This window comes from Bifidobacterium sp. UTCIF-38, assembly GCF_006454495.1.
GTDB classification, from domain to species: Bacteria; Actinomycetota; Actinomycetes; order Actinomycetales; family Bifidobacteriaceae; genus Bifidobacterium; species Bifidobacterium callitrichos.
In genome coordinates, this window is sequence record NZ_JFAL01000022.1 from 57,672 (window position 1) to 115,342 (window position 57,671).

The 57,671-nt window shown below is 64.7% G+C and carries 49 protein-coding genes, 1 tRNA gene, 1 pseudogene and 1 riboswitch (1 of these 52 only partly in view); of the genes and pseudogenes, 34 read left to right on the forward strand and 17 right to left on the reverse strand.

Translation table 11 applies throughout. From position 1 onward, the window contains the following. Window positions 1–33: 33 nt before the first annotated feature. The 6 genes from BW11_RS07495 to BW11_RS07520 all read left to right on the forward strand — a co-directional run bounded on the left by BW11_RS07495 (window position 34) and on the right by BW11_RS07520 (window position 5,984). The gene (locus tag BW11_RS07495) at window positions 34–1,023 is read left to right on the forward strand and encodes a phosphotriesterase (RefSeq protein WP_043167105.1); all 990 of its coding nucleotides are present in this window, start codon (window positions 34–36) and stop codon (window positions 1,021–1,023) included. Between the two features lie 6 nt (window positions 1,024–1,029). Further along, complete coding sequence (locus BW11_RS07500) at window positions 1,030–1,710, forward strand: 3-keto-L-gulonate-6-phosphate decarboxylase UlaD (RefSeq protein WP_140445130.1); 681 nt, start codon at window positions 1,030–1,032, stop codon at window positions 1,708–1,710. A 140-nt stretch (window positions 1,711–1,850) separates the two neighbouring features. Next, window positions 1,851–2,822, forward strand: a complete 972-nt coding sequence (locus BW11_RS07505) for a sugar kinase (protein WP_107041165.1) — start codon at window positions 1,851–1,853, stop codon at window positions 2,820–2,822. A 22-nt stretch (window positions 2,823–2,844) separates the two neighbouring features. Continuing rightward, on the forward strand, window positions 2,845–4,218 hold the full coding sequence (locus BW11_RS07510) for an MFS transporter (RefSeq protein ID WP_140445129.1): 1,374 nt from the start codon (window positions 2,845–2,847) through the stop codon (window positions 4,216–4,218). A gap of 75 nt (window positions 4,219–4,293) precedes the next feature. After that, the gene (locus BW11_RS07515; RefSeq protein WP_107043838.1) at window positions 4,294–5,181 is read left to right on the forward strand and encodes an L-ribulose-5-phosphate 3-epimerase; all 888 of its coding nucleotides are present in this window, start codon (window positions 4,294–4,296) and stop codon (window positions 5,179–5,181) included. Window positions 5,182–5,291: 110 nt separating this feature from the next. After that, window positions 5,292–5,984 (forward strand): L-ribulose-5-phosphate 4-epimerase, encoded by a 693-nt coding sequence (locus tag BW11_RS07520; protein ID WP_043260022.1) that lies wholly within the window; start codon window positions 5,292–5,294, stop codon window positions 5,982–5,984. 295 nt (window positions 5,985–6,279) lie between these two features. Here the strand turns inward: BW11_RS07520 and BW11_RS07525 are convergent, their stop codons facing one another. Both BW11_RS07525 and purT read right to left on the reverse strand, forming a co-directional pair. Further along, window positions 6,280–6,645 carry a VOC family protein gene (locus BW11_RS07525; RefSeq protein ID WP_140445128.1) on the reverse strand — a complete coding sequence of 122 codons (366 nt, stop codon included), beginning with the start codon at window positions 6,643–6,645 and terminating at the stop codon, window positions 6,280–6,282. Between the two features lie 97 nt (window positions 6,646–6,742). Next, window positions 6,743–8,044, reverse strand: coding sequence for a formate-dependent phosphoribosylglycinamide formyltransferase (gene purT, locus BW11_RS07530; RefSeq protein WP_181162535.1), 1,302 nt, complete (start codon window positions 8,042–8,044; stop codon window positions 6,743–6,745). Window positions 8,045–8,298: 254 nt separating this feature from the next. On the opposite strand from purT, the gene BW11_RS07535 reads away from it, so the two are divergent. Together BW11_RS07535 and BW11_RS07540 are read left to right on the forward strand one after the other, a co-directional pair. Continuing rightward, window positions 8,299–9,498: a pyridoxal phosphate-dependent aminotransferase gene (locus BW11_RS07535; protein WP_140445126.1), complete on the forward strand. Its 1,200-nt coding sequence runs from the start codon at window positions 8,299–8,301 to the stop codon at window positions 9,496–9,498. Between the two features lie 148 nt (window positions 9,499–9,646). Beyond that, window positions 9,647–10,846 carry a glycosyltransferase gene (locus BW11_RS07540; protein WP_140445125.1) on the forward strand — a complete coding sequence of 400 codons (1,200 nt, stop codon included), beginning with the start codon at window positions 9,647–9,649 and terminating at the stop codon, window positions 10,844–10,846. Here the strand turns inward: BW11_RS07540 and BW11_RS07545 are convergent. Beyond that, window positions 10,830–11,855 carry a low specificity L-threonine aldolase gene (locus tag BW11_RS07545; RefSeq protein ID WP_140445124.1) on the reverse strand — a complete coding sequence of 342 codons (1,026 nt, stop codon included), beginning with the start codon at window positions 11,853–11,855 and terminating at the stop codon, window positions 10,830–10,832. The genes BW11_RS07540 and BW11_RS07545 overlap by 17 nt on opposite strands. Before the next feature lie 683 nt (window positions 11,856–12,538). On the opposite strand from BW11_RS07545, the gene BW11_RS07550 reads away from it, so the two are divergent. From BW11_RS07550 to gmk, 11 genes and pseudogenes are all read left to right on the forward strand, one after another. Next, window positions 12,539–12,614, forward strand: a tRNA-His gene (locus tag BW11_RS07550). A gap of 420 nt (window positions 12,615–13,034) precedes the next feature. After that, complete coding sequence (rpsL, locus tag BW11_RS07555; protein ID WP_003825774.1) at window positions 13,035–13,406, forward strand: 30S ribosomal protein S12; 372 nt, start codon at window positions 13,035–13,037, stop codon at window positions 13,404–13,406. Window positions 13,407–13,411: 5 nt separating this feature from the next. Then, window positions 13,412–13,882, forward strand: a complete 471-nt coding sequence (gene rpsG, locus BW11_RS07560; protein ID WP_043167139.1) for a 30S ribosomal protein S7 — start codon at window positions 13,412–13,414, stop codon at window positions 13,880–13,882. A 30-nt stretch (window positions 13,883–13,912) separates the two neighbouring features. Beyond that, window positions 13,913–16,039: an elongation factor G gene (fusA, locus tag BW11_RS07565; protein WP_043167140.1), complete on the forward strand. Its 2,127-nt coding sequence runs from the start codon at window positions 13,913–13,915 to the stop codon at window positions 16,037–16,039. A 138-nt stretch (window positions 16,040–16,177) separates the two neighbouring features. Continuing rightward, on the forward strand, window positions 16,178–17,377 hold the full coding sequence (gene tuf, locus BW11_RS07570) for an elongation factor Tu (RefSeq protein ID WP_043167142.1): 1,200 nt from the start codon (window positions 16,178–16,180) through the stop codon (window positions 17,375–17,377). A 233-nt stretch (window positions 17,378–17,610) separates the two neighbouring features. Further along, complete coding sequence (gene efp, locus BW11_RS07575) at window positions 17,611–18,168, forward strand: elongation factor P (RefSeq protein WP_043167144.1); 558 nt, start codon at window positions 17,611–17,613, stop codon at window positions 18,166–18,168. 95 nt (window positions 18,169–18,263) lie between these two features. Further along, window positions 18,264–18,677: a transcription antitermination factor NusB gene (gene nusB / locus BW11_RS07580; RefSeq protein ID WP_107044306.1), complete on the forward strand. Its 414-nt coding sequence runs from the start codon at window positions 18,264–18,266 to the stop codon at window positions 18,675–18,677. 178 nt (window positions 18,678–18,855) lie between these two features. Next, window positions 18,856–20,076 (forward strand): glutamine-hydrolyzing carbamoyl-phosphate synthase small subunit, encoded by a 1,221-nt coding sequence (gene carA, locus BW11_RS07585; protein WP_223847532.1) that lies wholly within the window; start codon window positions 18,856–18,858, stop codon window positions 20,074–20,076. Window position 20,077: 1 nt separating this feature from the next. After that, the gene (carB, locus tag BW11_RS07590) at window positions 20,078–23,461 is read left to right on the forward strand and encodes a carbamoyl-phosphate synthase large subunit (protein WP_107044304.1); all 3,384 of its coding nucleotides are present in this window, start codon (window positions 20,078–20,080) and stop codon (window positions 23,459–23,461) included. Between the two features lie 58 nt (window positions 23,462–23,519). After that, window positions 23,520–24,449, forward strand: a pseudogene (gene pyrF / locus BW11_RS11670) (orotidine-5'-phosphate decarboxylase); the annotation flags it as partial. A gap of 222 nt (window positions 24,450–24,671) precedes the next feature. Continuing rightward, on the forward strand, window positions 24,672–25,259 hold the full coding sequence (gmk, locus tag BW11_RS11675) for a guanylate kinase (RefSeq protein WP_375137650.1): 588 nt from the start codon (window positions 24,672–24,674) through the stop codon (window positions 25,257–25,259). Between the two features lie 104 nt (window positions 25,260–25,363). Here gmk and BW11_RS07600 read toward each other — a convergent pair whose 3' ends face one another. Together BW11_RS07600 and thiD are read right to left on the reverse strand one after the other, a co-directional pair. Then, window positions 25,364–25,789: a thiamine-binding protein gene (locus BW11_RS07600; protein ID WP_258175630.1), complete on the reverse strand. Its 426-nt coding sequence runs from the start codon at window positions 25,787–25,789 to the stop codon at window positions 25,364–25,366. Window positions 25,790–25,796: 7 nt separating this feature from the next. Continuing rightward, window positions 25,797–26,603 carry a bifunctional hydroxymethylpyrimidine kinase/phosphomethylpyrimidine kinase gene (thiD, locus tag BW11_RS07605; protein WP_140445122.1) on the reverse strand — a complete coding sequence of 269 codons (807 nt, stop codon included), beginning with the start codon at window positions 26,601–26,603 and terminating at the stop codon, window positions 25,797–25,799. A 120-nt stretch (window positions 26,604–26,723) separates the two neighbouring features. Here thiD and BW11_RS07610 point away from each other — a divergent pair, with 120 nt between their 5' ends. Then, the gene (locus BW11_RS07610) at window positions 26,724–27,935 is read left to right on the forward strand and encodes a 26S protease regulatory subunit (protein WP_140445121.1); all 1,212 of its coding nucleotides are present in this window, start codon (window positions 26,724–26,726) and stop codon (window positions 27,933–27,935) included. 69 nt (window positions 27,936–28,004) lie between these two features. On the opposite strand, the gene thiC is transcribed toward BW11_RS07610, so the two are convergent. The 5 genes from thiC to BW11_RS07635 form a co-directional block, all read right to left on the reverse strand. Then, window positions 28,005–30,752: a phosphomethylpyrimidine synthase ThiC gene (gene thiC, locus BW11_RS07615; RefSeq protein WP_140445120.1), complete on the reverse strand. Its 2,748-nt coding sequence runs from the start codon at window positions 30,750–30,752 to the stop codon at window positions 28,005–28,007. Between the two features lie 31 nt (window positions 30,753–30,783). After that, the gene (locus BW11_RS07620) at window positions 30,784–31,722 is read right to left on the reverse strand and encodes a hydroxyethylthiazole kinase (protein WP_140445119.1); all 939 of its coding nucleotides are present in this window, start codon (window positions 31,720–31,722) and stop codon (window positions 30,784–30,786) included. Then, a riboswitch (TPP riboswitch) is annotated at window positions 31,716–31,823 on the reverse strand. It overlaps the preceding gene by 7 nt. Window positions 31,824–31,838: 15 nt before the next feature. Further along, a complete protein-coding gene (locus BW11_RS07625; protein WP_140445118.1) occupies window positions 31,839–33,167 on the reverse strand; it encodes a cell wall metabolism sensor histidine kinase WalK in 1,329 nt (442 codons plus the stop codon). Then, window positions 33,164–33,856, reverse strand: a complete 693-nt coding sequence (locus tag BW11_RS07630) for a response regulator transcription factor (RefSeq protein WP_140445117.1) — start codon at window positions 33,854–33,856, stop codon at window positions 33,164–33,166. Before BW11_RS07630 ends, BW11_RS07625 begins: the two co-directional genes overlap by 4 nt. A 3-nt stretch (window positions 33,857–33,859) precedes the next feature. After that, on the reverse strand, window positions 33,860–34,654 hold the full coding sequence (locus BW11_RS07635; protein WP_140445116.1) for a hypothetical protein: 795 nt from the start codon (window positions 34,652–34,654) through the stop codon (window positions 33,860–33,862). Between the two features lie 201 nt (window positions 34,655–34,855). Here BW11_RS07635 and BW11_RS11845 point away from each other — a divergent pair, with 201 nt between their 5' ends. The 13 genes from BW11_RS11845 to BW11_RS07695 all read left to right on the forward strand — a co-directional run bounded on the left by BW11_RS11845 (window position 34,856) and on the right by BW11_RS07695 (window position 50,664). Further along, window positions 34,856–36,043: a peptidoglycan-binding protein gene (locus BW11_RS11845; protein WP_258184583.1), complete on the forward strand. Its 1,188-nt coding sequence runs from the start codon at window positions 34,856–34,858 to the stop codon at window positions 36,041–36,043. Beyond that, window positions 36,028–36,681 carry an ABC transporter ATP-binding protein gene (locus tag BW11_RS07640; protein WP_258184582.1) on the forward strand — a complete coding sequence of 218 codons (654 nt, stop codon included), beginning with the start codon at window positions 36,028–36,030 and terminating at the stop codon, window positions 36,679–36,681. The genes BW11_RS11845 and BW11_RS07640 overlap by 16 nt, the downstream gene beginning before the upstream one ends. Next, on the forward strand, window positions 36,678–37,757 hold the full coding sequence (locus BW11_RS07645) for a hypothetical protein (protein WP_140445114.1): 1,080 nt from the start codon (window positions 36,678–36,680) through the stop codon (window positions 37,755–37,757). The genes BW11_RS07640 and BW11_RS07645 overlap by 4 nt, the downstream gene beginning before the upstream one ends. A 96-nt stretch (window positions 37,758–37,853) precedes the next feature. Next, the gene (locus BW11_RS07650) at window positions 37,854–39,329 is read left to right on the forward strand and encodes a glycine--tRNA ligase (RefSeq protein WP_107044293.1); all 1,476 of its coding nucleotides are present in this window, start codon (window positions 37,854–37,856) and stop codon (window positions 39,327–39,329) included. Between the two features lies 1 nt (window position 39,330). Next, a complete protein-coding gene (gene dusB / locus BW11_RS07655) occupies window positions 39,331–40,581 on the forward strand; it encodes a tRNA dihydrouridine synthase DusB (protein WP_107044292.1) in 1,251 nt (416 codons plus the stop codon). Between the two features lie 95 nt (window positions 40,582–40,676). Further along, complete coding sequence (ftsZ, locus tag BW11_RS07660; protein WP_107044291.1) at window positions 40,677–42,038, forward strand: cell division protein FtsZ; 1,362 nt, start codon at window positions 40,677–40,679, stop codon at window positions 42,036–42,038. 40 nt (window positions 42,039–42,078) lie between these two features. After that, the gene (locus BW11_RS07665) at window positions 42,079–42,594 is read left to right on the forward strand and encodes a cell division protein SepF (protein WP_043167168.1); all 516 of its coding nucleotides are present in this window, start codon (window positions 42,079–42,081) and stop codon (window positions 42,592–42,594) included. A 169-nt stretch (window positions 42,595–42,763) separates the two neighbouring features. Then, complete coding sequence (locus BW11_RS07670; RefSeq protein ID WP_043167171.1) at window positions 42,764–43,045, forward strand: YggT family protein; 282 nt, start codon at window positions 42,764–42,766, stop codon at window positions 43,043–43,045. Window positions 43,046–43,234: 189 nt separating this feature from the next. Then, window positions 43,235–44,566, forward strand: a complete 1,332-nt coding sequence (locus tag BW11_RS07675; protein WP_140445113.1) for a DivIVA domain-containing protein — start codon at window positions 43,235–43,237, stop codon at window positions 44,564–44,566. A gap of 20 nt (window positions 44,567–44,586) precedes the next feature. Then, window positions 44,587–45,126, forward strand: a complete 540-nt coding sequence (locus BW11_RS07680; RefSeq protein WP_140445112.1) for a signal peptidase II — start codon at window positions 44,587–44,589, stop codon at window positions 45,124–45,126. After that, window positions 45,123–46,067, forward strand: coding sequence for an RluA family pseudouridine synthase (locus tag BW11_RS07685; RefSeq protein ID WP_140445111.1), 945 nt, complete (start codon window positions 45,123–45,125; stop codon window positions 46,065–46,067). The genes BW11_RS07680 and BW11_RS07685 overlap by 4 nt, the downstream gene beginning before the upstream one ends. Before the next feature lie 34 nt (window positions 46,068–46,101). Continuing rightward, window positions 46,102–49,653, forward strand: coding sequence for a DNA polymerase III subunit alpha (gene dnaE, locus BW11_RS07690; RefSeq protein ID WP_181162534.1), 3,552 nt, complete (start codon window positions 46,102–46,104; stop codon window positions 49,651–49,653). Between the two features lie 120 nt (window positions 49,654–49,773). Beyond that, a complete protein-coding gene (locus BW11_RS07695; RefSeq protein ID WP_140445109.1) occupies window positions 49,774–50,664 on the forward strand; it encodes an aldo/keto reductase in 891 nt (296 codons plus the stop codon). Between the two features lie 78 nt (window positions 50,665–50,742). On the opposite strand, the gene BW11_RS07700 is transcribed toward BW11_RS07695, so the two are convergent. Genes BW11_RS07700 through BW11_RS07730 form a run of 7 tightly spaced genes read right to left on the reverse strand, consistent with a single transcriptional unit; the run spans window position 50,743 to window position 56,797 of the window. Continuing rightward, window positions 50,743–51,357 carry a DUF6466 family protein gene (locus BW11_RS07700; protein ID WP_140445108.1) on the reverse strand — a complete coding sequence of 205 codons (615 nt, stop codon included), beginning with the start codon at window positions 51,355–51,357 and terminating at the stop codon, window positions 50,743–50,745. After that, window positions 51,354–52,388, reverse strand: a complete 1,035-nt coding sequence (locus BW11_RS07705) for a VWA domain-containing protein (protein WP_140445185.1) — start codon at window positions 52,386–52,388, stop codon at window positions 51,354–51,356. Before BW11_RS07705 ends, BW11_RS07700 begins: the two co-directional genes overlap by 4 nt. Window positions 52,389–52,405: 17 nt before the next feature. Further along, the gene (locus BW11_RS07710) at window positions 52,406–53,485 is read right to left on the reverse strand and encodes a VWA domain-containing protein (protein ID WP_107044312.1); all 1,080 of its coding nucleotides are present in this window, start codon (window positions 53,483–53,485) and stop codon (window positions 52,406–52,408) included. Then, on the reverse strand, window positions 53,485–54,027 hold the full coding sequence (locus tag BW11_RS07715; protein ID WP_140445107.1) for a hypothetical protein: 543 nt from the start codon (window positions 54,025–54,027) through the stop codon (window positions 53,485–53,487). The genes BW11_RS07710 and BW11_RS07715 overlap by 1 nt, the downstream gene beginning before the upstream one ends. A 2-nt stretch (window positions 54,028–54,029) precedes the next feature. Further along, the gene (locus BW11_RS07720) at window positions 54,030–54,986 is read right to left on the reverse strand and encodes a DUF58 domain-containing protein (RefSeq protein WP_140445106.1); all 957 of its coding nucleotides are present in this window, start codon (window positions 54,984–54,986) and stop codon (window positions 54,030–54,032) included. Further along, window positions 54,983–56,065 carry a MoxR family ATPase gene (locus tag BW11_RS07725; RefSeq protein WP_107044276.1) on the reverse strand — a complete coding sequence of 361 codons (1,083 nt, stop codon included), beginning with the start codon at window positions 56,063–56,065 and terminating at the stop codon, window positions 54,983–54,985. The genes BW11_RS07720 and BW11_RS07725 overlap by 4 nt, the downstream gene beginning before the upstream one ends. 33 nt (window positions 56,066–56,098) lie before the next feature. After that, window positions 56,099–56,797, reverse strand: a complete 699-nt coding sequence (locus BW11_RS07730) for a uracil-DNA glycosylase (protein WP_140445105.1) — start codon at window positions 56,795–56,797, stop codon at window positions 56,099–56,101. A 135-nt stretch (window positions 56,798–56,932) separates the two neighbouring features. On the opposite strand from BW11_RS07730, the gene BW11_RS07735 reads away from it, so the two are divergent. After that, window positions 56,933–57,671 carry the 5' portion of a LytR C-terminal domain-containing protein gene (locus tag BW11_RS07735; protein ID WP_140445104.1) on the forward strand. The gene runs 5 nt beyond the window's last position, so 739 of the gene's 744 nt are visible here — the first part of the coding sequence; it begins with the start codon at window positions 56,933–56,935; its stop codon lies beyond the right edge, outside the window.

Genomic DNA, 57,671 nt, shown 5'->3' on the forward strand with positions numbered 1-57,671 from the left:
GACCACAACACAAAGCAACAAAGGAGTACAACCATGGCATTCGCACGTACGATCTTCGGAGACGTCGATCCCAGCACCCTCGGCGTGGTGGACTGCCACGACCACCTGATCCGCGTCGGCGCCGGCGAGGTCTACATTGACGGCGACCACCAGCTCGACTCCGTCGAGAAGGCCATCGAGGAGGGCGGCTACTTCGCCGAGGCCTCCAAGAAGTGGAGCCCGAACGGCGGCACCGTCGTCGACATGTGCCCGATCAACTGCGGCCGCGACCTGAACAAGCTGGCCGAGGTCACCAAGGCCGTCGACGGCCTGCAGGTCATCGCCGCCACCGGCTTCCACCGCGAGCACGTCTACCTCGAGACCCAGTCCCACTGGATCAACCGCTACGACGTCGACAAGGTCGCCGAACTGGTCATCGCCGACATCCGCGAGGGCATCGACAAGAACGACTACTCCGGCCCGATCGTCGAGCGCACCCCGTACAAGGCCGGCGTCATTAAGGTCGGCACCGCGTACGGCAAGATCACCAAGTTCGAGCGCAAGTGCATGGAGGCCGCCGCCATCGCCGCCATCGAGACCGGCTGCCCGATCAACACGCACACCACCTACGGCACCTGCGGCCTCGAGCAGGCCGAGGGCTTCCTCGAGCTGGGCGTGCCGGCCAACCAGATCGCCATCGGCCACATCCAGCGCAACGCCGACGTGTACTACCTCGAGCAGATTTTGAAGCTCGGCGTCTACCTCGAGATCGACGGCACCAACCGCATCAAGTACCAGCCCGATTCCAACCGCATGATGGAGCTCAAGGCCTTCTACGAGGACGGCTTCGCCGACCGCATCCTGCTCGGCACCGACTCCGGCAAGCGCGGCTACCAGAAGGCGTACGGCGCCACCTCCGGCGTCGACTACAACCCGGCCGTCGACGGCCCGCGCATGGTCGACGAGGGCTTCGACCGCGAGTACATCGAGAAGCTGCTCATGAAGAACGCCCAGGAGTTCTTCACCTTCAAGAAGGAGGGCTGATCCACGATGGCCGAGGCAACCGAAACGAAACTCCAGCGTCCGCGTCTGCAGATCGCACTCGACACCACCGACATGCCGAGCGCCCTGAGGCCCCTCAACAAGGCCATCAGCCAGATCGACGTCATCGAATGCGGCACGATCCTCATCATCGCCGAAGGCCTCAAGGCCGTGCGTGAGATCCGCGCCCTCTACCCGGACAAGACGATCCTGGCCGACGTGCGCATCGCCGAGGCCGGCGCCCTGATCGCCCGCAACTGCTTCGAGGCCGGCGCCAACTGGGTGTCGGTCGTGGCCGGGGCCTCCCTGACCACCGTCGAGCAGGTCGTCAAGGTCGCCGACGAGTTCGGCGGCGAGGTGCAGATCGAGCTCGGCGAGGACTACGACGCCGACAAGGCGCGCAAGTGGAAGGAACTCGGCGCCAAGCACGTCATCGTCCACCGCTCGCGCGACGCCGAGGTCGCCGGCACCCTCAAGTGGGGGCCGAACGACATCGAGCGCATCAAGGAGCTGCACGCCATGGGCTTCACCGTCACCGTCACCGGTGGCGTGAACGTCAAGGACATCCCGTTCTTCCAAGGCGCTCCGGTCGGCGTGATCATCTCCGGCCGCGGCATCGTCAAGGCCGAGGATCCGCTCGCCGCCGCCACCGAACTCAAGACCACCATCAACGAGGTGTGGCCCGAGTAAGGCCGCCGCGGGATACCGGGGCCGCCCTCCAATGGAAAAGGGACATCCCCCTAGCCCGGGGATGTCCCTCACGAAACTCCCGACATTTTCGAACAATCCCAAGAATTTCCAACCCGATTATAGACACAAGGAAGTGCGACATGACCGCTAACGCCGCCAAGTCACCCAAGTACGATCTCTCCACCATCGGCGAAGGCCAGATCCGCCTCACCGTCGGACGCGGCGAACGACTGATGTTCACCCGCTCCGTCCACATGAACCCCGCCTGCTCCGAGGCCAACGTCGCCGGCCTGCTCTCCCAGCTCGGACGCGAGACCCTGTGGACCAGCTCCCTGCCCGAAGGCGACCTCGGCGATTACATCCTCGCCGAATACCGTTCCGTCGGCGTCCACATGGACACCATGGTCCGCCGCCCCGGCGGCCGCACCGCCCTGTACTTCATGGAGCCCGGCGAATACCCGATGCCCGCCAACGTCATCTACGACCGCGAATGGACCACCTTCCGCGCCACCGGCATCGACGACTACGACTGGGACGAGATCCTCGACACCAAGGTCATCTTCCTGACCGGCATCACCGCCGCCCTGACCGACACCACCGCCGAAGTCGTGCGCTACGCCGCCGACGAGGCCGTCAAGCGTGGCGTCGAGGTCATCCTCGACGTGAACTTCCGCCGCAAGCTGTGGAGCGGTGAGAAGGCCCGCGAGGTCCTCGAGCCCATCGCCAGGCAGGCGAGCGTCCTGTTCTGCTCCATCGCCGACGCCGAGAAGGTGTTCGGCATCACCGGCACCCCCGAGGAGGTCACCGCCGAACTGCAGAACCGCTTCGGCTGCAAGTACATCGTCTCCACCAACCATACCGAAGGCCCCTACCTGCGCGGCCGCGAGGGCTTCTACCCCTACCGCACCACCCCGGTGAACGTCATCGACCGCCCCGGCGCCGGCGACTCCTTCGTCTCCGCCACCATCCACGGCTATCTGTCCGGTGACATCCGCGAAGGCGTCAAGTGGGGCCAGTACGCCTCCAAGGTGGCCCTGACGCACAAGGGCGATCTGACCCGCGTGCGCCCCGGCGAGCTCGACATCCCGCTCGGCACCGACATCGACCGCTGACGGCCGGGGAGCGTTGAACGTCATGACCTCACCAACCTCCACCGCATCGTCGGCCGCCGCCGCGCCGATCGTCACCGCATACGAGCAGATCGACTCCCGCCCCCTCACCGGGCATCAGAAAAGCCTCGTCGCGCTCGCCGTCGTCGGCAACATCGCCGAGTTCTTCGACATCTTCATGGTCGGCTTCGTGATCGCCCTGCTGACCGGAGCTTGGAACCTGACTGGCGTACAGGCCGGCATCATCACCTCCTGCACGGGGCTCGGGACCGTGGCCGGATCGATCCTGTGGGGACGCATGTCCGACCGCATCGGCCGGCGCGGCTCCTTCCGCTGGTGCGTGATCTTCTTCCTCGTGTTCACGGTGCTCACCCTGTTCATCCCGAACGGCGCGTGGTACCTGTATGCGATCTGCCGTGTCGGCGTCGGCATGGGTGTGGGCGGCCTCAACATCACCTCCATCCCGTACGTGCAGGAGTTCGTGCCATCCAAGCAGCGAGGTCTGCTCGCCGGCCTCGCCTCGGTGTTCATCCCGATGGGTCTGCTGCTCGGATCGATCTGCCAGCGCATCGTCGGCGACAACTGGCGTGTGCTCGTCTCGCTGAGCCTTGTGTCCGTGCTCCTGCTCGTCTGGATCCACTTCGTTCCCGAATCCCCGCGTTTCTATCTGCTCAAGGGGCGCAATGACGAGGCGCGCAAGTCGCTCGCCTGGGCGATGGACATCCCCGAGGACGAGGTCGGTGAACTGCCGGAGGTCAAGGTCGAGAGGAAGGCGTCCTACGGCGAACTGTTCGCGCATCACATGCGTCCGCTCGTCATCGTCTCGCTCGGCTCGTTCTGCTTCATCCTCGGCAGCTTCGCCATCCAGTCCTGGGGGCAGACGCTGCTCAAGGACGCATTCGGATTCGACACCCAGATGGTCGCCTACCTGTTCATGGGCGTGGCCGTCGCCGACTGCCTCGGACGATTCGGCTCCGCATGGCTCGCCGACCGCATCGGCCGCCGCTGGACGATGTTCATGTACGGCATGATCGGCGCCGCCGCCTGCTTCGCCGCAGCGCTCTTCCACGACTCCGGCTGGGCGTTCTACGTCGAGGTGCTCATCATCATGATGTTCGCCGACGGCGTGTTCGGCATCATCAACGCCTTCGGATCCGAGCAGTTCTCCAACGAGGTGCGCTCCACCGGCATCGGTCTGGGCTACGGCCTCGGCGCGATCGCCAAGATCGTCGGCCCCTCCCTGATGGGCGTGCTCGTCGGCGGCAGCGCCGTCTCCCAGAACATCAGCCTGAACGTCATCACCACGGCCTTCACCTTCTTCGGATGCTGCCTCGTGGTCGGCGCGATCATCTACCTGTTCGCTCGCGAGACCAAGGGCAAGAACCTCGAGTCGCTCTGATCCGAGGCCCTGATTTCCGCTTCTGGTTTCCCTGATTTATTCCCCGTTATTCCCATTTTTCCAAAAGGACGCATCATGACCGTCAACGCCGTAGGCATCTACGAAAAGGCCCTGCCCACGGGCCTGACATGGGAGGAGACCTTCGATCTCGTCCACGATCTGGGCTTCAACTTCCTTGAGTTCTCCATCGACGAAAGCGATGAACGCCTCGCCCGACTCGACTGGAACGAATCGGAGCGCGAGCTCTTCCGCAACGCCATGTGGAAGACCGGCAGTCGCATCAACACCCTGATGCTCTCCGGACACCGCCGCTTCCCGCTCGGATCGGCCGATCCGGCCGTGCGTGCCAAGGCCCTCGACATGATGGCCAAGGCCATCGATCTGGCCGTCGACCTCGGCGTGCGCAACATCCAGATGGCCGGATACGACGTGTACTACGAGCCGAAAACCGAGTCGAGCCGCGAATGGTTCGTCGAGAACCTGCGCACCTGCGTCGAAATGGCCGCCAAGAAGATGGTCATGCTCTCCATCGAGACCATGGACGACCCGTTCCTCAACTCGCTGAGCAAGGTCGACTACCTCAAGACCCAGATCCACAGCCCGTTCCTCCAGGCCTACCCGGACGTCGGCAACCTCACCGCATGGCCGGAGAACGACGTCGCGCACGAGATCGAATCAAACATCGACAACATCGTCGCCGTGCACCTGAAGGACACCAAGCCGGTCACCCCCGACTTCCCCGGACAGTTCAAGGAGGTCCCGTTCGGCGACGGCACCGTCGACTTCGAGGCCGTGCTGCGCCTGTTCAACCGGCTCGGCTACAACGGCAGCTACACGGTCGAGATGTGGACCAGCAAGGCCGACGATCCGATCGCCGAGGTCAAAAAGGCCAAGGAGTACTTCGACTACCTCTTCGACAAGGTCGGCATCACCCAGGAACCCGTCCTGCGCCGTGCCGCGTAAGGGTCACCAACTTGGCTCCCCTTGTCAGGGAAGCTGGCCCGGGAAGCGGGTCTGGCAAGCAAAAGTGGAAAGACATTCGTCAATTCAAACAGTGGAAAGGAAATCCGATTATGGCTACTTTGGCTGATTATGGTCCGGAGGTGCGTGCCGAGGTCAAGCAGGTGCGTGAGGTGGTCTCGAATCTGCACCAGCAGCTGATCAAGTGGAATCTGGTCGTGTGGACGGCCGGTAACGTGTCGCAGCGTCTGCACACGGCGGACCTGATGGTGATCAAGCCGTCCGGCGTGCGTTATGAGAACCTGACGCCGAACTCGATGGTCGTCACCGATCTCGAGGGCAACGTGGTCGACGGCTCCGAGGCGCCGAGTTCGGATACGGCGTCGCATGCGTACATCTATCGCAACATGCCGGGCGTGTATGGTGTGGTGCACACGCATTCCACTTATGCGACGGCGTGGGCGGCGACGGGTCAGAACATTCCGTGTGGTCTGACGATGATGGGTGACGAGTTCGGCGGCCCGGTGCCGGTGGGTCCGTTCCGTCTGATCGGCTCCGAGGCGATCGGCAAGGGCGTGGTGGAGACGCTGGCGAAGTATCCGAAGTCTCCGGCTGTGCTGATGCAGAATCATGGTCCGTTCACGATCGGCAAGGATGCTGAGGCCGCGGTGAAGGCGGCGGCGATGACCGAGGAGGTGGCGCACACGATGTGGGCGGCGCGTCAGCTCGGTGAGATCATCGAGATCCCGCAGGAGGACATCGATAAGCTCAACGACCGTTACCAGAACGTCTACGGCCAGCACTGACCTGGCGGAGTGTCCGCGGCGTTGCTCCTCGGTCGACGTGCCTTCGCACGCCTTCCCTCGGTGCGCCTTGCGGACACACGCGCCAGGCCACCGCTGACTACGTCAGCATTGGGGGCTTGCAGCGAATCGTTCTCAATAACGAAAGTGTGAGCCTGCCGCACATGGGCGCACAAACGAACAAACGCCGGAATCGTTGAGATTCCGGCGTTTGTTTATTTTTTTATGTGCGATTGACAACGCGTCAATCCTCACACGTTTGTTATTGAGAACGATTCGCTGCAACGGTACGCAAGCGTCAACTCAGCATCGCCTCGATGTTGTTGCCGTCCGGGTCGTGGATGAACGCGGCATAATAGGTCGGCCCGTAGTTCGGACGCGGTCCGGGCTGGCCGTTGTCGACGCCGCCCGCGGCAAGACCCGCCTCATGGAACGCCTTGATCGCGTCCTCGCTCTTGGCGCGGAACGCGACATGGGTCGGCACCACGGGGTTGCCGTCCTTCGGCGACTCCAGCCACACGCTGTCACCGTCCTCGGCGTTGGCGAAGCACACCGCACCCGGGAATTCATGCTTCTTCTCATAGCCCAGCGGGGCCAGCAGCCTGGCGTAGAACTCCGCGCGCTCGTTCGCGTCGGCGACGAACAGTCCGATGTGATCGATCATGACAAACCTCCTTGTGGACGGGAAACATCCCATAACCATTATCGGCCATGGAGCGCAGGTATGGCATGCAAGGTCACGATTCGGCCTTAAGAGGGGTCTAGCGCACTTCGATCGTCAGCGCGTCGGCCACATGCGCGGCCCTTGCGCGCGCATCCGACTCGGAATCGCCGATCGCCAGCGCGACCGCCATACGGCGATGCCCATGCACCGCGGGCTTGGCGAAGATGCGCAGATCGGTGCCCGGCTCGGCCAGTGCCTCGGCGAGGCCGGAGAACTCCGCCTCGCCATCGCCCTCGACGACGATCGCGTGGCTCGCCGCCACGGACCCGGCCGGCAGGGACAGCGCCACGTGCCCCTTGGTGACCGGCAGACCGAGAATCGCGCGGGCGTGCAGCGCGAATTCGCTCAGGCGCTGCGAGGCCATCGTCACCATGCCCGTGTCATGCGGGCGGGGGGAGACCTCGTTGAACAGCACGCGGCCGTCGGTCAGCACGAACAGCTCCACGCCGAACACGCCCCATCCGGTCTCCCCGGTCGTCCTCGCCTTGGCCACCAGTCCTTCGACGGCCGCACGTGCGATGTGTCCGGCCTCGGCGAGCACTGCGTCCGTCGCCGAAGCCGGCTGCCACGACTCGCGGTAATCGCCCGACTCCTGACGTTGGCCGATCGGCGCGCACGTCACGATCCCGGCCGACGACGACACCGTCAGCACGGTCAGCTCGTAGTCCAACGGCGCCAGCGCCTCGACGATCACGCGCGACACATCGCCCTCATCGGCCGCGCGACGGCCCTCCTGCGCCTCCGTCCACGCCGCCCCGATCGCATCGGCCGATCGCACGACAGACTGACCGTGCCCGGACGAGCTCATCACCGGCTTGACCACGCACGGATAGCCGACCTCGTCGGCGCCCTCGCGCAGTTCGGCCAGCGAGCCGGCGAAACGATACGGCGTGGTGGGGAGCCCCAGTTCCTCATGCGCGATCACGCGCAGACGTTCGCGATCCATGCAGATCGCCGCGATTTCGGCGCTCGGCACCACCTGAATGCCACGGGCGGCCGCATCCGCAAGCTCGGACGTGGCGATCGCCTCGACCTCCGGCACGACGATGTCCGGGCGAACCTCGTCGAACAATGCGCGCAGCTCGTCCGCATTCGCCATATCCAATACGCGATGCTCATGCGCGACCTGCTGCGCCGGCGCGCCCTCATACGAATCGGCGGCGCACACCCACGCGCCAAGCCGCATCAGCTCGATCGTGACCTCCTTGCCAAGCTCGCCCGAGCCGAGGAACAGCACGCGCGTCGGACGGTCGCCGAGCGGAGTGCCCAGCACGCGCTGCGAACCGGATTCGTGCGTGGAGGAAACGGAATCGTTGAGAATCTGTGCGTTATCGGTCATGTGCACATTCTCGCATCGCCCATAGAAAACGTCGTAACCGTCCGGCCGGCCCGGGATCCACACGCCATATGACATATGACATATGGCGCAGTGCAGCGCGTAACCGGTTATAACCAACGCGTATAGACGCGCCCTTGAGCATGAAACATGACCTGCCGTATGGTGGAACCACCGGTCGATGGAACACACGATCGGGCAAACTCATAAACGTCATAGCAGAGTCAACATGCCAAGGGGTGTCTGAGGGGAAGAACATGGGCAGTGACACGCCGTCGTTCATCGAGCATCTGATCTCACGAAGGGCGGCCGGACTGCCCCCGAACCCGTTCGCCGAGGCCGACGCCCGCGCGGCCGCGGCGATCGCAGCCGGACGTCGCATCATCGACCTGTCCAAAGGCAATCCGGACGGAGCCCCGCCCTCGTTCATGCAGGATGCGCTCGCCCACGCCGCGCACGACCCCGCCTATTTCCGATACCCGCAGTTCGACGGCGTTCCCGTCTATCTCGACGCGATCCGTCACTGGTATGACAGCCGTCACGGCGTCGCCCTCGACACGACAACGCAGATCCTCGCCGTCGCCGGCGCGTCCGTCGGCATCTCCACGGTGATCGACGCACTGGTCGACGAGGACGATCTCGTCGTGGCGGTGGACCCGTACTACCCTCAGTACGAGGGCTCCACCGCCGTTGCGAAGGGCGATTTCACGTCGATTCCCGTCGACCCGGACCACGGGTATCTGCCCGATCTCGACGCCGTCGACCCCGCGCTATGGGATCGGGCGAAGCTCCTCATCCTCAACTATCCGAACAACCCCACCGGCGCCGTGGCCACGCCGGCATTCTATCGGCGGGCCGTGGAGCTCGCGCACCGTCATCACTTCGCGATCATGAACGACTTCGCCTACGCCGGCATCGAATTCGGCAGGGAGCAAGGCCCCAGCCCCAGCATCCTTGAGATTCCGGGTGCGCTCGACGTGGCCGTCGAACTTGGATCCCTGTCGAAGATGTTCATGGTCGCCGGCTGGCGCGGCGGATGGATCGCCGGCAACACGCGGATCCTCGCCGCCGTCAAGGCTGTTCACCGTCAGACCACTGTGCTCGCCCCCAGCGTCATCCAACAGGCCGGAGCCGTGGCGCTGAACAGCGATCTGCATTCGGTCGCGCGGCTCGCCGCCGTCTACGGTCATCGGGCTCAGGTGCTGACGCAGGGCCTGACCGAGGCCGGCATCGACGTGGCTGAAGTGCATGGCGGCCTGTTCCTGTGGGCTCGGGTCCCGGAGGACTTCGGCACTTCCGCAGAATTCACCGCATGGCTGCTCGAACACGCCGGCGTCGCCGTGATCCCCGGATCCTGCTTCGGTCCCCATTCCGACGGCTACGTCCGCTTCAGTCTACTCAAGCCCGAGGCGGACCTCTACGAAGCCGCATCGCTCATCACGTGCGCACTGGCGTAACGACACAACCGAGGGAAGTGGTGGGCAAGCCAATGCGACCGTAAAGACTCGGCCGGAGCGGCCCGGAGCGTGTCGTGCATTGGCTCGCCCACCACTCCCCGGCAATATGCACAATGCCGAACGATCAACGTAGTCGTACCATGGAGCAATGCGTGAACGTGAAATCAGGGAAGAGCACGAGGAAAGCATCGACCGTCCGCTGACCATCGCGCTGGTGGTGGACACGGTAGGCAATCAGGGCAACGGCACCTCCAATTCGGCGTTGCAATGGGCGGCCGAACTGCGGCGTCAGGGACATCACGTGCGACTCGTGGGCATCGGGGCGCCGGAGTATCCGGCGCACGTGAACAAGGTCCCGTTGGTGTCCTGGGTGGCGGCCAAGCAGCAGATGCAGTTCGCGCAGCCCAGCGACACGCTTTTCCGCACCGCCTTTCAGGGCGTTGACGTCGTGCATATCTACATGCCGTTCAAATTCGGTCGTCGCGCGGCCAAGATCGCCCGGAGGATGGGCATTCCGGTGACGGCCGGATTTCATCTGCAGCCGGAGAACGTGCTGTATTCGGCGGGCCCTCTGCGCTATATCCCCGGCATGGAGAAGTTCCTCTACTGGCTGTTCCGCCAGTGGCTGTACAAGCGCGTCGATCACATCCATACGCCCACCGCGATGACCGCGAGCCTGTTACGCGAGCATGGCTACAAGGGTGTCATGCATGTGATCTCGAACGGGTATTCGCCACGCTTCGTCGCGCGTGAGCCCATAGACCCATCCGAGCCGGCACATGTGCCCTTCCGCGTCGTCGCCTCAGGCCGTCTCGCGCATGAAAAGGATCAGATCACGCTGATCAAGGCGATCTCGATGAGCCGGCACGCCAGCGACATCCAGCTGATCATCGCCGGCACAGGGCCGCTCAAGCACTATCTCACGTTCCGTGCGAACCGCCGGCTCAAGCGCAAGGCCGACATCGGTTTCCACCGTAATGCTGACATGCCGGCGTTGCTGCGCTCATGTGACCTGTTCGTGCACTGCTCGATAGCGGACATCGAGTCGGTGAGCGTGATCGAGGCAATGGCGAGCGGTCTCGTGCCGGTGATCGCCGCCTCGGAACTGTCCGCGGCGAGCCAGTTCGCGCTGCTTGATGAGTCGCTCTTCCCGGTGCGTGACGCGGCGATGCTCGCCCGGCGCATCGACTGGTGGATCGATCATCCCGATGAGCTCGCGCGATGGGGAGACCGGTATGCGGTCCATACGCGCGAGCACTACTCCGTCGAGGCGTCCGTCCACAAGTTCGTTGACATGGAGCGCGAGGCGATCGCCACGGCGGGCGCATCGGCTACAGCAGTGCGATAAGCGCGTTGGTCTCCTCGTCGGTGGTGGCCCAGCTGGTGCAGATGCGCATCACGGTGTGCGTGTCGTCGGCCTTCTCCATGAAGCCGAGGCGCACGTGCTGTTCCAGCCGGTCGATGGTGGGCTGGTCGAGCGTGACGAAGATCTGATTGGTGGGCGCGTCGAAGGTGAGCGTGTAGCCCTTGTCACGCAGCGCCTTACGGATGCGGTCGGCCTGCTCATTGGCGTTGCGTGCGATGCGGAAGTACAGGTCGTCCGTGAACAGCGTGTCGAACTGCACGCCGAGGAGGAATCCCTTGGCGAGCAGGGCGCCATGCTGCTTGATGATCGTCAGGAAATGCTTTGGCGTGTTGCGCTTGGTAAAGACGACGGCCTCGCCGAACATGGCTCCCACCTTGGTGCCGCCGATGTAGAACACGTCGCAGATGTCCGCCAGCTCCGGCAGCGTCACGTCGCATCCGGTCGCGGTCAGTCCGTATCCGAGGCGTGCGCCGTCGACGAAGAGCGGCATGTCGTATCGGTGCGCGACTTCGGCCAGGCGCTCGAGCTCCGCCTTGGTGTACATCGTGCCGTATTCGGTGGAGATGGAGACGTACACGCATCCGGGGAAGACCATGTGCTCGTGGTTGTCGTCCGCATAGAACGTGGCGCAGTACGCGTTCAGTTCGTCGGCGTCCATCTTGCCGTCGTGGTGGGGGAGGGTGAGCACCTTGTGCCCGGAGTATTCGATCGCCCCGGCCTCGTGCACGTTCGGATGCCCCGAGGCGACGGTGACGACGCCCGCGTAGGCGGGGGTGATCGCGTCGATGACGACCTGATTGGTCTGCGTGCCGCCGACCAGGAACCAAACGTCGGCATCCGGTTTGCCGCAGGCGGTGCGGATCTTGCATTTGGCGGACTCGCAGATCGGATCGGATCCGTATCCGGGGTAGAGGTTGTCGTTGATGCGGGCGAGCGCGTCGAGGATCGCGGGGTGCGCGGCGCGCGAATAGTCGTTTTCGAAGGAAAGCATGGTCACGAGTCTATGCCCGGGGCACGTCGGAAGGCGACCTCGGTGCCCGCGAGCCGGATCGGTTGGCAAGGAACGGCAAACGACGACAGGCGACGACAAAAAGCGGCCCCCGGAACCGAAGGGAAAAATTCCGGGGGCCGCCTGATATGGGGGAAGGAGGTGATGGAACGTTTCGCCTCATCCTGGTCGCCACGTTGGGGGAGCGTGACGTTTTTAGCTCACACAGTACACATCGTTGGATGGGTGCACGGCCCGGCGCTTGCGCCGTATGACCTCACCGTGCCTTGTCGCGAATCGTTATCGCCATATTCAGTTATTTCGAAGGCGTTGCGCCTGCGGTCTTACGACGTTCTGCGCTTCGTTGCGACCTGCCGAATTCTCGACCGATCTTAAACTCCGGCCTTCACTTGCAGTATACCTTGATAATGAACATCGACACGCGGTCAGAAGGGCTGTAGATGTTGCTTGAAGCTAATCAGGAGTAGTGATTATTGAGTATAGGCGAAATAGAACAAAAACGAACATTGATGCAGTGTCTTTGTAGAGAAAGCGAACATTTTTCGTGTCGCTCGGTGTACTTGGACAAGCGCGACACGCCGAGGTTGGACAGCCTCGGAAACTCATGTATAGTATCCACTCGTTGTCCAACACCGACGCAAGCCGGTCAAGGAGAACGCCACATGGTGGATATAGCTCAGTTGGTAGAGCATCTGATTGTGGTTCAGAAGGTCGCGTGTTCGAGCCACGTTATCCACCCCACCAAATCCCCGAGGCGAAAGCCTCGGGGATTTTTCATTTCCGCGGACCGATCCACAAGGTGTCTTGCTCCAGAGCATGCGGGCCACGTGTGCCGTGTGTGGGGTATTCGCCGCGTGTGCGCCGCATGCCGTATGCACCCGAAGGGTACTCCGGCGTGTCGTTGTCGAGCTTGAACGTATTCTAGATATTCGTGTGTGCCAGCGGCATGCCTTATGTGACAGGCGTGCGGGCTGGGATATCCTGCGAATCGCATGCATCGCGCGCAGTAATGCGGCGGCGAGAGATGAGCGGGCCATCGGGCCGGTGGGCAGTGGCTGACTTTCCGATTCGGATGCGCATACGGGCGCGTCGGGGGAGTGCGGTTCACAGCGTCGCGGGCCTCACGAAAGCAAGAGATAACACTGAATCGGAGAATTCAAGTTGCCTACTATCGAACAGCTCGTCCGTAAGGGACGTTCGCCGAAGCCGAAGAAGTCGAAGACTTTGGCGCTCAAGGGCAGCCCGCTGCGTCGCGGCGTGTGCACCCGTGTCTACACCACCACCCCGAAGAAGCCGAACTCGGCACTGCGTAAGGTCGCCCGTGTCCGTCTGTCCTCCGGCATCGAAGTCACCGCCTACATCCCGGGCGAGGGTCACAACCTGCAGGAGCACTCCATCGTGCTCGTGCGCGGCGGCCGTGTGAAGGATCTGCCGGGTGTTCGTTACCACATCGTGCGCGGCGCGCTCGATACCCAGGGTGTCAAGGACCGCAAGCAGGGTCGTTCCCTGTACGGAGCAAAGAAGGCGAAGTAAGAGATATGTCACGTAAAGGACCCGCTAAGAAGCACGTCGTTCTGCCCGATCCGATCTACGGCTCGACCGTCGTGGCGCAGCTGATCAACAAGATCCTGCTCGACGGCAAGAAGTCGATCGCCGAGGACATCGTCTACTCCGCTCTTGACATCGTCAAGGAGAAGACCGAGCAGGAGCCGGTCGCCGTCCTCAAGCGCGCTCTGGACAACATCCGTCCGTCCCTCGAGGTGCGTTCCCGCCGTGTCGGTGGCGCCACCTACCAGGTCCCGGTCGAGGTCAAGCCGAACCGCGCCAACACCCTGTCCCTGCGCTGGCTGACCGACTTCTCCCGCGCCCGTCGCGAGAAGACGATGGCCGAGCGCCTCGCCAACGAGATCCTCGACGCCTCCAACGGCCTCGGCGCTTCTGTCAAGCGTCGCGAGGATACTCATAAGATGGCAGAGGCTAACAAGGCCTTCGCTCACTACCGCTGGTAATTCAAGTAGAACGAGAGTTAAGGAAAACTCATGGCGCTAGACGTCCTTTCGGATCTTCACATGATCCGCAACATCGGTATCATGGCTCACATCGATGCCGGTAAGACCACCACCACCGAGCGTATTCTGTACTACACCGGCAAGAGCTACAAGATCGGCGAGGTGCATGATGGCGCCGCGACGATGGACTTCATGGAGCAGGAGCAGGAGCGCGGCATCACCATTCAGTCCGCCGCCACCACCTGCTTCTGGAACCGTCAGACGCACGACACCGAGGACAAGTTCCAGATCAACATCATCGACACCCCCGGCCACGTGGACTTCACGGCCGAGGTCGAGCGCTCCCTGCGCGTGCTCGATGGTGCTGTCGCCGTCTTCGACGGCAAGGAGGGCGTGGAGCCCCAGTCCGAGACCGTGTGGCGTCAGGCCGACAAGTACGGCGTTCCGCGTATCTGCTTCATCAACAAGATGGATAAGCTGGGCGCGAACTTCTACTACTCGGTGGACACCATCAAGGAGAAGCTGGGCGCCAACCCGATCGTCATGCAGCTGCCGATGGGTGCCGAGAGCGACTTCACCGGCGTCATCGATCTGGTCGAGATGAAGGCCTACGACTGGAACACCGGCGACGAGCTGGGTGCCCACTACAACATGGACCCGATCCCGGAGGAGTACGCGGAGAAGGCTCAGGAGTACCACGAGAAGCTGGTCGAGGCCGCCGCCGAGGCGAACGACGAGCTGATGGACAAGTTCTTCGAGGAGGGCGACCTCTCCAAGGAGGAGATCCGCGCCGGTATCCGCGAGCTGACCATCTCCAAGCGTGCCTTCCCGGTCTTCTGCGGTTCCGCGTTCAAGGATAAGGGCGTTCAGCCGATGCTGGACGGCGTCATCGACTACCTGCCGTCCCCGGAGGACGTGCCGGCCATCAAGGGCTACAAGCCCGGCGACGAGTCCGTCGAGATTGACCGTCACCCCACCATCGACGATCCGTTCTCCGCGCTGGTCTTCAAGATCTCCACCCACCCGTTCTACGGCAAGCTCGTGTTCGTGCGCGTCTACTCCGGCGTTGTCAAGCCGGGCGACTCCGTCCTCGACTCCACCCGTGAGAAGAAGGAACGCGTCGGCAAGATCTTCCAGATGCACGCCGACAAGGAGAACCCGGTGGATGCCGCCGAGGCCGGCAACATCTACACCTTCGTTGGCCTCAAGAACGTCACCACCGGTGACACCCTGTGCGCCATCGACGCCCCGATCACCCTCGACTCCATGACCTTCCCGGAGCCGGTCATCCAGGTGGCCGTCGAGCCGAAGACCAAGGCCGATCAGGAGAAGATGGGCATCGCTCTGGCCAAGCTGGCCGAAGAGGATCCGACCTTCCAGGTCACCACGGACGAGGAGTCCGGCCAGACCCTGATCGCCGGCATGGGCGAGCTCCAGCTCGACATCATCGTCGACCGTATGCGTCGCGAGTTCAAGGTCGAGTGCAACCAGGGCAAGCCGCAGGTCGCCTACCGCGAGACCATCCGCAAGGCCGTCATGGATCAGGGCTACACGCACAAGAAGCAGACCGGTGGTTCCGGCCAGTTCGCAAAGGTCCTGATGAACTTCGAGCCGCTCGATACCACCGAGGGCAAGACCTTCGAGTTCGAGAACGCCGTCACCGGCGGTCACATCTCCCAGGAGTTCATCCCGTCCATCGAGGCCGGCGTCAAGGAGGCCATGGAGTCCGGTGTTCTGGCCGGCTTCCCGGTCGTGGGCGTCAAGGCCACCGTCACCGACGGCCAGATGCACCCGGTCGATTCCTCCGAGATGGCCTTCAAGCTCGCAGGCTCCATGTGCTTCAAGGAGGCCGCTCCGAAGGCCAAGCCGGTCATCCTCGAGCCGATCATGGCCGTCGAGGTCCGTACGCCTGAGGACTACATGGGCGAGGTCATCGGCGATCTGAACCAGCGTCGTGGCAACATCCAGTCCATGACCGACGCCACCGGCGTCAAGGTCATCGACGCCAAGGTCCCGCTGTCCGAGATGTTCGGCTACATCGGTGATCTGCGTTCCAAGACTCAGGGCCGCGCCATGTTCTCCATGCAGATGGATTCCTACGCCGAGGTCCCGAAGAACGTCTCCGACGAGATCATCAAGGCCCAGCGCGGCGAGTGACACGCGTGGCTACGTTGATTTGCGGTCAGTCTCCAGTCAGCGGTAATATCGTGTACCGCTGACTGGGTTCTGGCTTCTCAATGTGGCACGAAACCCAGAAACCCAGTAAACCTACGAAACGTCCAGGAGGACAAAGTAATGGCAAAGGAAAAGTACGAGCGTACTAAGCCGCACGTTAACATTGGTACGATCGGCCACGTCGATCACGGTAAGACCACGCTGACCGCGGCCATCTCCAAGGTTCTGTACGAGGAGTACCCGGATCTCAACACCGAGTACGACTTCAACCAGATCGACTCCGCTCCGGAAGAGGCTGCTCGTGGTATCACGATCAACATCTCCCACATCGAGTACCAGACCGCGAAGCGCCACTACGCTCACGTGGACTGCCCGGGCCACGCCGACTTCGTGAAGAACATGATCACCGGTGCCGCCCAGATGGATGGCGCCATCCTCGTGGTCGCCGCCACCGATGGCCCGATGGCCCAGACCCGCGAGCACGTGCTGCTCGCCCGTCAGGTCGGCGTCCCGAAGATCCTGGTCGCTCTGAACAAGTGCGATATGGTCGAGGATGAGGAGCTCATCGAGCTCGTCGAGGAAGAGGTTCGTGACCTGCTCGACGAGAACGGCTTCGATCGTGACTGCCCGGTCATCCACGTGTCCGCCTACGGCGCTTTGCACGACGACGCTCCGGATCACGAGCACTGGGTCGAGCAGATCAAGAAGCTCATGGACGCCGTCGACGAGTACATCCCGACCCCGGTCCACGACCTGGACAAGCCGTTCCTGATGCCGATCGAGGATGTCTTCACCATCTCCGGTCGTGGTACCGTCGTCACCGGCCGTGTCGAGCGTGGCCAGCTGGCCGTCAACTCCCCGGTCGAGATCGTCGGCATCCGTCCGACCCAGAACACCACCGTGACCTCCATCGAGACCTTCCACAAGACGATGGACGCCTGCGAGGCCGGCGACAACACCGGTCTGCTGCTGCGTGGTCTCGGCCGTACGGACGTCGAGCGTGGCCAGGTCGTGGCCGCTCCGGGCTCCGTCACCCCGCACACCAAGTTCGAGGGTGAGGTCTACGTCCTGACCAAGGATGAGGGTGGCCGTCACTCGCCGTTCTTCTCCAACTACCGTCCGCAGTTCTACTTCCGCACCACCGACGTCACCGGCGTCATCGAGCTGCCGGAAGGCGTCGAGATGGTTCAGCCGGGCGATCACGCGACCTTCACGGTCGAGCTGATCCAGCCGATCGCTATGGAGGAGGGCCTGACCTTCGCTGTGCGTGAGGGTGGCCACACCGTCGGCTCGGGCCGTGTCACCAAGATCATCGACTGATTATCATCGGTTCGATCATCGACACGCTTGAACTAGCGTTCTAGGAGATCCCCCTTCGAGAGCAATCTCGGAGGGGGATTTTCCATATCAGAGATCGTATTGCACGGGGCATGCGCCATCGGTCGTGAGGCGCGCCACGCCACTGTATATACGTTGTGGCATAATTGCCAAGGCAAATTTTGGGCGCATCGCCCCAGCCCTAGAAGTTTGAATTTGAAAATAGGTGAGTAACTGTGGCACAGACTACCAATGACATCAAGAACGGTTCCGTTTTGAACCTTGACGGCCAGCTGTGGACCGTCCTGAAGTTCCAGCACGTCAAGCCGGGCAAGGGCCCTGCCTTCGTGCGCACCACCATCAAGAACGTCCTCTCCGGCAAGATCGTCGACAAGACCTTCAATGCGGGCATGAAGATCGAGTTCGAGACCGTCGACAACCGCAACCTGCAGTACTCCTACGAGGACGGTGACAGCCTCGTCTTCATGGACATGGAAACCTACGACCAGATCTACGTGCCGAAGGCCCTCGTCGACACCAAGTTCCTGCTCGAAGGCACCGACTGCGTCGTCTCCTTCCACGACGGCACTCCGCTGAACGTCGAGCTGCCGGCCTCCGTGGTCCTGACCATCACCCACACCGAGCCGGGCCTGCAGGGCAACCGCTCCAACGCGGGCACCAAGCCGGCCACCGTCGAGACCGGTGCCGAGATCCAGGTCCCGCTGTTCATCAACGAGGGCGAGAAGGTCAAGGTCAACACCGAGGACGGCTCCTACCTGGGTCGCGAGAACTGATTTTCACGGATCGGTTCTCCCAACGGGAAACTCGATACAACCAGTCGATACGGTAACCAAGCAGGCAACAGCTAAGCAAAGGACTTGAGAAGCTCATGGCACGTTCCACCGCCCGTAAGAGGGCTCTGAACACGTTGTACGAAGCGGACGAGAAGGGACAGGACATCCTGTCCCTGCTTGAGGAACGCATCCAGACCCCCGGCGCGCAGACGCCGCTGCCTGAATACGCCATCGAGATCGTCCGCGGCGTCGCCGAGCATCTGGACGAGATCGACGCCATCCTGGATACGCATTCCACCGGGTGGAAGGTCAAGCGTATGGGCGTGGTCGATCGCAATATCCTGCGTATCGCCACCTGGGAGATCCTCTTCAACGATGACGTGCCGGACAAGGTCGCCATCGACGAGGCGCTGTCGCTCGCCAAGACGTTGTGCGACGACGATTCCCCCGCATTCATCCACGGACTGCTGTCCGCCATCTGCACGGCTAAGGAAAAGCCGATCGACTGATTTTCTCTTCAACGCCTCCCCGCAATACGGGAGGCGTTTTTGTGAACGGAACGGAACGGTTCCGCGAACACGCCTTACGCCAGCGAGGCTTCGGATTGACACGTGTTTCCACCCGCGTGTGAGTCTGTGCTGGCCGATAACCTAAGTTACGAATACCCGAGTAGAAAAGGGGGTTTTGGTGAGCGAGAACGCGAACTATGGCAAGGACGATGCTGTCCTTGTGTTGGAGGATGGGCAGGTGTATGTGGGAGAGCCCTACGGTGCCCGAGGTGCTACCACGGGCGAGATCGTGTTCAACACGGGTATGACCGGATACCAGGAGACGCTCACCGACCCGAGCTACGACCGTCAGATCGTGGTGCAGACCTTCCCCCACATCGGCGATACCGGCGTGAACCATGAGGATCCGGAGTCCTCGCGCATCTGGGTCGCCGGGTACGTCGTGCGCGATCCCTCCCCGAACGTGAGCAACTGGCGTGCCGACGGTAGTCTGGACGACGATCTCGTCGCCAACGGCATCGTCGGCCTTGCCGATATCGACACCCGCAAGCTGGTGCGTCATCTGCGCTCCGCCGGCGTCATGCGCGCCGGCATCTTCTCCGGCGACGCCCTGCTGGACGGCAACGGCCATCTCAAGGAGATCGACGAGCTGCTCGAACAGGTCAGGCAGACCCCGCAGATGCAGGGACTGAGCCTGTACGACGAGGTCTCCACCAAGGAGACCTACACCATCGAGCCGTGCGGCGAGTTCGAAGGCAAGGAGCCGCTGTACACCGTCGCCGCCGTGGACCTCGGCATCAAGGCGATGACCCCGCACCGCATGGCCGAGCGCGGATGCCGCGTGCACGTCGTGCCGTCCACCATCACGTTCAGCCAGATCGAGGAGCTCAACCCGGACGGTGTCTTCTTCTCCAACGGCCCGGGAGATCCGGAACAGGCCGGTCCGGAGGTCGAGCTGCTGCGTCAGGTGCTCGACGCGGGCTACCCGTTCTTCGGCATCTGCTTCGGCAACCAGCTGCTCGGCCGTGCGCTCGGCTTCGGCACCTACAAGCTCAAGTTCGGCCACCGTGGCGTCAACCAGCCGGTCAAGGACATGACCACCGGCAAGATCGAGATCACCGCTCACAACCACGGCTTCGCCGTCGACGCACCGATCGGTGAGACGGTCGACGCCCCGTTCGAGAACGGCAGGTACGGCAAGGTGTTCGTCAGCCACATCGATCTCAACGACGACGTGGTCGAGGGCCTGCAGTGCGTGGACATCCCCGCGTTCTCCGTGCAGTACCACCCGGAGGCCGCCGCCGGTCCGCACGACGCCGCCTATCTGTTCGACCGATTCTGCGAGCTCATGAAGAACAATCCGCGCGACGAGCGCGCCAACTCCAAGGAAGGTAAGTGATATGCCGAAGCGCACCGACATCAAATCCGTGATGGTCATCGGATCCGGCCCGATCGTGATCGGTCAGGCCGCGGAGTTCGATTACTCGGGCACTCAGGCATGCCGCGTCCTCAAGGAGGAGGGCATCCGCGTCATCCTCGTCAACTCCAACCCGGCCACCATCATGACCGATCCGGAGATGGCCGACGCCACCTACATCGAGCCGATCGCCACGCCGATCCTCGAGCAGATCATCGCCAAGGAGCGCCCCGACGCGCTACTGCCGACCCTCGGTGGCCAGACGGCGCTGAACGCCGCGATGGCCCTCGGCGAGGCCGGCGTGCTCAAGAAGTACAACGTCGAGCTGATCGGCGCCTCCCTCGAGGCCATCGACCGCGGTGAGGACCGTGAGCTGTTCAAGAAGGTCGTCGAGGAGGCCGGCGCCGAGTCGGCGCGAAGCGACATCGCCCACAGCCTCGAGGAGGTCGACCGCATCGCCGAGAGGTTCGGCTACCCGCTGGTCGTTCGCCCGAGTTTCACGATGGGTGGCCTCGGCTCCGGCATCGCCCACAACGAGGAGGAGCTGCACCGCATCGCCGGCGCCGGCATCCACTATTCGCCGACCGATGAGGTCCTGATCGAAGAGGGTATCGAGGGCTGGAAGGAATTCGAGCTCGAGCTCATGCGCGACCGCAAGGACAACGTCGTGGTCGTCTGCCCGATCGAGAACGTCGACCCGGTCGGCGTCCACACCGGCGACTCCATCACCGTGGCCCCCTGCTTCACGCTCACCGACCGCGAGTACCAGAAGCTGCGTGACATCGGCATCGCGATCATCCGCGGCGTCGGCGTCGACACCGGCGGCTGCAACATCCAGTTCGCCGTGCACCCCGAGACGGGCCGCATCATCGTCATCGAGATGAACCCGCGCGTTTCGCGCTCCTCCGCGCTCGCGTCGAAGGCCACCGGCTTCCCGATCGCCAAGATCGCCACCAAGCTGGCCCTCGGCTACACGCTCGACGAGATCCGCAACGACATCACCCAGTCGACGCCCGCCTCCTTCGAGCCGACCATCGACTATGTGGTCACCAAGGTGCCGCGCTTCGCGTTCGAGAAGTTCCCGGGCGCCGACCCCACCCTGACCACCTCGATGAAGTCCGTCGGCGAGGCCATGGCACTGGCCGGCAACTTCCAGGAGTCCCTCGGCAAGGCCATGCGCTCCATCGACAAGCGTCACATGGGCTTCAGCTGGGACGGCGACAAGCCGACCGCCGAAGAGGTCGACGAGCTGCTCAAGGCCATCCACGTGCCCACCGAGCATCGCTACCTGCAGCTCATGCGCGCCATCTGGGGCGGCGCCACCATCGAGCAGCTGTTCGAGGCCACCAAGATCGACCCGTGGTTCTTGAAGCAGCTCACGCTCATCAACGAGACCGCCCAGGCCGTGCACGAGTCCGAGACACTGACCCGCAAACTGCTGCGCCGCGCCAAGCTCGCCGGCCTGTCCGACCTGCAGATCGCCCATCTGCGCGGTCTCGGCGACGAGGGCGAGAACACGATTCGCGAGCTGCGCTGGACCTACGGTCTCAAGCCCGTGTACAAGACGGTCGACACCTGCGCCGCCGAGTTCGACGCGGCCACGCCGTACTACTACTCTTGCTACGCGGACGAGAGCGAGGTCAAGCCGCGCGAGCGCGAGGCCGTGATCATCCTCGGCTCCGGCCCGAACCGCATCGGTCAGGGCATCGAGTTCGACTACACCTGCGTGCACGCGGTGCAGGAGCTCGGCAAGGACTATGACACGATCATGGTCAACTGCAACCCGGAGACCGTCTCCACCGACTACGACATCTCCGATCGCCTGTACTTCGAGCCGCTCACCTTCGAGGACGTGCTCGAGATCTACGAGGCCGAGAAGAGGATGGGACCGGTCAAGGGCGTCATCGTCCAGCTCGGCGGCCAGACGCCGCTCTCGCTCGCCGCGCGCCTCAAGGCCGCCGGCGTGCCGATCCTCGGCACCACCCCGGAGGCCATCGATCTTGCCGAGAACCGCGAGCTGTTCGGCGAGGTCCTCAAGAAGGCCCGGATGAACGCGCCGCGCTACGGCACCGCCCTGAGCCTCGAGGAGGCGCAGGAGGCCGCGCACAACATCGGTTACCCGGTGCTCGTGCGTCCGTCCTACGTGCTCGGCGGCCGTGGCATGGAGATCGTCTACGACGACGCCCAGCTGGAGAAGTACGTCGACCGCGCCCTGGCCGAGGCCAAGGCGGACACGGTCGTCTCCGGACGTCTGCCCTCCCCGCTGCTCATCGACAAGTTCCTGCAGGACGCCATCGAGATCGACGTCGACGCTCTGTTCGACGGCAAGGATCTGTACATCGGCGGCATCATGGAGCACATCGAGGAGGCCGGCGTGCACTCCGGCGACGCCGCGTGCACCCTGCCGCCGTCCACCCTCTCCGACGACCAGATCCGCCGCCTCAGGGAGGGCACCTACGCCATCGCCAAGGGCTGCGACGTCAAGGGCCTGATCAACGTGCAGTATGCCTTCATGGCCAATACGCTGTACGTCATCGAAGCCAACCCGCGCGCCTCGCGCACCGTGCCGTTCGCCTCCAAGGCCACCGGCGTGGCGCTGGCCAAGGCCGCCGCGCGCATCATGGCGGGGGAGACCATCGCCGACCAGCGCGCCAACGGCCTGCTGCTGCCCAAGGGCGACGGCGGCGTCATGCACCGCGGCCAGCAGGTGGCGGTCAAGGAGTCCGTCCTGCCGTTCAAGCGCTTCCGCACGCCGGTCGGCAAGACCGTCGACATCCTGCTCGGACCCGAGATGCGCTCCACCGGCGAGGTCATGGGCTTCGACCGCGACTTCCCGCACGCGTTCGCCAAGAGCCAGCTCGCGGCGTACGAGGGCGGCCTGCCGACCCACGGCAACGTGTTCATCTCCGTCAACGACGCCGACAAGCGCCAGCTGCCGCTGATGGCCGTGCGTCTCGAGGAGCTCGGATTCACCATCTGGGCCACCGAGGGCACCGCCTCCGTGCTGCGTCGCTACGGCATCGAGTCGAAGATCGTCGACAAGATCTCCACCCGTGTGGATTCCGATCCGGAATCCCCGGTGAAGGTCATGCACGCCGAGGGCTCCGTCGGCAAGAACGTCGTCGAGCTCATCGAAGAGGGCAAGATCGACATGATCCTCAACACCCCGAACTCGCGCGGATCGCGCTCCGACGGCTACTCCATCCGAGCCGCCGCCATCGCCGCCGACCTGCCGCAGTTCACCACCATCACCGAGTTTTCCGCGGTGCTCCTGGCCATCGAGGCGGTCAAGCGCAACGATTACCAGATCATGAGCATCCAGGATCATTCCAAGCAGTTGTTCGAATTGGAAAGCAAGGATTTCTAAACACAGAATTCCCCAAGGTTCACACATATCAGGTTCATACCAAACGAAAGGAACCGCGATGAACGCCAGCACCCAAGAGGAACAGGACAAGGAACAACTCGCGAGGCGCTCGGACTTCGGTCTGCGCCTGCGCAACTCGATGGACAAGTACGGTCCGTTGTGCGTGGGTATCGACCCACACCAAAAGCTCCTGACCGATTGGGGCTACAGCGTTGACGCCGACGGCGCGGAAATGTACTCCATGCGCATGCTGCAGGCTGCGAATGGCCGCGCCGCCGCCGTCAAGTTCCAGCTGCCGATGTTCGAACGGTATGGTTCGAAGGGATTCGCGGCGCTGGAACGCGTGCTGTACGCGGCACGGCAGATGGGCGTCATCACGATCGTCGACTGCCTGCACGGCGGCCTGTCGACCACGATCTCGGCCATTGCCGACGCCTACTTCAAGCCCGACGCGCCGCTGCGCGCCGACGCGATCACCCTGCTGCCGTACTACGGCGCTCGATCGCTGCAGGGGCTGATCGATGAGGCGCTCGACAACGGCCGCGGCGTGTTCATCGCCTCCCTGACCTCCAACGAGGAGGGCAAGAGCCTGCAAAGCGCCATCCGTCAGACCGGCGACTACGCGGGCAAGACCGTGGCCTACGGCATCGCGGCCACCGCGCAGAAGCACAACGCCGACATCGACGGCATGGGTTCCGTGGGCCTGATCATCGGCGCGACCATCGGCCAGTGGATCAACGAGACCGGTGTCGACCCGGCCCGCTTCACCGGCCCGATCCTGTCTCCGGGATACGGATGGCAGGGTGCCGAGGCCAAGGACCTGCGCACCGTGTTCAAGGGCACCAAGGGCAATGTGCTGGTGACGGTCTCCCGCTTCATCGCCTCCCATGGTCCGGACATCTCCGCGCTGTCCGAGGCGACCGAGGCGATTGCGCTGGATGTGCGTCAGGCGCTGCTCGAGGCCACCCGCATCGGTGATAAGCACGAGGAACCGCAGGGGAAGAAGTCCTCTTCCACGGTGATCGATCTGGGCGCAAACGCCGCCGACACCGCCGACAAGCAAGGAGCACAATCCGTGACCGATACTTCCGCATCCTCCGACACCGTCGAAGCCGCTGCCGCCGGTACGACCGATACCGCAACGCAGAGCGCATCCGCGACGGCCTCGACCGGCACCGCCGAAGCCGATACGCAGGTCGATGACGCCGCCGTGCTGCACGGCAGCCGTCTGCTTGTACTGACCGGCCCCGCCGGCGTCGGCAAGGGCACCGTCGAGGTGGCGCTGCGCAAGAAGCACCCCGAGGTGTGGGTGTCCGTCTCCGCCACCACGCGTGACCCCCGCCCCGGCGAGGTCAACGGCGTCAACTACTGGTTCATGAGCGAGGAGGAGTTCGCCGCCAAGGAGAAGGCGGGGGAGTTCCTCGAGACCGCGCTCGTGCACGGTCTGGCCCACTACGGCACGCCGCTCAAGCCTCTGGTGGATCACCTGTCCGTCGGCACCCCGACGATCCTCGAGATCGATCTGCAGGGTGCGCGCCGCGTCAAGCAGAAGGCCGCCGAACTTGGTCTTGAGGTGATGACCGTGTTCATCGCCCCGCCGAGCTTCGACGAGCTGGTGCGTCGTCTGACCGGCCGTGGCACCGAGACCGAGGAACAGCGCAAGCGTCGTCTGGAGACCGCGCACGTCGAGCTCGCCGCCGAAAGCGAATTCGACGTGACGATCGTCAACGACAACGTGCAGAAGGCCGCCGACGATCTGTGGAACGTCATCGTCAAGGAGTACGGCGCCAACGCCTGACAAGGCAATGAAACGCTCTGTATGAGATGATTGAAGGGGCTTCCTCTCGACGAGGAAGCCCCTTCAATCATCTTCGGGGGAAGCAGGCAGCAAGCGCCCCTTGTCTACTCCTTCTGCCGCGCGATGATCTCGTCGGCCAGCTTCGGCTTCTCCGTCAGCTGTCCGGTGAATCCGGGGCGGATATCCATGTGCAGCACGAGACTCGTGCGATAGCCCTGTTCGGCGAGCTTCTTGGCGGCCTTGCCGGCCACGTGCAGGATGTCGTCCAGATCGCCTTCGACGTCGGTGAACAACGCGTTGGTCTCCTGCGGCAGACCGGAGTCGCGGATCACCGAGATCGCCTGTGCGACGTACGGGGAGACCTCGGAGCCGGCTCCCGTCACCGACACCTGGATGGCGGCCACCGTATTGAGGTACGGATTGCCGGTTTCGGGATTGATCGGCACCTCCTGCCTGATCGCATTGCGGTCCGACACGGTGTTGAGCGTGTTGTCGGGAGTGGTGGAATCCTGCGGCATGCCTGTCGTCATGATCGATTCACCTCCACGCCCACGCGTGGTCCATCGGGCCGGAGCCCTGACCAAGATCGAGCATCGCGTTCAACGCGCCGGTCAGATACTCCTTGGCGTGGCGGATCGCCTCGGGCAGCGTCTCGCCCTTCGCGAGATTTGCCGCGATCGCCGAGCTCAGCGTGCAGCCGGTGCCGTGCGTGTTCGGATTGTCGACGCGCCTGCCCTCGAACCAGGTGATCGTGCCGTTCGATTCGGCCAGCACGTCGTTCGCATCGTTCGTGTGATGGCCGCCCTTGACGAGCGCCGCGCATCCGTATCGTTCGGTCAGCGTCTTCGCCGCGCGCTCCATCGAAACCGCGTAGGTGATCTCCATATCGGACAGCACCTGCGTTTCGGGGATGTTCGGCGTGATCACGGTCGCCAGCGGGAACAGTTTCGAGGTCAGGGCGGCGATGGCGTCGTCGCTGATGAGCTTCGCGCCGGAGGTTGCCACCATCACCGGATCGAGCACCACGTTCCTCGCGTGGTGGAAGGTCAGACGGTCGGCGATCACGTCGATGATGTCGGTGGCCGAGACCATGCCGATCTTGACGGCGAGAGGCGGAATGTCCTCGAACACGGCGTCGATCTGATCGGCGAGGATCTTGGGCTCGGTATCCTGGATGGAGCGCACGCCGGTGGTGTTCTGCGCGGTCAGCGCGGTGATAGCGCTCATGCCGAACACGCCGTTGGCGAGCATGGTCTTCAGATCGGCCTGCATGCCGGCGCCGCCGGATGAGTCCGAACCGGAGATCGCAAGTACTGGTGGAAGGGTTGTCGTATGTTGTGCCATAGCTTCCAAGTCTAGTAGTCGCAGGCCGGAATATCACGCGGTTTTCCTTGATTATTCGCCGTTCCTATGGTGTGATGGGGAAGGTTTGACGAGGGGCCGACACGAGAAGCGGGAGGGATTATGGCAGGCAACGACGTACTGCGTCGCGATGGAGTTCTGGCGCGTATCACCGGATTCGACGAGGGGCGCGTCGCCTACTATGCGGTGATGCCGAACGGGCACACCACGCAGCTCACGTTCCCGCGTCAGGAGGTGTTCGACGTGGGCGACGTTCTGCTCGTCGGCGAGGACTTCTACACGAAGGTGCCGGCGGACGTGTGGCCGGTCAAACCGCGCGTCGGCATCGTGCGCCGCGCATTGGACGACTGCGTGGTATTGGAGACCTCCGACGGTCTGGAACTGCTGGAGGGCGATTACCCCCTCAACATCATGCCCGGCAACACCGTGGAGTTCACCGACCTGTTCGGCATCGAACGCGTGCTGTGGCCCACGGCCATCCGTCCCGGCGAATCCGACCACGACGACGACATCAAACAGTACCGGATCACCCCCGGTGCCGACCCCACGCTCACTTTTGACTCGTTCGGCGGCTACGAGCAGGTCATCACCCGCGCCAAGGAGCTTATCGAAACCCAGCTGGGCAACAGCGAGCAGATGCGTGCGATCGGCGCCAAACCCATCAAGGGGGTGATCTTCACCGGCGCGCCCGGCACCGGCAAGACCCATCTGGCGCGCATCATCGCCAACGTGGCCGACGCCCAGTTCTACCTCGTCTCCGGCCCGACGATCGTAAGCAAGTACGTGGGCGACAGCGAGGAGACGCTGCGCATGATCTTCGCGGCCGCACAGGCCGACCGTCGCGCGATCATCTTCTTCGACGAGATCGACTCGATCGCCTCGTCGCGCGACACCGACACGAACGGCGTCGGCAAGCGGCTCGTTGCCCAGCTGCTCACCCTGATGGACGGTTTCGCATCCAAGGGCAACGTGGTGGTCGTCGCCGCCACGAACCGCATCGAGGACGTGGATCCGGCCCTGTTGCGCCCGGGACGCTTCGACTGGCAGATCCCGTTCCCGATGCCGAGCGAGCACGACCGTTTGTCGATTCTTGAAGTGCAGGCCCGTGCGCTCGCCACCGAAGGCGAACTGCCGCTCGCGGACATCGCTCGGCGCACCGAAGGCTGGAGCGGCGCCGAGGTGTGCGCGATCTGGACCGAGGCCGCGCTCGTCGCCGCCAAGGACCGCCGCGGCGCGATCCGCGCGGCCGACCTCGCCACCGCGTTCGCACGCGTCGAACGCAGACCGGAGCTGCACGCACACCGGATGCCCTGAAAACGCAGATGAGCCCCTCGCATGCGAGGGGCTCATCGGGACGTCACCCGAGATATCACTCGGTAGATATCACTCGGTGGCGGTGGAGTACAGCTTGCCGCCCTGGGCGGTGTACTTCTCGCTCATCGCGTTCATGCCGGCGCGGATCTCCTCCGGGCTCAGCACGTTCGCGGACACGACGGTGTCGTCGTTGACGACGTTCGGAGTCGTGGTCGGAGCCACGCCGGCGATCGCCTCCTTGACGATCTGCTGCTGCGCGGCCTCGCCGCCGAACGCCTTGCGGATGTTCTGCGAGATGGCCATCGAGCAGAACTTCGGGCCGCACATCGAGCAGAAGTGCGCCATCTTGGCCGGTTCGGCAGGCAGCGTGTCGTCGTGGAACGCGATCGCGGTGTCCGGATCGTAGGAGAGGTTGAACTGGTCGAGCCAGCGGAACTCGAAGCGGGCCTTCGAGATCGCGTCGTCACGGTCCTGCGCGTGCGGGTGGTGCTTGGCGATGTCGGCGGCGTGGGCGGCGATCTTGTACGCGATCACGCCCTGCTTGACGTCGTCCTTGTTCGGCAGGCCAAGGTGCTCCTTCGGGGTCACGTAGCACAGCATGGCGGTGCCGTAGCGGCCGATCTCGGTGGCGCCGATCGCGGAGGTGATGTGGTCATAGCCCGGCGCGGTGTCGGTCGTCAGCGGTCCGAGCGTGTAGAACGGAGCGCCCTTGCACACGGCCTTCTCGAGCTCGATGTTCATGCGCACCGTGTCGAACGGCACGTGGCCCGGGCCCTCGATCATGACCTGCACATCCTTGGCCCAGGCGCGCTCGGTGAGCTCGCCCAGAGTCATGAGCTCGCTCAGCTGCGCCGCGTCGTTCGCGTCCGCAAGGCATCCGGGGCGAAGGCCGTCGCCCAGCGAGAACGCGACGTCGTACTTGGCGAAGATGTCGCACAGCTCGTCGAAGTGCGTGTACAGGAAGCTTTCCTGATGGTGGCGCAGGCACCAGTCGGCCATGATCGAGCCACCGCGCGAGACGATGCCGGTGACGCGGTTCGCGGTCAGCGGCACGTAGCGCAGCAGCACGCCGGCGTGGATCGTCATGTAGTCGACGCCCTGCTCGCACTGTTCGATTACGGTGTCGCGGAACAGCTCCCAGCTGAGCTTGGAGGCGTCGTCCTCGACCTTCTCGAGTGCTTGGTACATCGGCACGGTGCCGATCGGCACGGGGGAGTTCCTGAGGATCCACTCGCGGGTGGTGTGGATGTCGTTGCCGGTGGACAGATCCATCACGGTGTCGGCGCCCCACTTGGTGGCCCAGGTGAGCTTCTCCACCTCTTCGTCGATGGACGAGGTGACGGCCGAGTTACCCATGTTCGCGTTGAGCTTGGTGAGGAACCGGGAGCCGATGATCATCGGCTCGGCCTCCGGGTGGTTGATGTTGCACGGCATGACCGCGCGGCCCGCGGCGAGCTCGGAGCGCACGAGCTCTACGTCGCAGTTCTCGCGGATGGCCACGTACTGCATCTCCGGGGTGACGATGCCGTGGCGGGCGTACCACATCTGGGTGATCGGGTGGTCCTTGGCACGCATCGGCTGGTGCTTGCGTCCACGCCATTCCTTGCTGGCACGGCCGCGCTTGATGGCGCGCTTGCCGTCGTCCTCGAGGTTGCGGCGGCGGCCCTCGTACTCCTCGACATCGCCGCGGTCGCGGATCCAGTCAAGACGCAGGGGCTTCAAGCCCTCCTTCGGATCGCACTTGGGGCCCTCGGTGTTGTAGTCGTGGAACGGCGGGTTCGGACCCACGCCGGGGGTGTCGGACAGCTTGATCTCGGTGTACGGGACCTCGAGATCGTATGAACCGTACTCATAGGAGAACGGCACGGACTTCGTCTTGCGGATATGCGCCTTGTCGCGCTGCTTGGAGCCGCGGGCGGCGATGTCGACGCGCTGCTGCTTGGCGAGCTTCTGCGCCTCCTTGGCCTCCTTGGCGTTGGTGAACTTCTTCTCGGTGGCCTCGGCGCCCGGCTGCGCGGCGCCCTCCTGGGCGGCCTGCGTGTCGACGGCCGGGGTGTGGGTGACGATGCGCGGCGCGTAATCGTGCTTCGCGTCGCCGCGCACGGCCTTCCAGCCCTCGACCATCGCGCGGGTGGCCTCCTCGGGGTTCTCGGCGCCGGCGATCGCGGACACCGCGAACCAGCCGGCCGCCTTCGTGCCGGCCAGCATGGCCATATCGGCGGCGGTCACGCCGCCGCCGACGACCACCGGGAATTCGGAGGCGGCGCAGATCGTGTTGATCTGCTTGGTGTCCAAGGTCTTACCGGAGCCGTCGTTGCCGCCCACGGAGGCCTCCGGCTTGGTGACGGACACGTGCAGCGGACCGGCGCCGATGTAGTCGATGCAGCCGTCGGGCAGCTCGTTGATGAGACGCACCAGCGACTCGGTCTCGGCGGACAGACCCACGATCGCCTCGTCGCCCAGAAGGGCGCGGGCCTCGCGAGGCTCCATATCGGTCTGTCCGATGTGCACGCCGTCGACCTTGATACCCTTGCGGCGGGCCTGCCACACCACGTCGGCACGGTCGTCGATCACGAAGGCCACGGAGTCGGACTTGCCGTTGTCCTCGATGATCTGCGCGATGTCCTGCGCCATCGTCGTCAGCTCGGAGGCGTCGGCCTTCTTGGCGCGAAGCTGGATGAAGGTCGCGCCGCCGCCCAGGGCCTGATCGACCACGTCGGTCAGCGGTCGGCCCTTGCAGTCCTCCGGGCCGACCACGAAGTACGCGGACAGGTCGAAGCTGTCGCGCATCGACGCGTATGGGTATTCGTTGTTCATTGATTTGTTCCTTTGGTTGTTGGTGGAAGTGTCAGAACATGTGGATCTCGGAGGCGGCCACCTGATCGGCGGTCACGCTCCACAGGGCGTCGAGGAAGGCGACCTGGAATGAGCCGGGGCCGTTGGACTGCGTCTCGGCGATCTCGCCGGCGCGGTCGTACAGGGCGCTCGCCGCCAGCGCGGCGGTCAGCGGGTCGGCTACGGCGAGATAGGTGGCGGTCACGCCGCCGAGCGAGCATCCGGCGCCGGTGATCTTCGTCATCATCGCGCTGCCGCCGGGCAGTCGGTAGACGGTCTCGCCATCGGTGACGAGATCGATCTTGCCGGAGACGGCCACGGCGGCCGTCTTATCCGGGGCGGAGGCGGCGAGGAACTGCGCCAGACGCCTGGCCGGTTCGACGGCCGCATCGACCTCGTCGACGGCCTCGACGCCGGCCGGGCGGGTGGCGGGCTGGTTGCCGGGTTCGGCTTCGGCTGACAGACCCCACATATCGGCAAGGGCGATGATCTCGGAGGCGTTGCCGCGCACGATGGTCGGGGGAGTGGCGCGGAAGGCGCGCAGGATCTCGGTGCGGGTGCGGCCGATGCCTGCGGCCACCGGATCGAGCACCCACTTGTGCCCGGTCTTGTGGAAGGCGCGTGCGATCTGCGGCAGCGCGTCCTTGTAGAACGGCAGCAGCGTGCCCACGTTGATGTAGTCGGCCCCCGAGATCGGCGCCGTGTCGATTACGTCGTCGGGCAGGAAGCTCATCGCCGCGGCGCCGCCGGCCGCGAGCTGGGCGTTGGCCACGAGGTTGATCGTCACGAAATTGGTGAACGACTGCGCCAGCGGGCGGGTGGCCCTCACCTGTTCGACGGCGGTTCGGATGCGGACGCGCAGATCGGCGAGATCGCATCCGGAGTCGTCAGAATTGGTATAAGAGGAATCGATACCGCGTTCGTTGCGGATGGATAGCGAAGCATCGCTCATATATCACTGCTCCCTACGCTGGTCTTAACCAACAGGTTCAAAGGGTCGGGCCATCGCCCATCTCAACCCGCCTAGTGGTGCGGGTTCCCCTGCATTTCGTTTGTTGCTTCCCGAAACTACGCGCCGATACGGACATGGTTGTTACAAAATCGCACAGACACGCCGAATCGGCCCGGCTCGGGTCTGGCGAGTCGCAGCTCGGCATGGTAAAGATCCGCGATCTCCCTGACGATCGACAGGCCCAGCCCGTTGCCGGGCCGGTTCTCGAGCCGGGACGCCCTCCCGCGATGGAACGGGATCAGCAGATCATCCAGATCGCGCCCGTCCGCCGACTCCGCAGCCTCAGCAGTCTCCGTGCTGTTGGTGACGGACAGTTCGACGCCCCCGCCGTCAATGCTCCGCACGTCGACTTCGATGTCGCCGCGGTCCACGTTGTGCACCACGGCGTTGCGGATGAGGTTGCCCGTCAGCAGGGCCAGCATCGTCGGGTCCGCGCGCACCGCCGGCGCGGGGTCGATGTCGCAGCGCACGTCGATGCCGCGTTCGTCGATCGCGTCCCACGAGGCATCCAGCGCGTGCTCCACAACCTCACCGAGCGGCGTCTCGGGCGGTCGCTCATCGCCCGGATGCAACGCCATGCTCTGCACGCGCGACAGCGCCAGCAGCCCCTCCACCAGGTCGGCCGCGTTCCGGTCCGCCTCCAGCGCCCGGCGCACCGCCGGCTCCACGTCCGCCGCGAACCGCCCCTGCGCGAGCGGGGCGTCCAGACTGGTTCCGATCACCGCGATCGGCGTACGCAGCTCGTGCGAGGCGTTCGCGATGAACTGCCGCTGCGTGACCGCCGCCTGCTCGATGCGAGTGAGCATCGCGTTCACGTCGCCGGCCAGCGACGCCACCTCGTCCGAGCCGGCGATCGACACGCGCTCGCCGGTGGCCGCCGGGTCGAGCCGGCGCATCTGTGCTCCCAGTGAGGAGATGCGTCCGGCCAGTCTGCGAGAGATGAACCACGCCGCGACCATCGCCAGCACGGCGAACCCTGCGAACAGCGCCAGCGAGAACCACATGGCGCCCTGCATCAGGGGCCTTCGCATGTCCGAGTCGCTGATCTCCATGATCGACCCCGGCGTCATCGGCCCGCAGCCCACGGCGTAGTCGGTGTAGTAGCAACCGGTGGAGGACACATACAGTTCGCCGCCGTCGGGCGTGGGCAGCGTTCCGCCGCTGGCCACCTGATACAGCCGGTAGGACGACCGGTCGTAGATGCGGCCGAACAGCATGGTCTGCAACGCCAGGGCGATCCCGAGGAACACCGCCACCAGCAGGCCGATGGCGAGCGCGAGCTTGCCGCGGAAGGTGCGCGGGCGCAGATGGAACCGGCGCTTTCCGGACGGGTCGGACGGACTGGACGGGCGGGATGCGTTGGGCAGACTGGACGGGTGGTTCATGGCAGACGGTATCCCTTCCCTCGTGCCGAGACGATGGCGCCCTTGCCGCCGGCGGCCTCGAGCTTGCGTTTGAGCGTGTAGACGAGCGTCTTGGCCGCGCCGGTGCTGGTCGTGCCGTCCGGCCATGCGGCGGCGATGAGTTCGTCGAGCGTGACCCAGCCGCCGTCCGCCTCGACGATGCGGCGCAGCACGGCGAACTCCCGTGCGGTCAGGTCGAGCGGGGTGTTTCTCCAGTAGGCGAGTCGGCGGTCGTCGTCGATGACTACCGGCTGCGCGACGGCGCCGGAATCGTTGAAGGACCCCGCCGGCGCGCGTCGCCTCGCGTCGTGGCGCAGCAGGGCGCGGATGCGCGCCGACAGCTCCCGGTAGACGAACGGCTTGGGCAGGTAGTCGTCGGCGCCGAGGTCCAGCCCTTCCACACGCTGTTCCGGGCTGGCCGAGGCGGTGACCATGAGCACGCTCACGTCCAGTCCGAGCGTGCGGATCGTCGTCATCACCGTGTCGCCGGACATGACCGGCAGGTCGCGGTCGAGCAGGACCACGTCGATGGCGTCCCGGTGTGCGGCGAGCAGTTCCAGCGCCTCGACGCCGGTTTCGGCCGTCCAGGTGCGGTAGCCCTCATGCCGCAACGCGTCGTCGAGCGAGGCGGCCATGCCCGTGTTGTCCTCGACGATCAGTATCCCCGCCATGATCTACCAGAGGTACTCCACGGGGTCGTTGGCGCTGCTTGACGACCAGCCCTGCGCCGCCTTGCAGCCGCGCACGCGCGCGTCACCGAAATCGTAGCCGAGCTTGTCCTTCGCGTCCGTCCACCCCTCCGTCTGGAGCAGGGTCTGCCCGTCGTTGAAGTCCTTGACCGTGTAGCTCGGGGGCACCACGCCCTCGCGCCGCATGCAGTCGACGACCGCCTCGTCGACGTTGGCGTACAGACTCGGGTTGCCCTGCTGCTGACCGTACAGTCCCTGCACATGGGAGAACCGCAGGTAGCAGTCGGCGTAGGCGTCGCGCCACCGCTCCTCCTGCTCGTCGGTGCCGACGGCGTGCTGCATGATGTCCATCATGCCGTTCGGGAACCGTTCGAGCTTCGGCTCTGGGAAGCCGTGGTCGACCATGCACGTCTTGTAGTCCGACCAGACCTTCTCATAGACGGCCGTCGACACCCGCCCCTCCTTCTTGGCCTGTTCGAGGAACGGGCGCTCGTAGTCCGACACGTACGGGTCGGCGAGCACCTCGTCGATGTAGGAGGACAGCGAGCTCGCCAGACGCCCGTTGTCGTCCGCCTCGCGCAACGTCGAGACAGGTCCCTGTTGCGGGGAATCCTGCCCCTGCGCCGACGAACCGTGATCCCCGGATGCGGGGGATGCGGTCTGCGTGCCGTTCGTCGGCCCCGCGCAGCCCGCGAGCCCCGCGAGCAGCGCCGCCGCGGACAACGTCGCGGCCAGCAGGCGCGGGATGCTCGCGATTCCTTGCGATGATCGTCGTCCCATCTCAACCCCCTTGTCCTGGAACCCCTGTGCCGCACGGCTGTGCAGCCTGTGCACCTTCCATCGTAGGCGGCCCAGCCCTGACCTTCGCCTGACCGTGCGCGTGGACGGCGTGGAACGATGGAATCGGACACGACGCCGAAGCCGATGTCGGGATCGAAGCCCGATCGGGCGCGAGGGCGAGCGCAAGGAGGGGAGGCCATCATGGCGAAGACATCATCGGCATCATCGGGGCCGTCGACGGGGCGGGGAACGCCGCGCGGTACTCCACGCGGCACCGCGCGACGCAGGTTCCCCGTCGCCTGGCTGCTGATTGCCGTCATCCTCACCGCGGCCGTCAGCGTCGGCGCGGCCGCGTTCCTGCTGCCCGACCGGCACCCGGCGATATTGTCGAGCGCGAAGGAGATCACCAGCGCGCCGGTCGGTATCCAGCGCTACGACGCGAACAGGCAGATCAGCGTCATCCCCACGCTCTCCGCATCCCGCCAGATACTCATCAACACGTCCGGCACCGTGACCGCCGACCATTCCGGCGAAGGGCTCGTCTCCGGCAGAGCCGCGCTCGCGGTCGACGAACGGCCCATCGTCGCGCTCGCCACCGCGACCCCGCTCTACCGCGACCTGAAATACGGCGACAAGGGCAGGGACGTGCGCGCGTTCAACGACGAACTCGCACGGCTCGGATTTGGCGCGCCCGCCGACACCGACCGGTACACGACGCGTACGGTCAAGGCCGTCAAGGCCCTGTGGCGCGGGCTCGGCGTGACCTCGGACCTGGATGGCAACCTCGCCATCGCGGACGTGATCTGGCTGCCACAGCGCGAGGCGACCGTCTCCGACTGGAACGGCGTACCCGGCACCATGGTCACGGCCGGGACGTCGATCGGCCGGATCCCCGGTGCCCTGACCGCGATCAGCTTGAGGGACGGCGCCGCCGAGAACGCCGACCGGACGATCACCGTCTTCGGTCAGCAGGGCGTGCTCAAGGCCGGGGCCACGCGCATCGACGACCCGGAGTTCTGCGCGCGCGTCACCGCCTCGCCGGAATTCCGGATGTTCGCCCAATCCTCGTCGTCCAAGTCCGCGCAGGGCCAGTCGTCGGGCCAGTCATCTGGCCAATCCGCGTCGCAGGAGTCCGCGCAGGGGATCGACGCCACCGTGGCTCTGGCGCAGCCTCTCGACGTGATGCGCGTGCCGGCCGCCGCCGTGTTCGGCGTCGACGGCGATACCGGATGCATCGCCTCCGACGGCAGAACGATCCCGGTGACGGTGATCGGCGCGGACTTGGGCGTGAGCCTCGTCAGGCCCGCCGACGGCTCCGAACCGTCCGCCGGCCCCTCCACGGTGTCGATCGGAGGAGCGATCAGGGGGCTGACGTGTCCGCGAGGGTGACCGGCCGCGACCTCGCCCACCGGTTCCCCGGCACGGACACGCTGTTCGAACACCTGTCGTTCACCCTCGAGGCGGGCACCACGACGGCGATCTGCGGGCCGAGCGGCTGCGGCAAATCCACGCTGCTGTCGATCCTCGCCGGATGGGAGAAACCCGCCGCCGGCACGGTCACGCGCGACGGCGTGAACCGCATCGGCTGGGTATTCCAGAACCCGTACGGCGTCGCCGAACGCAGCGCGCTCGACCACGTCGTCTTCCCGCTGCTCGCGCGGGGCCTGCGCCGACGCGAGGCGGAGCCCCAGGCGCTGGAGGCGATGGGCCTGTTCGATCTCGGGGCCGTCGCCGACCGCCCGTTCGCCGCGCTCTCCGGCGGCGAGGCGCAACGGCTCATGCTCGCCCGGGCCGTCAGCTCGGCCCCGGACATGCTGCTCGTTGACGAACCCACGGCCCAGCTGGACACGCGCACCGCCCACAGCGTCTCGGGCGTGCTCGGCAACCTCGCCGGACACGGCATGATCGTCGTCGTCGCCACCCATGACCTCGCCACCCGCGACGCCTGCGGGCGGGTCATCGATCTCGCCGACTACGCGCCGGAAGAGGCGGCGACGCAGGTGCGATACGTAAAGGAGGCGTCATGAGACTCGCGTCCATCCTCTCCGAGGCGATGCGCAACATCGGCTCCGGCGCCTCCCGCGCCGCGGTCTGGTTCCTCGCCGTGGCCGTCGCCGGCACGCTCATCGGCGGATTCGAGGCGCTCGCCGTCATCGGACAGGAGCGTGACGCCGTCACCCGCATCCGTGCCGCGGCGGACGTCACCACCATCGTCAGCCCCATCTCCGTGATCGACGGCGCCGCCTGCGACCGTCTCGTCGACGCGGACGGCGGGCCGCAAGCCGCGGGCGCTATGCGCGAGGGCGACCAGATCACCCCGCGCTCGACCCCGGGACGCAGCATCGGCTCATACGAGGTCACCGCCGGCATGATCGGCCTGCTCGCGGCCGCCGACGCCGACCCCACCGGCGTATGGGTCTCCACGACTCTCGCCCACGACTTCGGCTGGGCCAAGGGCGTCACGATCGAGACCGACCACGGAGACATCCCCGTCGCCGGTGTCTTCGACTGGCCGAACGACGGACGCGACACCCGTTTCGCCTACGCGCTCGTCGTCCCCGCGACGGCCGACGCCAAGCCGTTCAGCGAATGCTGGGCCAAACAGTGGCCGCGCACCGACGCGGTCGAATCGCTGCTCACCACGACCGCCATCGCCGGCAAATCCACCACGCAGACCCTCCCCGGCACCACCATGCTCAACAAAAGCCTCGATCGCGGATGGAACGCCGCGGCGCTCTACGAGACGCGCATGACCCGCATGCTGCCCTGGGCGGCGCTCGCGGTCGGCCTCGTCATCGGCGTCGCGTCCGTGCACAGGCGGCGTCTGGAATACGCGGGCGCCCTCCACTGCGGCCAACGCAAGTCGGACCAGTTGCTCGCGGCGCTGATCGAGACCCTCGTCTGGGGCGGCGGCGCCACGGCGGCGGGCCTGTCGCTGATCGCCGCGCTCTGCCTGCGCGCCTCCCCGTCCGATCCGGCGGCGGTGCTCCTCGCCGCCGCCCGCTCGCCGCTCGCCCTGTTCGCCGGCGTCCTCGTCGCGACCGTCGCCGGCGTGCTCGCCGTGCGCGAATCCCGCCTGTTCCGCCTGTTCAAGGGGAGGTGATGCGCCGCGGAGGCGGTCCGGCCGCCACTGTCAGACTGTGCCGGTATCCTGAAGCGGTTGTAAAGACCCCAAACCGTTCATACCAGAAGGTGCATTGTGGCTCAGTCCAAACTTGATGAAGTCGTATCCCTCGCGAAGCGTCGCGGTTTCGTGTTCCCCGCCGGCGAGATCTACGGCGGAACCCGTTCCGCATGGGACTACGGTCCGCTCGGTGTCGCCCTGAAGGACAACATCAAGCGCGAATGGTGGCGTTCGATGGTCGTCACCCGTCCCGACGTCGTCGGCGTCGACACGTCCATCATCCTGCCGACCCCGGTGTGGGTCGCCTCCGGCCACGTCGCCGTGTTCAACGACCCGCTGGTCGAGTGCCTCAACTGCCACAAGCGCAACCGCGCCGACAAGCTCCAGGAGAGCTACGCCGAGAAGCACGGCGACAAGCTGCCGGAGAACGGCATGGCCGACATCGTGTGCCCCGACTGCGGCACCCGCGGCAAGTGGACCGAGCCGCGCGACTTCAACATGATGCTGCGCACGCACCTCGGCCCGGTCGAGGACGAGAACAGCCTGCACTACCTGCGCCCGGAGACCGCGCAGGGCATCTTCGTCGACTTCAAGAACGTGATGACCTCCTCGCGCTCCAAGCCGCCGTTCGGCATCGCCAACATGGGCAAGTCCTTCCGTAACGAAATCACGCCCGGCAACTTCATCTTCCGCACCCGCGAGTTCGAGCAGATGGAGATGGAGTTCTTCGTCGAGCCCGGCACCGACGAGGAATGGCATCAGTACTGGATCGACGCCCGCACCCAGTGGTATCTGGACCTCGGCGTCAAGCCGGAGAACCTGCGCCACTACGAGCACCCGAAGGAGAAGCTGGCCCACTACTCCAAGCGCACCGTCGACATCGAGTACAAGTTCGGCTTCCAGGGCTCCGACTGGGGTGAGCTCGAGGGCGTGGCCAACCGCACCGACTTCGACCTGTCCGCGCACGCCAAGCACTCCGGCGAGGATCTGAGCTACTTCAACCAGGCCACCGGCGAGAAGTACATCCCGTACGTCATCGAGCCGGCCGCGGGACTCACCCGCTCCCTGATGTGCTTCCTCGTCGACGCCTACGACGTGGACGAGGCCCCGAACACCAAGGGCGGCGTCGACAAGCGCACCGTCCTGCGCCTCGACCCGCGTCTCGCGCCGGTCAAGGCCGCCGTCCTGCCGCTTTCGAAGAAGCCGGAGCTGCAGACCGTCGCCCAGGATCTGGCCGCCGACCTGCGCCAGCACGAGTGGATGATCGACTACGACGAGGCCGGCGCCATCGGCCGCCGCTACCGCCGCGAGGACGAGATCGGCACCCCGCTGTGCATCACCGTCGACTTCGACACACTCGAGGATCACGCCGTCACCATCCGCGACCGCGACACGATGAACCAGGAGCGCGTCTCGCTGGACAAGGTCGCCGAGTACGTCGACTCCCGCATCGGCGAGCATCGCACCCGCGTGCCGATGAAGCCGGTCGCCATGGGCGGCGAGGCATGGCCCGACTCCGTGAAGATCAACGAGGCCGGCGGTCTGTACTGAGTTGACAGCCAACAGCGAAACCGTCATCGACGAGCGCGGCGACTCCCTCACGGGGGAGGATCCGCGCTCGCCGCGTCATACCGCCGCGCTCGACGCACCCGCACCGGCCATCAGGCCGGTCCGTCTCGGGCCGATCGACGTGCCCACCCCGGTCGTGCTCTCGCCGATGGCGGGCGTCACCAACTGGCCGTTCCGCGTGCTGTGCGAGGAGTACGGCCCCGACGGCCTGTACGTGGCCGAGATGATCACCGCCCGCGCGCTCGTCGCCCGCAACCCCAAGGCCCTGCGCCTGTGTCGGTTCGCGTCCACCGAGCGCGTGCGCTCGCTGCAGCTGTACGGCGTGAACCCGGCAATCGTCGAACAGGCCGCGCGGATCGTCGTCGACGAGCACATGGCCGACCACGTCGACCTCAACTTCGGATGCCCGGTGCCCAAGGTCACACGTCGCGGCGGCGGTTCCGCCCTGCCGTGGAAGACCGACATCTTCACCGAGCTCATCCGACGCGTCGTCAAGGTGTGCGAGCCGGCGAACATCCCGGTCACCGCGAAGATCCGCGTCGGCATCGACCATGATCACGAGACGTTCCTCGAGGCCGGGCGCATCGCCCAGGAGGAGGGCTGCGCCGCCGTGACCCTCCACGCGCGCACCACCGCCGAATACTACGGAGGCCACTCGGACTGGAGCCGCATCGGCGAGCTCAAGGAGCATCTGACGATCCCCGTGTTCGGCAACGGCGACATCTGGGGCGCCGACGACGCCCTCGCGATGATCGCCGAGACCGGCTGCGACGGCGTGGCCATCGGCCGCGGATGCCAGGGCCGCCCGTGGCTGTTCGCCGACATCAAGCACGCGTTCGAGGGCTCCGACGAGCGGTTCAACCCGACCCTTGGCGAGGTGTGCCGCGTGATCGCCCGCCACGCGCGTCTGCTCGTCGAGTTCTACGACGGCGACGAGCGCATGGCAGTGCATGACCTGCGCAAGCACATCGCCTGGTACCTGAAGGGCTTCCCGGTCGGCGGGTCCACGCGCAAGGCGTTCATGGAATGCGAGAGCCTCGAGGACGTGGACCGTGAGATCGGCCGGCTCGACCCGACGGTCGAGTTCCCGCCCCGTGTGGTCGACAAGCCGCGCGGCCGCGTGCGCTTCGCCAAGAAGGTCCACCTGCCCTACGGCTGGCTCGAGTCGCGCACCACCAGTCACGAGGAGCGCGAGACCCTCTTCGGCGACGACCCGATGGACGCCAGTTACTAAGCTATAAATGTGCGCTACACGCGCGAAAATATCACACAATACGGCGTGGCCCTGCGCTAGTCTAGGGTGTAACCGTGAAGTGACAGGAGCACAACGTGAGCGAGATCGCCCAGAACGAGGAGTTGAACGACAGGACCAACATCAAGGTCGTCGGCGTAGGCGGTGCCGGTGGCAACGCCGTCAACCGCATGATCGCCGAGGGCTTGCAGAATGTCGAATTCATCGCAGTGAACACCGATGCCAAGGATCTGCTGCGCTCCGACGCCGATGTGAAGATCTCCCTGTCCGATCAGTCCAGCCGCGGCCTGGGAGCGGGCGCCGACCCCGAGAAGGGTGCCAAGGCCGCTCAGGACCACCAGTCCGACATCGAGGAGGCCGTCAAGGGCGCCGACATGGTCTTCGTCACCTGCGGCGAGGGCGGCGGCACCGGTACCGGCGCCAGCCCGATCGTCGCACGTGCAGCCCACCAGCAGGGCGCGCTGACCATCGCCGTGGTCACCCGTCCGTTCTCGTTCGAGGGTCCGCAGCGCTCCGCCTCCGCCGAACTCGGCATCGACAACCTGCGTCAGGAGGTCGACGCCCTCATCGTCATCCCGAACGATCGACTGCTGGAGCTGTCCGACCGTTCGATCACGATCATGGACGCCTTCAAGACCGCCGATTCCGCACTGCTCTCCGGCGTGCAGGGCATCACCGATCTGATCACTTCCAACTCCTACATCCACGTCGACTTCTCCGATGTCACCGCGATTCTGCGTGGCGCCGGCACCGCGCTGTTCGGCATCGGCTCCGCACGGGGCGAGGACCGCGCCACTCAGGCCGCCGAGCTGGCCATCAGCTCCCCGCTGCTCGAGGAGAGCATCGAAGGCGCCCACGGTGCGCTCATCAACGTCGCCGGCCCGACCGACATCGGTCTGCAGGAGGCCTCCGCCGCCGTCGAACTGGTGCGCAAGGCCATCCACCCGGAGGCCCAGATCATCTGGGGTCTCGCGCTCGACGACGCCTATGGCGACGAGGTGCGCGTCACCGTCATCGCCGCCGGCTTCGACACCGCCAAGCAGGCCGCGGCCAATGCCGCCGCCGCAGGCATGCCCGTCGTGCCGCAGCGCGCCGCCGCCCCGGCGGCCCAGCAGCCCGCCCGACAGACTCCGGCCACCCAGCCGCAGCAGCAGACCGCTCCGGCCGACAATCCGGCTCCGGCACAGACCCAGAACCCGGCCCCGCAGGCGGCCCCGGCGGCCCCGGCCCAGCCGGCTGTGACGCAGACCGGTCAGATCCCGGTCCAGCAGCCGGCGGCCCCGGCCCAGCCGCAGCAGGTGCCGCCGAGCACGTCGCCGTTCACCTTTGCGCCGGCCCCCGGCTACCCGCAGCAGCCGTACCCGCAGTACCCGCAGACCACGTACACGCCGGACGCGAATGATCCGGGTGATCTGGACATCCCCGACTTCCTGCGCTGAAATCACCACGGACGAGACTGACTAAAGAAAGGATTGAGGCATGGCTGGATTCATGAAGAACGCGATGTCCTATCTGGGCATGTCGGACGTGGCTGAGGACGATGACGATTTCGACGTCGCCGACGAGCCCGATACTCCGGTCTCCGCCGCGACGTCCGCGCCGGCGTTCGATTCGGATCGCGTGGTCACGCCGATGCCGGCAGCCAAGCCGGCCCAGTCCGGCCCCACGTTGTCTTCCGGCTCCACCACGCGTACGGCGAGCCCGTTCCAGAATCGCATGAACCGCATCACCACCATCCATCCGAAGTCCTATGAGGACGCGCAGATGGTCGGTCGTGCGATCCGTGACGGTGTGCCCGTCGTGCTCAATCTCACCGGTGTGCCCGAGGCCGTGGCCTACCGCATCGTCGACTTCTCCGCCGGTGTGGTGTTTGGCGTGCACGGCTCTATGGAGCGCGTCACCCCGCGCGTGTTCCTCCTGAGCCCCTCTCAGGTGAACATCAAGGTGGAGGAGCCCATCACCGCCAACAGCGCCCACGATCTGTTCACCGAGTGATTGGCGACCAGGGCGGGCGTCCACATCTGACGGACACGTTCACCGAAACGGGATCGGACTTTTACGCTCCGGTCCCGTTTCGCGTAATCGGATATGATCCGGCTTGCATCCAGTCCGTTCACAGCGAACGTTGCGCGAACATTCCATGAGGCTTGATACGGTGTCGTATATGCTTTTCATCATCCTGATGCGTCTGCTCGACGGTCTTATCGACGCCTACATCACCGTGCTGTTCATCCGCATGATCCTCGACTGGGTCGCGATGCTGTCCCCGATGTGGCGTCCGCGTGGCTTCGTCTACACGATCATCGACATCATCTATCGGATCACCGATCCGCCGCTCAACTGGCTGCGACGCTACATCCCGCCGCTCAGGCTCGGTCCGGTGGCGCTCGACCTGAGCTTCATCGTCCTGTACTTCCTGCTGGTGGTGCTGCGCGTGCTGATCTGATCGGGCCGCGTGCGAGGATATCGGGTGATATCGGGGGTATGTCGGCGTTTGCCCCCGATTTTTTCACGGGATATGCCCGCAATCTTTTCGTAAAAGCCACGAAAACTCCATAAAGGCTCATGTCCGTGGTAAGGTCGTATCTGATACCAACGTAAGCGAGGCACAGCCCCAAAGCGAGGTGTAAGATTTATGGCTCTGTTGACGCCGAAAGACATCAGGGAGCGCACGTTCCAGACGGTGCGTTTCAAGGAAGGATATGACGTCGACGAGGTCGACGATTTCCTTGACCAGGTCACTGAAACCGTCGAAGCGCTCGGCAAGCAGGCCGTTGCGGGCGGTCAGGCGACTCAGTCGTTGGGTCCGGATGTTACCGCACTCAACAAGAAGATCTCCGATCTCAACGCTCAGGTTCAGCAGCTGCAGGATGAGAACAAGCAGCTGAAGGATGCAATGCAGCAGGGAGCCGGCAAGGGAGATCAGAACGCCCAGGTCGTGGCCGCCAAGCTGTCCGAGGCCGAGGAGTCCAACCGTGCGCTGACCTCCCAGAACGAGCAGCTCAAGGCGCAGACCGATCAGCTCAACGCTCAGATCGACCAGCTGACCGCACAGGTCGCGCAGGCCTCCGGCAACCAGGATGCCGTCGCGCAGCAGATCGCCGCCATCCAGAAGGAGCGCGACCAGTTCCGCTCCCAGAATGAGGATCTATCCCGTCAGGTGGCCGCCTTCCAGCAGCAGGCCGCCGGCGTGCAGCAGCAGGCGCAGCAGATCGCCAACCTGACCCGCCAGCTCGAGGAATCCAAGCAGCGCGAAAATCAGCTGCGCGAGCAGGTCTCCAAGGTCGAGCCGAGCACCGAGACCGGCTCCCTGCAGAAGATCGCCGGCGCCGCAGCCGGTGCGGGCACCGAGCCCGAGCGCGCCACCGCCATGCTGACCCTGGCCATGCAGCTGCACGACCAGTACGTCGACAAGGGCAAGGCCAAGGCGAAGGAGATCTCCGAGAAGAGCCAGCGCGACTACAACGACCTCATCGGCAAGGCCAACGACTACAACGATCGCACCCGCACCGAGGCCGACGACTACAACAAGCGCGTCCACTCCGAGGCCGACGCCTACTCCGATCGCACCCGTTCCGAGGCCGACGCTTACTCCGTCAAGACCCGTCAGGACGCCGACACCTACCTCACCGAGAAGCACAACGAGGCTGATCAGTACGAGGCCGAGGTGCAGCGCCGCGCCGCCGACTACGACAAGAAGGTCCGTGCGGACGCCGTCGCGTACGACAAGAAGCTGCGCGCCGAGTCCGACGGCTACAGCAAGAAGACCCGTGCCGCCGCCGACGACTACGCCGATCAGGTGCGCACCAACCTCACCAATGAGTCCAAGCTCATCGAGGGCAACATCCAGGGTCTCAAGCAGTTCGAAGCCGAATATCGTGCCCGCCTGACCGACTTCCTCGGCCAGCTGGTCAACCAGGTGTCGGATACGAACAACTACAGCCGAACCGAGCAGTCCGGCGAGTGATTTCGGACTGAATCCGCTCTATGGAAACGATTCGAAAGGGACGGCTGCGCATACGCGTGGCCGTCTTTGCTTGTGTCGCCGTCGTCGCGCTGATCGTCGACCAGCTCACCAAACTGTGGGCGTTGGACGTGCTCGGCGACGGTCGTACGATTCCGGTCATCCCCGGTCTGCTGTCGTTCACGCTGGTGCGTAACCCCGGTGCATCCCTCGGCTTCGGTTCGGGATCCACATGGATGATCTCGATGCTCGCGATAGTCGCATGCATCGCCCTGATCGTCGCGGCCGTACGCACCATCTCCATGGCATGGACCACCGCGTTCGCGTTCGCGTTCGCCGGCGCCTTCGGCAATCTCATCGACCGCGTCGTCTATGCCGACGGGTTCCTCAACGGCAAGGTCGTCGACTTCCTCAACTACGGCTGGTCCGTCGGCAATGTGGCGGATGTGTATCTGGTCATCGCCGGCGTCGTCATCGTCGCGATGATCCTCGCGAACGTGCCGTTCAGCCAGAAGGACCTCGACGAGAAGCGGGGTGCGAGCGAGAAGGGCAGTGCGGCATGAGCCGTCTGGTCCCAGCCCCTGACGCGCTGGTCGGCAGGCGCTTCGACGTCGCGGTGGCGAAGATGCTGGGCGTCTCCCGTTCCAAGGCCGCCGAACTCATCGATTCCGGTCAGGCGCGCGTGCTCGGCCGCAGCATCGCCAAGTCGGGCACGCTGCAATCCGGTGAGACCGTGGAATTCGATCTCGCCGAAGAGCAGCAGGCTCCCGAACCGATAGCCGATGACATGGCAGTCGTCTACGAGGACGATGACGTGGTGGTGGTCGACAAGCCGGTCGGCGTCGCCGCCCACGCCTCCGTCGGATGGACAGGCCCCACCGTGCTCGGCTCGCTGCGCGATCGCGGTGTGCACATCACCTCGTATGGCGCCGCCGGGCGCGAGGGCATCGTCTCCCGTCTCGACGTCGGCACATCCGGCCTGATGCTCGTATGCAAATCCGATCTGGCATACGTGGAGATGCGCCGTCAGTTCGCCGAACACGAGGTCGTCAAGACGTATCATGCGCTCGTGCAGGGCTCCCTCAAACAGGACAAGGCCACCATCGAGGCGCCGATCGGACGAGCGAAGGTGTCCGACTTCCGCTTCTGCGTGACGCCCGCCGGCAAACCGGCCGTCACGCACTGGGATGTGATGGAGCGATTCGGGGGAGAGGCGACGCTGGTGTCGGTCAATCTCGAGACCGGTCGCACGCATCAGATCCGCGTGCACTTCTCCTCGATCGGGCATCCGCTCGTCGGCGACCACATGTACGGCGCGAACCCGGTGCTGGCCGAGGAGGTAGGCCTCGACCGCCAGTGGCTGCACGCGATGCAGCTCGAGTTCCGCCACCCGCGCACCCGCGTGTGGACGACCGTCACCTCGCAATACCCGGCCGATCTCGACCACGCGCTGGAGGTCATGCGTGCCCGTCACAAGAACGACGACGTGGTGGCCGCCGACTGACCGGCCGGGCGGGCCCGGCGGTATGCTGGAACGCATGGCTGATTCGGGAAACTTCGTTCATCTGCACAACCACACGCATTATTCGCTGCTCGATGGGGCGTCCAAGATCCCGGATCTGGCGAAGTATACGGCTGAACTGGGTATGCCGGCGGTCGCCATTACGGATCATGGCAACATGCACGGCGCGTATGAGATGTATACGAACTGTGTGGCCAATGGTGTCAAGCCGATCATCGGGATTGAGGCGTATGTGACGCCGGAGACGGCGCGTCAGGACAAGTCGCGTGTACATTGGGGTACCGAGGAGCAGCGCAGTGATGACGTCTCCGGTGGTGGTCTGATCACGCATATGACGATGTGGGCGGAGAACGACGAGGGTCTGGTGAATCTCATCAAGGCGTCGTCGGTGGCGAACCTCGAGGGTCGTGTGCAGCGTTATCCGCGTATGGATAAGGAGGTGCTCGCGACCTATTCGAAGGGTGTGATCGCCTCCTCCGGCTGCCCGTCGGGCATCATTCAGACGAGGCTTCGTTTGGGGCAGTTTGATGAGGCGTTGCGTGCGGCGGGGGAGTTCCAGGACATCTTCGGGCGGGACAATTTCTATATCGAGCTGATGGATCATGGTCTGAGGATCGAGCGGCAGGTTACGTCCGGTCTGTTGGACATCGCGAAGCGGTTGAACGCGCCGTTGCTGGCGACGAACGATTCGCATTACGTGCATGCGGAGGATGCGGAGGCGCAGGATGCGATGCTGTGTATCAATTCGGGTTCGCATCTGGATGATCCGAACCGGTTCAAGTTCGATGGTACGGGCTATTACATCAAGCCGGCCGAGGAGATGCGTGAGCTGTTCCGGGAGTTTCCCGAGGCGTGTGATAACACGTTGGAGGTGGCGGAGCGGTGCAATGTGATCTTCGATGATCATGAGGACGGCGCGTTCATGCCGCAGTTCGACTGTCCGGAGGGGTGGGATGAGGCGAGTCTGTTCCTCAGGAAGGTCGAGGAGGGGCTCGAGCGCCGGTATGACGGCAATGTGCCGGAGCATGTGTCCAGGCAGGCGGATTACGAGTGTGGCGTGATCTGTCAGATGCAGTTCTGCGGCTATTTCCTGGTGGTGGCGGATTACATTCAGTGGGCGAAGGATCACGGGATCATGGTGGGGCCGGGTCGTGGTTCGGCTGCGGGTTCGATGGTGGCGTATGCGATGGGCATCACGGAGCTGGATCCGTTGAAGCATGGTCTGATCTTCGAGAGGTTCCTGAATCCGGAGCGTGTGAGTCTGCCGGATATCGATGTGGACTTCGACCCGGAGGGTCGTCTGCATGTGATCGACTATTGCGGTGAGAAGTACGGGCGGGACAAGGTCGCGCAGTGCGTGATCTATGGTGTGATCAAGACGAAGCAGGCGTTGAAGGATTCGGCGCGCATCATGGGCTACGAGTTCGCGATGGGCACGAAGGTCACCGAGGCGCTGCCGCCGTCGAAGAACGGCAAGGACGCGAGTCTCAAGGAGATCTTCGATCCGACGTCGAAGCGGTATGCGGAGGCGCGTGAGTTCCGTGAGCTCTACGAGTCGGATCATGACGTGCACATGGTCGTCGATAAGGCGAAGACGATCGAGGGTTTGATTCGTCAGACGGGTGTGCATGCGTGTGCGACGATCATGGGTAGTGAGCCGATCACGGATACGTCCCCGTTGTTGGAGCGTACGGATGGTACGGTGACGACCACGTTCGAGTATCACACGTGCGAGACGCTGGGGTTGGTGAAGATGGACTTCCTGGGGTTGTCCAACCTGACGATCATCCAGGATACGCTTCGGAACATCGAGGCGAACGGCAAGCCGGCGATCGACTACACGAGGATCCCGTTGGATGACAGGGCGACGTACGAGCTGCTGTCGCGTGGTGACACGCTGGGCGTGTTCCAGTTGGATTCCGATGGCATGCGCAGTCTGCTCAAGATGTTGAAGCCGGATAACTTCAACGACATCTCGGCTTTGATCGCGCTGTATCGTCCGGGTCCGATGTCGATGGAGTCGCATATCAACTACGCCAAGCGCAAGAACGGGTTGCAGAGGATCACGCCGATCCACCCGGAGCTGGATGAGCCGCTTCGTCAGGTGCTTGACGAGACGTATGGTCTGATCATCTACCAGGAGCAGGTGCAGTCGGCGGCGCGTATCCTGGCGGGCTATTCGCTGGGCAAGGCCGATGTGCTGCGGCGTGCGATGGGTAAGAAGAAGCCGGAGGTGCTGGCCAAGGAGAAGATCCCGTTCTTCGCGGGCATGAGGGAGCACGGCTATTCGGAGGAGGCGTCGCAGGCCGTGTGGGACGTGCTGGTCCCGTTCTCGGGGTATGCGTTCAACAAGGCGCATTCGGCCGCGTATGGTTTGATCTCGTATTGGACCGCGTATTTGAAGACGCATTATCCGGTGGAGTTCATGGCGGCCCTCCTGCAGGGTGCGAAGGGCAGCAAGGACAAGACCGCGTTGTACCTGGGTGAGGCGCGGCGCATGGGCATCCAGGTGCTGTCGCCGGATGTCAACGAGTCGCAGTTCGCGTATTCGGCCGTGGGTGACGTGGTGCGTTTCGGTCTGGGTGCGATCCGCAACGTGGGTGAGAAGCCGGTGGCGGATATCATCGCTGAGCGTTCGGGTGGTCATGGCCGGTATGTGAACTTCATGGACTTCATTCGTCGCGTGCCGTTGACCGCGTTGAACAAGAGGCTTGTCGAGTCGTTGATCAAGGCGGGCGCGTTCGATTCCATCGACCCCAACCGGCGAGCGCTCTACGAGATCCACGAAGCCGCCATCGATTCGGTCGTCAGCCTCAAGCGCAAGCAGGCCGAGGGCCAGTTCGACCTGTTCTCCGATGACGAGGACGGTGGCGCCGAGGCGATGGGTGACGCGTCCATCACCGTGCCCGACGTGGAGGAGTGGGACAAGAAGACCAAGCTCAACTTCGAACGCGAGATGCTCGGCCTGTACGTCTCCGACCACCCGCTTTCCGGCATGTCCGCCGTGCTGGCGGGTCTGCGTGAGATGTCGATCGCGCACCTCATCGACCGTGCTCGCACCATGGGTGACGGCCAGCAGGTCACCCTCGCCGGACTCGTCACCAACGTGGACCGTCGCGTCTCCAAGAAGGGCAACGCGTGGGCGATCGTCACCATCGAGGATCTGGAAAGCTCCATCCAATGCCTGTTCTTCGGCAAAGTGTACGAAGCCGCGGCAGCCGAACTCACCGTCGACCAGATCGTCCAGATCCGCGGACAGGTGGAACTGCGCGACGAGACCGTCTCGTTGCGCGCCACCGAAATGCAGGTACCATCATTGGAGGCGGAGGACGAACGTCCGCTGGTCATCACCCTGCCCGAAGTGGCGGTCGACCGGCCGCACATGATGAAGCTCGGACAGGTGCTCACCAACCATCCGGGATACTGTGAGGTCAGACTCGCGATCATGAACGAGAAGGGCGACGCCGAGGTCATGACCTTCGGCGACCGGTTCCGCGTCAAACGCGATACCTCGCTCTTCGCCGAACTCAAGATCCTGTTCGGACCTCGGTGCCTGCCCGCCGCGTGAAAGCTCACACGTGTAGGATAAGGCGGTGAAGGACGGTCCGGGGGCAGACCCTCCCGGACCGGCAGACAGGCCGGTATACGCATCGGCGCACAATCGTCGCACAGGTTGGGAGGACTTGTCATGACACTTGGGGAAGCAGCACTTGAATCGCCGGAACTCACGTTGAACGACGCGAATCACACCGTCATTCCACAGATCGGATTCGGCGTCTTCCAGATTCCGCCCGAGGACACGCAGCGGGCCGTCGAGGAGGCTCTCGCGATCGGCTACCGTCACATCGACACGGCCGCCGCCTACTACAACGAGAAGGAGGTCGGCGAGGCGCTCAAGGCCACCGGCATGGCCGGCAAGGTCTGGGTCACCACCAAGCTGCGCAACTGCGACCAGGGACGTGAACCCGCACGCATCGCCCTCGAACGCTCGCTCGACAAGCTCGGCCTCGACCACGTCGACATGTACCTGATCCACTGGCCGTTCGCCGCCGTCGACCTGTACCGTGAAACGTGGCGTTCGCTGCTCGACCTGCGCGACGCCGGACTCATCCGCGTGCCGGGTGTCAGCAACTTCCTGCCCGAGCATCTTGAGGCCATCATCGACGACTCCGGCGCGGCCCCGGCAGTCAACCAGATCGAGGTGCACCCGCGGTTCAGCCAGCCGGCGAACATCGCCTATTGCAAGGACCATGGCATCACCGTGGAGGCGTACAGCCCGCTCGGCCACGGTTCCGACATGAACGCGGAACCGGTGCTCGCCGCCGCGCAGGCGCATCAGGTCACTCCCGCCCAGGTCGTGCTGCGCTGGCATACGCAGGAGGGACGCATCGTCATCCCGAAGTCCAAGCACCCCGACCGCATGCGTCAGAACCTCGCCGCGGCGTCGTTCGATCTCACCGACGCTGAACTGGCGGCCATCGACGCGCTCGACACGCCGGAGGGACGCGTGAGCGCAGATCCGGCCACGTTCGTCCAATCGCAGTCGTGGGCCAACCAGCACTCGCGCGGCAACATCTAGTCCTCTGTCGGGGCGCCGCCGTTATGTGACGAACTCACGTTCGCGCGCTGCTGGTTGAGAATCCCGTTAGGCGCCCGATCACCAGGGTTTGGTGGTTTGGTTCTGATCGGACTTCTTCTCGGGGGTCTGCTGGGTGGAGGTGCTGGTGTCGGTGGACTGCTGGTTGGATCTGAGCAGCTGCTCCACCTGAGCCCTCTGCTGATCGGTGAGTGCCGGGCCATTGGAGGCGTTGTTTTGGTCCTTCGTGGCGGCGCCTGTATCGTCGGAGCCGCTGCCGGAGCCGTCCGTTCCGTTGCCGGACGAGGACGACCCCTGCTGTTCGGCGAGACGCCGCTCGATCAATGCGGTGAGCTGACGGGAGATCTCGGTGTTCGTCCTTAATGACGACCGCACGTTCGGCAGCAGCGCGGCTTCGAGCGTGGCGGCCTCCCTGAACTGGGCGTCGGTCTGCTGCTGACTCGCCTTGAGCGTGGCGAGATCGGCGTCTTCCTTGTCCGCGGCCTTGATGTTGCGCGTCAGGGTGGCGGTCGCCTGATTGAACTGGCCGACCGCCACGAGGTTCGTCAGAGCGAGACCGGCCGTGACCAGCGCCGCCACGGCCACGACGATGAGCAGGATACGCACGGGCAGTGCTGCCCGAGGACTCGCCGTGCGTGCGGCGTTTGTGACGCGCATATCGGTTCCGCTTGTCATATCAGCCTCCTCGACAATACGATCTGTGCGCCGGCCTCCCATGCCAGCAGCAGAGCCATCACGATCGCCAACGGCCATACGACAGGCGTCGTACGGGTGCGGGACTTGGCCGTGGACGTGATCTTCCACTGGGTGGATGCCTTGGCCGACAGACCGTCCTTCATGGTTTTGGCGGCGGAGACAGACAGATACGAGCCGCCCATCTCGTCGGCGATGTCCTTGAGGTTGCCTTCGTCCATCCTCGAGATGCCGGGCTGTCCGGTATCGGGGTCCGTCACCCACTGCTGATCGGACTGCCCGTTGGAGTCCTGTGCGCTCACGCCGTCGGCGATCCGCGGGATCCTGCCGCCCTCCGTCGATCCGACGCCCACGGTGAATGCGTCGGTCAGATAGCTGCGCAGCGTCGAGAACGTGCGCCGCGTACGCGCGGAGGTCTGCTCGCCGTCGGTGATCACATACAGTATGATCGCATCATCGGGATGCAGATCGCGCATCTGCTTCAACGTGGAGACCAACGAGTCGAGCGGCGCATCGAGCGACGAACCGCTCGACACGCTCGTCGCCTCGGGAGCGAGCGTCGCGGCCCAGTTGCGGATCGCCGGCGCATCCGGGGTGAGCGGTACGTCAAGCGTGCCGGACGCGCCGAACCGCATCGCGGCGAAACTCGCATCCGCATACAGGTTCGTCAGATCGTCCACGGCCCTGCGCGCCGCATCCAGACGCGTGATCGTCTCATCGGAACCGTATTGCGCGTCCGAGACGGCCATCGAACCGGTCACATCGACCGCCACGACCACATCGGTGGCGTTCACCGCACGTGATGTGGTCGACGAGACGACGCTCGGCGTGAGCATCATCAGCGCCGCGATCAGACAGACGAGCGTGCGCCTGACGCACGAGCCTACCGTCTCGTCGCCGGCACGCCCACGTGCATGCCGCACGATCTCGACGACGGCGAATACGATCATCAGCGTCGCGATCGCGCCGCCCGCAAGCCGGCCGAGCGCGGGGGAGAGGGTCAGCGACGTCAGTGCATTCAACGGATTCGTCATCGCTTCAACCTCCAGACGGTGATCAGCCACAGGCCGAGCGCGATGCTCAGGGCCAGCGTCCACCATTTCGGATCGTCGACGACGGCGGCCTGATGGGCCTGACGTTCCTGCGTCTCGCGTCTGCCGTCGATGTCACGCACCAGTTCGTCCACGCTCGACCCGTTCGCCTGGGTCAGGAAGACGCCGTCATGCGCCTCGATGAGCTGCCTCATGCGCGTGGTCGTGTTCTCGCCCTCGCTGGCACGGGGGCCGGAGAACAGGCCATCTACGGTGATCCCCGCCTGCGAGGTCAGATCCAGCGCCTGCTCGAGCGTATACGTGGGCGTGCCGGACACGACGTTATCGGTGGCGAGCACGATCGAGGCGGCGCGGCTGCGCTTCGCCGATGCGTCGGCGGAGTTGGACGAACCGGTGGAACCGTAGGTGAATCCGGGCAGCATCGCGGCGCAGGAGACGACGCCATCGCCGATCAGCGACGTCGTGTCCTTGCGATTCTGCGTGCCCTCAAGCCAATCGGAGATCCTCTGATAGTCGGAGTCGCTCATCTTATCGATATCATCCTGCGATTCGACGCCCTTGAGAATGTCCGACGACTCCCTGAGCTGCCTGGAGACCAGATCGTAGTCGTCGGTCAGCGGAAAAACCGTACGCGAGGTCGAGTTGAAGATGCTCATCCCGATGCGCTCGCCCTGGAAGCGCGAGACGAGGTCACGATACGTGTCGATCACCTGACGGTCGTACGGCAGCGTCGATCCGGACACGTCGAGACACAGGACGATGTCACGGCTTGCGGAACGCTCCTGACTGCTGTCCACCGTCGACGGACGCGCGGCCAGCGTGACCGAGAGCAGTGCGGCCGCTGCCAGCAGCGCCATCGCGGCGCGGTTGAGCCAGCGCCACCGACGGAACAGGCGCGAGGCGAACTCGGTGTTGAGATCGTCATCTAACGAGAACACCCGTGCCGCATCGGATTCGTCACGCCCTCGGCGCGACATCGCGATCGTCAGGATGATGATCGCTGCGACGACGGCCACGCCTACCAGTGTGGCCCACGGCCATTGCCAGGACAGTTGCATCAGCGAGACCACCTTTCCACCAGATTCGATACCCAGCCGGCGGCCTCCTCCACACTCGCCTCCCGGGCGGGTCCGTTGACCGCGCTATCCGCGAACTCCGGCGGATACAGCGCCGAAATCGTCAGACGCAGCATATCGAGTCCCTGCTTCGTCGACGACGTGCGCGGTTCGCGACGGATGTCGGCGAGCGTATGCGACTTGAGATCACGTCCCGACGCCTCGGACGCATAGTCGCGGGCGATGGACGCCAGTTCAGCGAACGCCTCGCCGCGTTCCAACGCTCCGGCCTGATGGCGCGACACCACGTCGTCGATACGCCGATGCCAACGGCGACGATCCTGCGCATCGGCGTGCGCGCCACGCTGGCGCGCCGCGGCGCGCACCCTTCTGGGACGGGACAGCAGCACCGCGCCCACGACCAGTGCGATCGCGGCCAGCACGCAGGCGACGGCGACGGCGACGAGCGGCGTCGTCAGATCGATCGGACCGACGGGAGTACCCAGAGAAAGAGGTTTCACGGCCGCGAAGACGAACGAACGCATGATCACGCCTCACCTCCCGACATCGACAGCGAGCCGCCGACCGCCGGATCGTGCGGAACGAGACGGACGCCGGAAGTGCCGGCCAGCGAGCGGGAGACCAACGCGACGAACGCGTCGAACATCGCCTCGCTGGAACCCGCATGGATCAGATGTCCTCCCACACGCGAGAGCTCATGCTCCAGCGAAGCCGCCAGAAACGCGTGATGCGTATCCACCTGTTCGGCCGCACGTGCGTCGACGAAGAACGCGGGCAGCCGCCTGCTGCCAACGCCATCGAACACATGCGTTCCGGCCGCCGCGGCGAACGGATTGATCGTCGCCACATCGATGAGCACCACCGGATGCGTGCGGGCGATGAGCCGTATCGACTTGATATGCCGTTCGCCCAACGCCTGCTCGTCGGTGGCGATCACCACCAGCGCACGACGATCCTTGATACGCCGCGCGTAGTCGAGCAGCGCGTCGATATTGCGACCATGACGCCACCTGCGGTTCAATGCGCCGTCCAGCGTGCGCTCGAACTGGGCGAACCCGCCGTTGAACGGCACTCGTGTGATGCTCGCCGCATCGCCGAACACCAGCGAGATGTCATCCGAACGGCGCAACGACAACGCGGCGAACATGCGCAGCGCATTCGCCGCCACCTCATACGCGCGTTCCCCCGACTCGCATGAACCGGTCATCTCCAGACCGACATCAAGCAGCATCCACACGCGTGACGTGACCAGACGCTCACGATGCACCACCATCGGCCGGCCCATACGAGCGCTGGTCTTCCATTCGATGAGACGCGCCTCGTCACCGGGCTCGTAGGCGCGCACATCCATCAACTCGTCCGAGCCGCCCGCACGCCGAGAGGAATGCTCGCCCTCGATCACGCCCAGCGCCTTACGGACGGTGGGCATCGTCAGCTGCGTGCCCAACGCCTCGATCCTGGCCCTGATCGGATCGACGATCATGGAACGGGAACCGCCTGGACGATGCGATCAACCACCTGATCGGCGTTCACGCCATCCGCCAGCGCCTCGAACGTCAGCAGCACGCGATGTCGCAGAATCTCACGCATATGCGCCTTGAGATCCTCCGGCACCACATAATCGCGGCCTGACAGCAGCGCGCTCGCCTGGCCGATGCGGACCAGTGCGATGGAGGCACGCGGCGAGGCGCCAAGCCTGACCAGCGACCCCAGACCCTGCACCGGATGCGAGCCGGCGCCACGGGAGGTCGCCGCCACATCCGCCGCATAACGCATGATCGCATCGGAGACATGCACGCGTCGGGCGGCATCGCGCAGGAACTCCACGTCACGGATCGACAGACGCTCGGCGGCCAGCTGTGTGGGATCGAACACATCCGAGCCACGACGGGTGAGCAGCGCCAGCATGCGCGTCTCCTCGTCGGGCGTCGGATAGGTCATCATCGCCTTCATCATGAAACGATCCATCTGCGCCTCGGGCAGCGTGAACGTGCCCTCCTCCTCGATGGGATTCTGCGTGGCGATCACCATGAACGGCTTCGGCAGCGCGATACGCTGGCCGCCGATCGTGGTCGCGCCCTCGGCCATCGCCTCGAGCATCGCCGACTGCGTCTTCGCGTTCGAACGGTTGATCTCGTCGAGCAGCACGAAATTGGCGTGGATCGGACCGATCTGCGTAGTGAACTTCTGCGTGGCGAAATCGAAGACCTGCGTGCCGACCAGATCGGACGGCATGAGATCGGGCGTGCACTGCACGCGCTTGAACGTGCCGGAGACCGATGTCGCCAGCGTCTGCGCGGCGGTGGTCTTCGCCAGACCGGGCACGGATTCGATGAGGATATGGCCGCCGGCAACCAGTGTGAGGATCAGCGATTCACGCAGATTGTCCTGACCGACCAGCGTCTGCGCGAACCGGGAGCGGATGCGATCGGCGAGCGCCTTCGAGCGCGCGACATCATCGGCGCTCAGCGCGCTCGCCGACGCGGAGGCCGGCGTCGGCGGCATCAGAGGCGATTGCGTAGGCTGCAGGGGCGTCTGCGGTTTGGGAGGGAAAATTGCCATGCGCTCCACTGTAACTAGGTGCGGTGACCGGGGTCAGGGCAGCTGCCAGTTGACGGGGTCGGCGCCCATGGCGATGAGGGCCTGATTGGCCCGGGAGAAGGGGTGGGAGCCGAAGAAGCCGCGTGAGGCGGACAGCGGGCTCGGATGCGGGGATTTGATGATGACGGCGTTGGTCAGCAGCGGCTCCAGCGTCTGCGCGTTGCGGCCCCACAGGATAGCGACCAACGGACGCGGCTTGCCCGTCTGCGGATCGACGCGCGCATTCAGGGCTCTGATCGCAGCCTCGGTGACCTGCTCCCAGCCCTTGCCCTGATGCGAGTTCGGACGGCCCACGCCGACCGTCAGACACCTGTTGAGCAGCAGCACGCCGCGTTCGGTCCATGGGGTCAGATCGCCGTTGCTTGGCATCGGCACCCCCAGATCGGAGACCAGCTCCTTATATATATTGATCAGGCTCTTGGGCAGCGGGGTGACGTCCGGGGCGACGCAGAAGCTCAGCCCTACCGGATGCCCCGGAGTCGGGTAGGGGTCCTGACCGACGATCAGCACCTTGATCGAATCGAAGGGGATCGTGAACGCCCGGAGGATGTTATGGCTTGCGGGCAGCCAATGGCGTCCCGCGCGATTCTCCTCGCGCAGGAAATCTCCCATGTGATGGATCGCCGGTTCGACGTCCGCCAATGCGGCGGCCCAACCGGGTTCGACGAGTTCGCTCAACGGTTTGACGCTCATGATGGTCTACTCTACGCGCTCCATGCGCCGTACACGAACGTGCACATCCGGTGGCGGCACGGGCGCATCATTGCGTATAGGGATGCGCTGACGTTACACTCTTGGATAGTTCACATGGATGGAGGAATGAGCAGTATGGCGAAGCGAGATCGAAAGCGGGACAACGGCGAATCCTATGAGCCGGACGTCTTCGACAATCCGCCGTCGGGCCCTGCCGGCGTCCATCGCGGCAACACATCCCTGGCCTCACGTCTGGTGCCGTTCGCGATCGTCGTGCTGGTGGCGGCGCTGTGCGGATTCACCGCGTGGGGATTCTTCTCCGGTGAAGTGAACAACATCACATGGCCGTGGTCCTCGCATTCCACCACGCAGAGCGCGGCCGACGCGTCGAGCGAGTCGAAGTCGTCGTCCTCCGACTCCACGGCCTCATCCGATTCATCCGATTCCTCGAAGTCCGATTCCTCGGCGTCAAAGGATTCGTCCTCTGATTCGTCCTCTGATTCGTCCTCGAAGCAGGATTCCTCCGATCAGCAGACGAGCGATGCGCAGGCCCAGCAGGATGAGGCCGCCAAGCAGCAAGCGGCGCAGCAGCAGGCCGAGGCGGCCGCCCAGCCGAACAAGGCGGCCGAGGTGCGGGTCGTCAACGGCACCAGAACCTCCGGATACGCCACCTCCCGGAAGAACACGCTCAATGCGGCCGGCTATACGAATGTCGTGGCCGCCAACCCGAGCGGCAGCCTGCCGAGCTCCACAGTGGTGTGGTACCAGTCCGAGTCAGACAAGGCCACGGCCGAGAACGTGGCCAGTACGCTGGGCATCTCCAATGTGCAGCAGGCGTCGGGCATTTCCGCCGCGATCGTGGTGGTGCTGATGA

Coding starts and splice junctions, on each gene's coding strand:
- BW11_RS07495 (WP_043167105.1), top strand. CDS start 34: ATGGCATTCGCACGTACGATCTTCGGAGACGTCGATCCCAGCACCCTC.
- BW11_RS07500 (WP_140445130.1), top strand. CDS start 1,030: ATGGCCGAGGCAACCGAAACGAAACTCCAGCGTCCGCGTCTGCAGATC.
- BW11_RS07505 (WP_107041165.1), top strand. CDS start 1,851: ATGACCGCTAACGCCGCCAAGTCACCCAAGTACGATCTCTCCACCATC.
- BW11_RS07510 (WP_140445129.1), top strand. CDS start 2,845: ATGACCTCACCAACCTCCACCGCATCGTCGGCCGCCGCCGCGCCGATC.
- BW11_RS07515 (WP_107043838.1), top strand. CDS start 4,294: ATGACCGTCAACGCCGTAGGCATCTACGAAAAGGCCCTGCCCACGGGC.
- BW11_RS07520 (WP_043260022.1), top strand. CDS start 5,292: ATGGCTACTTTGGCTGATTATGGTCCGGAGGTGCGTGCCGAGGTCAAG.
- BW11_RS07525 (WP_140445128.1), bottom strand. CDS start 6,645: ATGATCGATCACATCGGACTGTTCGTCGCCGACGCGAACGAGCGCGCG.
- purT (WP_181162535.1), bottom strand. CDS start 8,044: ATGACCGATAACGCACAGATTCTCAACGATTCCGTTTCCTCCACGCAC.
- BW11_RS07535 (WP_140445126.1), top strand. CDS start 8,299: ATGGGCAGTGACACGCCGTCGTTCATCGAGCATCTGATCTCACGAAGG.
- BW11_RS07540 (WP_140445125.1), top strand. CDS start 9,647: ATGCGTGAACGTGAAATCAGGGAAGAGCACGAGGAAAGCATCGACCGT.
- BW11_RS07545 (WP_140445124.1), bottom strand. CDS start 11,855: ATGCTTTCCTTCGAAAACGACTATTCGCGCGCCGCGCACCCCGCGATC.
- rpsG (WP_043167139.1), top strand. CDS start 13,412: ATGTCACGTAAAGGACCCGCTAAGAAGCACGTCGTTCTGCCCGATCCG.
- fusA (WP_043167140.1), top strand. CDS start 13,913: ATGGCGCTAGACGTCCTTTCGGATCTTCACATGATCCGCAACATCGGT.
- tuf (WP_043167142.1), top strand. CDS start 16,178: ATGGCAAAGGAAAAGTACGAGCGTACTAAGCCGCACGTTAACATTGGT.
- nusB (WP_107044306.1), top strand. CDS start 18,264: ATGGCACGTTCCACCGCCCGTAAGAGGGCTCTGAACACGTTGTACGAA.
- carB (WP_107044304.1), top strand. CDS start 20,078: ATGCCGAAGCGCACCGACATCAAATCCGTGATGGTCATCGGATCCGGC.
- BW11_RS07600 (WP_258175630.1), bottom strand. CDS start 25,789: ATGACGACAGGCATGCCGCAGGATTCCACCACTCCCGACAACACGCTC.
- thiD (WP_140445122.1), bottom strand. CDS start 26,603: ATGGCACAACATACGACAACCCTTCCACCAGTACTTGCGATCTCCGGT.
- BW11_RS07610 (WP_140445121.1), top strand. CDS start 26,724: ATGGCAGGCAACGACGTACTGCGTCGCGATGGAGTTCTGGCGCGTATC.
- thiC (WP_140445120.1), bottom strand. CDS start 30,752: ATGAACAACGAATACCCATACGCGTCGATGCGCGACAGCTTCGACCTG.
- BW11_RS07620 (WP_140445119.1), bottom strand. CDS start 31,722: ATGAGCGATGCTTCGCTATCCATCCGCAACGAACGCGGTATCGATTCC.
- BW11_RS07625 (WP_140445118.1), bottom strand. CDS start 33,167: ATGAACCACCCGTCCAGTCTGCCCAACGCATCCCGCCCGTCCAGTCCG.
- BW11_RS07630 (WP_140445117.1), bottom strand. CDS start 33,856: ATGGCGGGGATACTGATCGTCGAGGACAACACGGGCATGGCCGCCTCG.
- BW11_RS07635 (WP_140445116.1), bottom strand. CDS start 34,654: ATGGGACGACGATCATCGCAAGGAATCGCGAGCATCCCGCGCCTGCTG.
- BW11_RS11845 (WP_258184583.1), top strand. CDS start 34,856: ATGGCGAAGACATCATCGGCATCATCGGGGCCGTCGACGGGGCGGGGA.
- BW11_RS07645 (WP_140445114.1), top strand. CDS start 36,678: ATGAGACTCGCGTCCATCCTCTCCGAGGCGATGCGCAACATCGGCTCC.
- BW11_RS07665 (WP_043167168.1), top strand. CDS start 42,079: ATGGCTGGATTCATGAAGAACGCGATGTCCTATCTGGGCATGTCGGAC.
- BW11_RS07670 (WP_043167171.1), top strand. CDS start 42,764: ATGCTTTTCATCATCCTGATGCGTCTGCTCGACGGTCTTATCGACGCC.
- BW11_RS07675 (WP_140445113.1), top strand. CDS start 43,235: ATGGCTCTGTTGACGCCGAAAGACATCAGGGAGCGCACGTTCCAGACG.
- BW11_RS07680 (WP_140445112.1), top strand. CDS start 44,587: ATGGAAACGATTCGAAAGGGACGGCTGCGCATACGCGTGGCCGTCTTT.
- BW11_RS07685 (WP_140445111.1), top strand. CDS start 45,123: ATGAGCCGTCTGGTCCCAGCCCCTGACGCGCTGGTCGGCAGGCGCTTC.
- dnaE (WP_181162534.1), top strand. CDS start 46,102: ATGGCTGATTCGGGAAACTTCGTTCATCTGCACAACCACACGCATTAT.
- BW11_RS07695 (WP_140445109.1), top strand. CDS start 49,774: ATGACACTTGGGGAAGCAGCACTTGAATCGCCGGAACTCACGTTGAAC.
- BW11_RS07700 (WP_140445108.1), bottom strand. CDS start 51,357: ATGACAAGCGGAACCGATATGCGCGTCACAAACGCCGCACGCACGGCG.
- BW11_RS07710 (WP_107044312.1), bottom strand. CDS start 53,485: ATGCAACTGTCCTGGCAATGGCCGTGGGCCACACTGGTAGGCGTGGCC.
- BW11_RS07715 (WP_140445107.1), bottom strand. CDS start 54,027: ATGCGTTCGTTCGTCTTCGCGGCCGTGAAACCTCTTTCTCTGGGTACT.
- BW11_RS07720 (WP_140445106.1), bottom strand. CDS start 54,986: ATGATCGTCGATCCGATCAGGGCCAGGATCGAGGCGTTGGGCACGCAG.
- BW11_RS07725 (WP_107044276.1), bottom strand. CDS start 56,065: ATGGCAATTTTCCCTCCCAAACCGCAGACGCCCCTGCAGCCTACGCAA.
- BW11_RS07730 (WP_140445105.1), bottom strand. CDS start 56,797: ATGAGCGTCAAACCGTTGAGCGAACTCGTCGAACCCGGTTGGGCCGCC.